41 protein-coding genes, 3 pseudogenes and 1 other annotated feature are annotated in these 44,006 nt (G+C 61.2%); of the genes and pseudogenes, 21 read left to right on the forward strand and 23 right to left on the reverse strand.

Annotated elements, in window-relative coordinates:
* Positions 1 to 245: 245 nt before the first annotated feature.
* Positions 246 to 866: a TetR/AcrR family transcriptional regulator gene (locus tag ABIB56_RS16115; RefSeq protein WP_354570243.1), complete on the reverse strand. Its 621-nt coding sequence runs from the start codon at positions 864 to 866 to the stop codon at positions 246 to 248.
* A gap of 53 nt (positions 867 to 919) precedes the next feature.
* Between ABIB56_RS16115 and ABIB56_RS16120 the strand changes: the two genes are divergently transcribed.
* A complete protein-coding gene (locus ABIB56_RS16120) occupies positions 920 to 1,717 on the forward strand; it encodes an SDR family NAD(P)-dependent oxidoreductase (protein WP_354570244.1) in 798 nt (265 codons plus the stop codon).
* Positions 1,718 to 2,067: 350 nt separating this feature from the next.
* Here the strand turns inward: ABIB56_RS16120 and ABIB56_RS16125 are convergent, their stop codons facing one another.
* Both ABIB56_RS16125 and ABIB56_RS16130 read right to left on the reverse strand, forming a co-directional pair.
* A complete protein-coding gene (locus ABIB56_RS16125) occupies positions 2,068 to 2,562 on the reverse strand; it encodes an isochorismatase family protein (RefSeq protein WP_354570245.1) in 495 nt (164 codons plus the stop codon).
* A 397-nt stretch (positions 2,563 to 2,959) separates the two neighbouring features.
* Positions 2,960 to 3,712 (reverse strand): MFS transporter, encoded by a 753-nt coding sequence (locus tag ABIB56_RS16130; protein ID WP_354570246.1) that lies wholly within the window; start codon positions 3,710 to 3,712, stop codon positions 2,960 to 2,962.
* Between the two features lie 85 nt (positions 3,713 to 3,797).
* Here ABIB56_RS16130 and ABIB56_RS16135 point away from each other — a divergent pair, with 85 nt between their 5' ends.
* Complete coding sequence (locus ABIB56_RS16135) at positions 3,798 to 3,977, forward strand: hypothetical protein (protein WP_354570283.1); 180 nt, start codon at positions 3,798 to 3,800, stop codon at positions 3,975 to 3,977.
* 87 nt (positions 3,978 to 4,064) lie between these two features.
* Here ABIB56_RS16135 and ABIB56_RS16140 read toward each other — a convergent pair.
* The 4 genes and pseudogenes from ABIB56_RS16140 to ABIB56_RS16155 all read right to left on the reverse strand — a co-directional run.
* Positions 4,065 to 4,316, reverse strand: a pseudogene (locus ABIB56_RS16140) (MarR family transcriptional regulator); the annotation flags it as partial.
* A gap of 249 nt (positions 4,317 to 4,565) precedes the next feature.
* Positions 4,566 to 5,411 (reverse strand): helix-turn-helix transcriptional regulator, encoded by an 846-nt coding sequence (locus tag ABIB56_RS16145; RefSeq protein WP_354570247.1) that lies wholly within the window; start codon positions 5,409 to 5,411, stop codon positions 4,566 to 4,568.
* 9 nt (positions 5,412 to 5,420) lie between these two features.
* Positions 5,421 to 6,182 (reverse strand): SDR family oxidoreductase, encoded by a 762-nt coding sequence (locus ABIB56_RS16150; RefSeq protein WP_354570248.1) that lies wholly within the window; start codon positions 6,180 to 6,182, stop codon positions 5,421 to 5,423.
* Between the two features lie 605 nt (positions 6,183 to 6,787).
* Positions 6,788 to 7,342 (reverse strand): TetR/AcrR family transcriptional regulator, encoded by a 555-nt coding sequence (locus ABIB56_RS16155; RefSeq protein ID WP_354570249.1) that lies wholly within the window; start codon positions 7,340 to 7,342, stop codon positions 6,788 to 6,790.
* A gap of 170 nt (positions 7,343 to 7,512) precedes the next feature.
* Here ABIB56_RS16155 and ABIB56_RS16160 point away from each other — a divergent pair, with 170 nt between their 5' ends.
* On the forward strand, positions 7,513 to 8,364 hold the full coding sequence (locus tag ABIB56_RS16160) for an SDR family NAD(P)-dependent oxidoreductase (protein WP_354570250.1): 852 nt from the start codon (positions 7,513 to 7,515) through the stop codon (positions 8,362 to 8,364).
* A 413-nt stretch (positions 8,365 to 8,777) separates the two neighbouring features.
* On the opposite strand, the gene ABIB56_RS16165 is transcribed toward ABIB56_RS16160, so the two are convergent.
* A complete protein-coding gene (locus tag ABIB56_RS16165) occupies positions 8,778 to 9,479 on the reverse strand; it encodes an SDR family oxidoreductase (RefSeq protein ID WP_354570251.1) in 702 nt (233 codons plus the stop codon).
* Between the two features lie 100 nt (positions 9,480 to 9,579).
* Between ABIB56_RS16165 and ABIB56_RS16170 the strand changes: the two genes are divergently transcribed.
* Positions 9,580 to 10,119 carry a TetR/AcrR family transcriptional regulator gene (locus tag ABIB56_RS16170; RefSeq protein ID WP_354570252.1) on the forward strand — a complete coding sequence of 180 codons (540 nt, stop codon included), beginning with the start codon at positions 9,580 to 9,582 and terminating at the stop codon, positions 10,117 to 10,119.
* A gap of 363 nt (positions 10,120 to 10,482) precedes the next feature.
* Here ABIB56_RS16170 and ABIB56_RS16175 read toward each other — a convergent pair whose 3' ends face one another.
* Entirely contained in the window at positions 10,483 to 11,427 is a 945-nt protein-coding gene (locus tag ABIB56_RS16175; protein WP_354570253.1) for a GlxA family transcriptional regulator, read from the reverse strand.
* 118 nt (positions 11,428 to 11,545) lie between these two features.
* Between ABIB56_RS16175 and ABIB56_RS16180 the strand changes: the two genes are divergently transcribed.
* The gene (locus ABIB56_RS16180) at positions 11,546 to 12,178 is read left to right on the forward strand and encodes a DJ-1/PfpI family protein (protein WP_354570254.1); all 633 of its coding nucleotides are present in this window, start codon (positions 11,546 to 11,548) and stop codon (positions 12,176 to 12,178) included.
* A gap of 16 nt (positions 12,179 to 12,194) precedes the next feature.
* Entirely contained in the window at positions 12,195 to 12,512 is a 318-nt protein-coding gene (locus tag ABIB56_RS16185) for a hypothetical protein (protein WP_354570255.1), read from the forward strand.
* A gap of 319 nt (positions 12,513 to 12,831) precedes the next feature.
* Here ABIB56_RS16185 and ABIB56_RS16190 read toward each other — a convergent pair whose 3' ends face one another.
* The gene (locus ABIB56_RS16190; RefSeq protein ID WP_354570256.1) at positions 12,832 to 13,776 is read right to left on the reverse strand and encodes an NADP-dependent oxidoreductase; all 945 of its coding nucleotides are present in this window, start codon (positions 13,774 to 13,776) and stop codon (positions 12,832 to 12,834) included.
* A gap of 103 nt (positions 13,777 to 13,879) precedes the next feature.
* Between ABIB56_RS16190 and ABIB56_RS16195 the strand changes: the two genes are divergently transcribed.
* The 5 genes from ABIB56_RS16195 to ABIB56_RS16215 all read left to right on the forward strand — a co-directional run bounded on the left by ABIB56_RS16195 (position 13,880) and on the right by ABIB56_RS16215 (position 18,878).
* Entirely contained in the window at positions 13,880 to 14,491 is a 612-nt protein-coding gene (locus ABIB56_RS16195) for a TetR/AcrR family transcriptional regulator (RefSeq protein ID WP_354570257.1), read from the forward strand.
* 96 nt (positions 14,492 to 14,587) lie between these two features.
* Positions 14,588 to 14,980: a transposase gene (locus ABIB56_RS16200; RefSeq protein WP_354570258.1), complete on the forward strand. Its 393-nt coding sequence runs from the start codon at positions 14,588 to 14,590 to the stop codon at positions 14,978 to 14,980.
* Between the two features lie 342 nt (positions 14,981 to 15,322).
* Positions 15,323 to 16,807, forward strand: coding sequence for a sugar ABC transporter ATP-binding protein (locus tag ABIB56_RS16205; RefSeq protein WP_354570259.1), 1,485 nt, complete (start codon positions 15,323 to 15,325; stop codon positions 16,805 to 16,807).
* On the forward strand, positions 16,804 to 17,808 hold the full coding sequence (locus ABIB56_RS16210; protein WP_354570260.1) for an ABC transporter permease: 1,005 nt from the start codon (positions 16,804 to 16,806) through the stop codon (positions 17,806 to 17,808). Before ABIB56_RS16205 ends, ABIB56_RS16210 begins: the two co-directional genes overlap by 4 nt.
* An 89-nt stretch (positions 17,809 to 17,897) precedes the next feature.
* Positions 17,898 to 18,878 carry a substrate-binding domain-containing protein gene (locus ABIB56_RS16215; RefSeq protein WP_354570261.1) on the forward strand — a complete coding sequence of 327 codons (981 nt, stop codon included), beginning with the start codon at positions 17,898 to 17,900 and terminating at the stop codon, positions 18,876 to 18,878.
* Between the two features lie 95 nt (positions 18,879 to 18,973).
* Here ABIB56_RS16215 and ABIB56_RS16220 read toward each other — a convergent pair whose 3' ends face one another.
* Genes ABIB56_RS16220 through ABIB56_RS16240 form a run of 5 tightly spaced genes read right to left on the reverse strand, consistent with a single transcriptional unit; the run spans position 18,974 to position 23,075 of the window.
* Positions 18,974 to 19,834: an SIS domain-containing protein gene (locus ABIB56_RS16220; protein WP_354570262.1), complete on the reverse strand. Its 861-nt coding sequence runs from the start codon at positions 19,832 to 19,834 to the stop codon at positions 18,974 to 18,976.
* 40 nt (positions 19,835 to 19,874) lie between these two features.
* Positions 19,875 to 20,804 (reverse strand): NAD(P)-dependent oxidoreductase, encoded by a 930-nt coding sequence (locus tag ABIB56_RS16225; protein WP_354570263.1) that lies wholly within the window; start codon positions 20,802 to 20,804, stop codon positions 19,875 to 19,877.
* 3 nt (positions 20,805 to 20,807) lie between these two features.
* A complete protein-coding gene (locus tag ABIB56_RS16230) occupies positions 20,808 to 21,782 on the reverse strand; it encodes a shikimate dehydrogenase family protein (protein ID WP_354570264.1) in 975 nt (324 codons plus the stop codon).
* Between the two features lie 13 nt (positions 21,783 to 21,795).
* Positions 21,796 to 22,461 carry a bifunctional 4-hydroxy-2-oxoglutarate aldolase/2-dehydro-3-deoxy-phosphogluconate aldolase gene (gene eda, locus ABIB56_RS16235; RefSeq protein WP_354570265.1) on the reverse strand — a complete coding sequence of 222 codons (666 nt, stop codon included), beginning with the start codon at positions 22,459 to 22,461 and terminating at the stop codon, positions 21,796 to 21,798.
* Positions 22,458 to 23,075: a glucose-6-phosphate isomerase family protein gene (locus ABIB56_RS16240; RefSeq protein WP_354570266.1), complete on the reverse strand. Its 618-nt coding sequence runs from the start codon at positions 23,073 to 23,075 to the stop codon at positions 22,458 to 22,460. Before ABIB56_RS16240 ends, eda begins: the two co-directional genes overlap by 4 nt.
* A gap of 59 nt (positions 23,076 to 23,134) precedes the next feature.
* On the opposite strand from ABIB56_RS16240, the gene ABIB56_RS16245 reads away from it, so the two are divergent.
* The 5 genes and pseudogenes from ABIB56_RS16245 to ABIB56_RS16265 all read left to right on the forward strand — a co-directional run.
* Positions 23,135 to 24,001 carry an SDR family NAD(P)-dependent oxidoreductase gene (locus tag ABIB56_RS16245; protein ID WP_354570267.1) on the forward strand — a complete coding sequence of 289 codons (867 nt, stop codon included), beginning with the start codon at positions 23,135 to 23,137 and terminating at the stop codon, positions 23,999 to 24,001.
* Positions 24,002 to 24,026: 25 nt separating this feature from the next.
* The gene (gene xylB / locus ABIB56_RS16250; RefSeq protein WP_354570268.1) at positions 24,027 to 25,529 is read left to right on the forward strand and encodes a xylulokinase; all 1,503 of its coding nucleotides are present in this window, start codon (positions 24,027 to 24,029) and stop codon (positions 25,527 to 25,529) included.
* Positions 25,526 to 26,515: a phosphotriesterase family protein gene (locus tag ABIB56_RS16255; RefSeq protein WP_354570269.1), complete on the forward strand. Its 990-nt coding sequence runs from the start codon at positions 25,526 to 25,528 to the stop codon at positions 26,513 to 26,515. Before xylB ends, ABIB56_RS16255 begins: the two co-directional genes overlap by 4 nt.
* Positions 26,516 to 26,792: 277 nt before the next feature.
* Positions 26,793 to 26,909: a sequence feature (AL1L pseudoknot), on the forward strand.
* Positions 26,834 to 27,235, forward strand: a complete 402-nt coding sequence (locus ABIB56_RS16260; RefSeq protein ID WP_354570270.1) for an IS3 family transposase — start codon at positions 26,834 to 26,836, stop codon at positions 27,233 to 27,235. It overlaps the preceding feature by 76 nt.
* A gap of 27 nt (positions 27,236 to 27,262) precedes the next feature.
* A pseudogene (locus ABIB56_RS16265) lies at positions 27,263 to 27,892 on the forward strand (integrase core domain-containing protein); the annotation flags it as partial.
* Here the strand turns inward: ABIB56_RS16265 and ABIB56_RS16270 are convergent.
* Positions 27,813 to 33,545, reverse strand: coding sequence for a GH92 family glycosyl hydrolase (locus tag ABIB56_RS16270; protein ID WP_354570271.1), 5,733 nt, complete (start codon positions 33,543 to 33,545; stop codon positions 27,813 to 27,815). The pseudogene ABIB56_RS16265 and the gene ABIB56_RS16270 sit on opposite strands and share 80 nt — an antisense overlap.
* Before the next feature lie 234 nt (positions 33,546 to 33,779).
* Here ABIB56_RS16270 and ABIB56_RS16275 point away from each other — a divergent pair, with 234 nt between their 5' ends.
* Positions 33,780 to 34,841, forward strand: a complete 1,062-nt coding sequence (locus tag ABIB56_RS16275) for a LacI family DNA-binding transcriptional regulator (RefSeq protein WP_354570272.1) — start codon at positions 33,780 to 33,782, stop codon at positions 34,839 to 34,841.
* A 571-nt stretch (positions 34,842 to 35,412) separates the two neighbouring features.
* A complete protein-coding gene (locus ABIB56_RS16280; RefSeq protein WP_354570273.1) occupies positions 35,413 to 36,177 on the forward strand; it encodes an MIP/aquaporin family protein in 765 nt (254 codons plus the stop codon).
* 155 nt (positions 36,178 to 36,332) lie between these two features.
* Here ABIB56_RS16280 and ABIB56_RS16285 read toward each other — a convergent pair whose 3' ends face one another.
* The 3 genes and pseudogenes from ABIB56_RS16285 to ABIB56_RS16295 all read right to left on the reverse strand — a co-directional run bounded on the left by ABIB56_RS16285 (position 36,333) and on the right by ABIB56_RS16295 (position 38,140).
* Positions 36,333 to 37,430 (reverse strand): hypothetical protein, encoded by a 1,098-nt coding sequence (locus ABIB56_RS16285; protein ID WP_354570274.1) that lies wholly within the window; start codon positions 37,428 to 37,430, stop codon positions 36,333 to 36,335.
* A gap of 209 nt (positions 37,431 to 37,639) precedes the next feature.
* Positions 37,640 to 37,894 (reverse strand): annotated as a pseudogene (locus ABIB56_RS16290) (low affinity iron permease family protein); the annotation flags it as partial.
* A 15-nt stretch (positions 37,895 to 37,909) separates the two neighbouring features.
* Positions 37,910 to 38,140 (reverse strand): hypothetical protein, encoded by a 231-nt coding sequence (locus ABIB56_RS16295; protein ID WP_354570275.1) that lies wholly within the window; start codon positions 38,138 to 38,140, stop codon positions 37,910 to 37,912.
* Between the two features lie 461 nt (positions 38,141 to 38,601).
* Between ABIB56_RS16295 and ABIB56_RS16300 the strand changes: the two genes are divergently transcribed.
* Together ABIB56_RS16300 and ABIB56_RS16305 are read left to right on the forward strand one after the other, a co-directional pair.
* Positions 38,602 to 38,886, forward strand: a complete 285-nt coding sequence (locus tag ABIB56_RS16300) for a hypothetical protein (RefSeq protein WP_354570276.1) — start codon at positions 38,602 to 38,604, stop codon at positions 38,884 to 38,886.
* Between the two features lie 89 nt (positions 38,887 to 38,975).
* Complete coding sequence (locus tag ABIB56_RS16305; RefSeq protein WP_354570277.1) at positions 38,976 to 39,320, forward strand: hypothetical protein; 345 nt, start codon at positions 38,976 to 38,978, stop codon at positions 39,318 to 39,320.
* A 707-nt stretch (positions 39,321 to 40,027) separates the two neighbouring features.
* Here the strand turns inward: ABIB56_RS16305 and ABIB56_RS16310 are convergent.
* Both ABIB56_RS16310 and ABIB56_RS16315 read right to left on the reverse strand, forming a co-directional pair.
* A complete protein-coding gene (locus ABIB56_RS16310) occupies positions 40,028 to 40,342 on the reverse strand; it encodes a muconolactone Delta-isomerase family protein (protein ID WP_354570278.1) in 315 nt (104 codons plus the stop codon).
* Positions 40,305 to 41,603: a YbfB/YjiJ family MFS transporter gene (locus ABIB56_RS16315; RefSeq protein ID WP_354570279.1), complete on the reverse strand. Its 1,299-nt coding sequence runs from the start codon at positions 41,601 to 41,603 to the stop codon at positions 40,305 to 40,307. The genes ABIB56_RS16310 and ABIB56_RS16315 overlap by 38 nt, the downstream gene beginning before the upstream one ends.
* Before the next feature lie 94 nt (positions 41,604 to 41,697).
* Between ABIB56_RS16315 and ABIB56_RS16320 the strand changes: the two genes are divergently transcribed.
* Complete coding sequence (locus tag ABIB56_RS16320; RefSeq protein ID WP_354570280.1) at positions 41,698 to 42,210, forward strand: RrF2 family transcriptional regulator; 513 nt, start codon at positions 41,698 to 41,700, stop codon at positions 42,208 to 42,210.
* Positions 42,211 to 42,426: 216 nt separating this feature from the next.
* Here the strand turns inward: ABIB56_RS16320 and ABIB56_RS16325 are convergent, their stop codons facing one another.
* Entirely contained in the window at positions 42,427 to 42,996 is a 570-nt protein-coding gene (locus tag ABIB56_RS16325; protein WP_354570281.1) for an ABC-2 transporter permease, read from the reverse strand.
* Positions 42,997 to 43,096: 100 nt separating this feature from the next.
* Positions 43,097 to 43,885: an alpha/beta fold hydrolase gene (locus tag ABIB56_RS16330; protein WP_354570282.1), complete on the reverse strand. Its 789-nt coding sequence runs from the start codon at positions 43,883 to 43,885 to the stop codon at positions 43,097 to 43,099.
* Positions 43,886 to 44,006 lie beyond the last annotated feature (121 nt).

The following is a 44,006-nucleotide window of genomic DNA, read 5'->3' on the forward strand; positions in this document are numbered from 1 at the left end:
ACATCATCGCTCACCCGCAAGAATTAACACCAACACGCGCCTCAAATCTCGAAACACACCGACGAACCTGAAATAAACGCGACTGCAGTACTAGTATGGACTACCTATCTGAGGCGGCTGGATTGCAGCCAAGTCGGGGGGCGGTCAGCGGCCGTGATCGTCCGGTGAACGACCCTCTTCAACTTGTCCTGACATTCCTGGGTGAAATTCGCTGTGGCCGGTGTCCCGTTTCCGCCAGCACCAGATTATGCCTGGATTGCTGCGGCGGATACGGCATGCAGCGGCCCCAGCGCTGAATCGAGGGCGGCTTCCAGGGGCCATGCCGAGCGTTCGGGTTGGCTGAGAACAAGGCCACCCTGAATGGCTGCAAGGATTGACACGGCGATCTGACGAGAATCAGCCGAGTCGGTGAGGTGCCCCGCCGCACGCATCTTTGAAACCCCAAGGGTAAGGGCTTCACGCCAGGCCCGCATTCCCTGTGTGACGATGTGGTCAAGCTCAGCATCTATTGCTGCGGCTTGAGTTGCTAACGACCCGATCGGACAGGCCCAGCGGCCTCGTCCGATGTAATAGTCCACCAACCCGACCCGCCACCGCTCCCACGATCCCCACGACCCGAGATCGTGAATCTCAGGCTCCTGGGCGATTAGGAGTTGCTGGCCCTCCCAGATCGCTACCTCACGAACGAGTTCAGCTTTCCCGCCTGGGAAGTAGTGAAACAACTGACTCTTACTCGTCAGTGTGGCGGCACGAACCGTGTCGAGAGTCGTCCCGCCGATCCCCGACTCCAGAATCTGCTCACCCGTTGCCTCGATAATCCGCTGCCTGGTCAGGCGGCCACGTTCCGTGAGCTTCGACTCATTCATCACCCCAGACTATCCGGTTGGACTGCATGGTCCACCTGTGTTATAAATGGACCATGCAGTCCAACGAAGAAGTTCTCCAGTCCCTTCCCTCAGACTCACGTCTCGCCGGTCGCACCGCGATCGTGACCGGATCCACGAGCGGCATCGGTGAGGCTATCGCTCGCGTACTCGCCGCCTCCGGCGCCGAGGTGGTCGTCAGCGGTCGGGACGTCTCTCGCGCTGACGCGGTCGTCGCAGCTATCAGCGCTTCCGGTGGAACCGCGCACGCCATCCCCGCCGATCTCTCAGGAAGCTACGTACAGCTCCGCGATTTCGCGGCAGAGGCCACTGCCGTGCTCGGCGGTCACGTCGACATCCTGGTCAACAACGCCGGCGTGTACCCGGTCGTGCCGACGTCAATGCTCACTGACGAGGATCTCGATACCGTGCTGGCAACGAATATCCGCGCACCGCACGTGCTCGTCGCCGAAATCGCTCCGGCCATGGCCGAGCGAGGTGTCGGGGCGATCGTGAACATCGGATCGTGGATGGGTCGAGTGGGTATCCCCGCCGGTGCAGCGTACACCGCGTCGAAGGCGGCACTCGAGCAGATGACCCGTACATGGGCTGCCGAGTTCGGCCCTAGTGGTGTCAACGTCAACACAGTTTCCCCCGGTGCTACAGCGACTCCTGGGAATGCTGCGGCTGCGGACGCTCTCGCCGAGATGGCTAAGGGCACCATCGCTGGAATACCGGTACGTCCAGTTGACATCGCGTTCGGGGTCCGGTTCCTTGTATCCGACGAAGCCCCCTACGCGCACGGAACCATCCTCGACATCGATGGTGGCATCGCGAACGCCAGGCTCGGCTGAACCGATATGGAAAGTTAAGTTCCCATTTCGCCGCCGCTGTCAAAGCCTTCGTTCTCGCTCTTGACGGTCGTATCGACCCTGACCCCAAGCTCTACGGTTTGCGAAGAAGCTCGAATGCAAAAGCTGCCATCGCGTGGTGGAGCTCGAATGTGTCACAGGGAACCAGCAGCGGACCGCATTTGACGGTGCTCCATGAGACGGGTTTGGGGGCGAACTTCGACTTCTAGTGGGACCTGCAGGGAACGTTCGCCGCTCAATGAGTTCAATGATCTGCGCGGTTGTGCCGGTCTCGCCCAGTCGCGGAAAAATCTTCCTGACGCTGTTTTCGTGTGCGTCGCCGTCCCGATCGCTCATCGCATCCGTGGCGAGTACGACATGATGGCCGTGCTCGTGGCACTGCGGGCGGTTGATTCGACGCCGATGCTGGTGGCGATGCCACCCACAACAATCTGGGTGATACCGCGCCCCTTGAGCTGCGCGTCAAGGTCCGTGTCGTGGAAAGCTCCCCACCGGGACTTGGTCACTCGAAGATCGGTCGGCACGGCCCCGAGCTCATCAGCGATGTCCAACCAGTTATCTGGACGAACGGTCGTTGCGACGCCGCCTGCCTGGGACGAATCGGTGCGACCGGGTGCCCTCCCGGCGACGTTCACGAGCACGATGGGCAGTCCGCGGTGTCGGAACGCGTCAGCGAGTAGACGGGCGTTGTGGAGGACAGTGGCGATCGGCACCGGGCTCGCGTCGGCCGCGAGTGTCCCTTTTTGCAGGTCGACAAGGATGAGGGCTGCGGTCGAATCGATTGAGGTGACAGGAATGACAGGTTCTTCTTTCGTTGGGCACTTCAAGTACGAACGGTCGGGGAACCGTTAGGCGGCTTTGCGCGGGCCATTGACAGAGGGTGGTCGCCCTGGGTCGGTCGATTGCTGAGCGCGTCGCGGTGCCGGAGGACGGGCAACAGGATGAGGCCGAGAAGGATGGTTGAAACGCCGCCGATGATGAGCCCCAGCGACTGCCGAACTGCTCGTCGACCCAGCCGACGAGCGGGCCGCCGATGGCGGTGCTACCACCCCAGGCGAGTGCCCAGAGGGCCATGATCCGGCCCCGCATCTCGGGTCGCGCTGCCAGTTGCAAGGTCGTTTTCGCGGTCGAGTTGAACGCGATACTGCCGTAGCCGACGAAAGCGAGAGCGACCAGGGCGACCGGCAGGTTGGGTGAGATCCCGGTTGCTAGGATCACGATGCCCTACCCGATCGCGGTGATAGCGAGAGATGCGGATCGCCGCTGCGCCGTCCGGCTTGCCGACACCAGGCCACCGATGATCGCACCGCCTGCCATGACCGCCGCCATGACACCGTAGGTGACGGCGGTGCCCTGGAATGTGCCGACGGCAATCGGCGGCAGCGAAATGGGAAACTCGTACGCCAGAATTCCCGTCACCGCCAGCATCATGAGTGGGAACAAGAGCTCTGGGGTGCGGACGGCATAGAGCAGTCCCTCTCGAACCTGCCCTCGTGCACGAACGGCTCGAGTCATCTCCTTCGATCTCATCCGGGCGAGGCTGACGATGATCGCGACGAAGGTTGCAGCATTGATTACGAAGCAGAGCGGGATGCCAACGAGTCCGACGAGCGTTCCACCCATGACAGAGCCCACGAACCGGGCAACATTGAGCGAGACCGAGTTCAAGACCACCGCATTGGCGAGAGTCTCGCGAGGGACAAGGTCCGAGATAAGACTCTGCCGTGCAGGGTTGTCAAACACTGTCAAGCACCCCAGGACAAGGGAAATCACGATCAGAACCGGAAAAGTCACCGCGTTCAAAGCCACGAGGATCGCCAGAAGGATGGCCCCCGCAGCTGAGGAGGACTGGGTCACGAACAGCAGTCGTCGCTTGTTGTATCGGTCGCCGATGACCCCGCCGGCCGGGCCGAGGAGAACGAACGGCAACAGTCGAACCGCCGCGACAATGCCAAGAGCAACGCCGCTTCCGGTCAACTGCAGTGTCAGGAACTACAGCGCAAGAGCCTGCATGAAACTACCAGTGACCGACACGGATTGGCCAAAGAAATACAACCGGTAGTTGCGCACGCGAAGCGCCGCGCCCATCGCCTCCAACCGGCGCGAGAACGACCACCAGCAGTACTCATCAATTAACCCTCGAGTCGGCAGGTTCCTGAAAGGCGGCGACCCGCTCGATCAGCCGACCGGCGCGAACAAGGAGGGCCTGTTCCTCATCATCGAGCACCGCGTCGATCGCTGACAGCAGCCATCCATCTCGCTCCGTACGACTATCGGCAACTAAACGTCTCCCCCCAGCAGTGAGGGACACATCCACCCGTCTGGAATCGGTCGCACTACGACTGCGAGCAATGTAGTTCCCAGCCTCTAGTTCACGAAGGCTCGCCGCAACATTGGATGTCGTCATCTTCAGCTCGCCCGCAATCACGCTCGGCTGACACGTCCCGTCATGGCGTGTAATCGCCCCGATCACCCGCAGAGACGGCTGGGACAGCCCAGCCACTGAACCCCTCTCGCGGCGTTGGCGGCGCTGAAGCGACTTCAGCTGCGACTGAAAGGACCGAACCTCCACAATATCCATAAAACTATCTTACATAGCTATTGTAAATAGCTACCAGCCGAAGCTTGAGAAAAATCTGGCCGTTTCTAGTGCCGCCCAAGACGTTCACCCGGCTCCGGGACCTTCCCGTCAGTCATTCAAGACCGACGCCGACCCGCCACTGACGAACGAGCACAACGAAACCTTGGCCATCCAGAATGCCCGCCTGGCCCCTGGACCAGACTCGGTCTTCGAAGGCGGAGCGGTTTCGGCTTTCGGGCAGTTTTGCTTTTAGCCAGGCGACGAGATTGTGTTGCCGGGCTCGATGAGCGAGGCGAGGAGTGCGAGCTTTTCAGCGCTCTGGCTTCCCACGTCCGCGTAATAGAGCACGAGGAGTACTCCATCGACGGGGAGCTTGTCGCGGTGAAGATGGAGTTCGCCGACGATCGGATGAGTCACCGTTGTCGTGTCGCCCTCCAGCATCCGCACGTCGTGCCGAGCCCAAAGTTTGCGAAACCTTCCGCTCGAAAGCGACAACTCGCCAACGAGCTCAATGAAACGCGGATCGTTGATGTCATCACCTATCGACTCGCGGAACGCGGCGATGAACCCTGCTGAGGAAGCAGCCCAGTCCTTCTGGAACGCTTGCTCTTCGGGGTCAAGCAGTAGCGAGCGCAGCCTGTTCTCGCCAGGCCGTAGCCGGGGTGACAATGCCGTCGCAAGTTCGTTCGCAGCGAGGACGTCGAATGTGCGACCCTCGACGAAGGCCGGCACGCCGACCGTGGCGAGCAGCTGATGCAATCGGGCTGGCACACGCTCGGGAGTTCGGCGTCGGGCTTTGCCGAGTCGGGGAAGCGGTGCGACGAGACCGTGCAGGTAGTCTCGCTCGACAGCATCGAGCCGCAGCACTCGCACCAACGCGTCGAGTACATGCGCGGAGGGATGTGCGTCGCGGCCGCGTTCGAGGCGGAGGTAATAGTCGGCGCTGATTCCAGCGAGCATCGAGACCTCCTCACGGCGAAGTCCTGGTACCCGCCGGATACCGCCGGACGGGAGTCCTGCCTGCTCGGGTGAGATCAGCCCACGTCGAGCGCGAAGGTAAACCCCAAGCCGGTTACCTTCGGCGCCCTCGGTCATGCGATCGGGTTAGTTGTTGGTGCGGCCGGCAAACATCGCCAGCGCCTGTGATCGCTGCGCTACGAGCTCGTCGTAGGTGCCGTCACGTTCCGCCCAGCGGTGCATGAGCACGCCCTGCACGAGAATCTCGTGCGGAGTCGGGTTCTGAGCGAGTAGATCCATCACTTCCGCACCGTACACATCGAGGGCAAGCGCGTGCGGGTTGCTTCCGCCGACCCTCGTCGCCACAGCCGGCGGCACGAGTTCTGCGACGTCGATGCCGCTGTCAGCTAACTGCGCGCGCAACGCCTCGCTATATGCGTGCACCGCAGCCTTCGACGCCGCATAAGTCGGCATGACCGGAAACGGGAGGAAGCCGATCCCGGAACTGACAGTAATGATCGTCCCGCCTCCACGTTCAATCAAATGGGGAGTGAACGCATCGATGACCCTGACGGTTCCGAGAAAATTGACGGCGATGGTTGTTTCCGTCACCGCGAAGTGGGCACGATCCCTGAGATCTTCTGGCAACCCTGTGCCCGACATAGTGACGACAGTGTCAAGAGTCGGATTCGTGTGCAACACCTCGTCGCGCGCCGTGATCACAGAGTCCGCGTCAGTGACATCGATCTCGACGGTTCCGAGACCCTCCGCAGCAAGCTCGGCGAGCACATCGGTACGACGCCCACCAACGATGACGGTGCTACCGGCAGAGCGGAGCCGGCGTGCCAACTCGAGACCAATGCCCGAAGTACCGCCGACCATGAAAACAGAACGATTGGTGACATCCATAAATCGAACGTACCCTCATCCGCCGCCGGCTCCGGGGGTCCTGCCGGGACCCCGGAACACCGCACCACCGTCACCTGTCGTTCGACAGGTATCAAAACTGTCTATCGAGTGACAGTCTCGGCAAACTGCTCTGCCCAACCCACGCCGTGGGTGGTAGGGCATCGAGTCGTGAGGCCAAGGAAGCTTAGGATTACGGCAGCGAGGGGGCGACAAAGCTAGCGCTAGAGGCGCCACCTGTCCCTTGCCAATGTATCTGTCCGATTGACACGTGAATTGTCCGCCGAAATCGCCGCGTTGTCGGGCCCGCGTGGTTTCGCAGGAAATCCGATGATGGGCAGTCTGTGCCATTCATCTTGTCCAAATCGAAGACCACGACATTTGAGGCCTCTGATACAGATTCGCCGAATGCCGGCCCAAACCGTTTCAATTGCGGGCTGCTCGGGCGAGGGCATCCACGGCAGCGTGCCACTCCACCCGCGCCGTAAGCGGAACGGCCTGGGGACGATCGCGGATCATGATTGCGGACGTTCGGGCTCGACCCCTGTCCAAGATAGATGCCGTGGGTGTGAGTTGTAGTTGGCGAGGAACAGTTCGATCGCCGCGGTCTATCCCAATCCCTCGAGAATGTCGAGCAGCAGGGTGATTGTGGTCTCCACTCGGGATAGACCCTTGGCGTCGGAGGCGCGAGAGCTGAGTTCAAGATCGATTGCGCCGTGAGTTGTGGCATAGATAAGCCCGGCGAGTTGCAATTCGTCAATCGCCGGTTGGACGAGTCGGAGCTGATATCGCGACACGAGCAGACGAAAGGCTTGGAAGGAGCCAAAGGCTGCGGCGACGAGGGTCTCGTTGGGTGAGAGGTCGGGGTCGCTGAAGAGGAGTCGATATCGTGCCTCGTGGGCGCGTGCGTATTCGGCCAGCTGATGCAGTGCACTGCTCAGCGCGGCTCGTGCGTTGACTGCTTCGCCCAGGCTCTCCTGCTCGAACAGACGCCGGAGTTCGCCGAAGTCGCGCTCGGCAACGGCGGCGAGTAAGTCACTCCGACCGGTGAAATGTTTATAAGGGGCATTGTGGGAGACGTTGCATCGCTCGGCCACGGCCCGGATGGTGACGGCGCTCTGCCCACCCTGGTCAAGCAACTCGGCTGCAGCTGCTGCTAGCAAGCCTTTCGTGGCTTCTCCCACCGATTCCAGTTCACCGCCCCTGACAGTCCGATCGATGCCGTATCCGGTATGGCGGCTAGTTCAGGGTAACAGCCAACTCGAAGGTTGACAATGACAACCAAAAAGGTGACACTGAAAACTCACGTTCACGAACTCGAAGGAATGGCTCAATGAAAACAGCGGTGGTTACAGGTATTTCGACGGGGATCGGACACGGGACCGTGTCGGCACTGTTGGCGAAAGGGTGGCATGTTTTCGGCAGCGTCCGGAAGGAGAGCGATGCTGTCGCCGCTGTGGGCAAATTCGGGGACACCCGTTTCACCCCACTCATTTTTGATGTGACCGACAATGACGCGGTTCTCGCAGCTGTCGAGCAGGTGCGAAAGCACTTAAACGGTCGCACACTCGATGGCCTTGTCAACAACGCCGGAAGTTCCTACACGGACCCCCTCATGGTCCAGTCGATTGACGACTTCCGAATGCAGATGGAAGTGAACGTTGTCGGAATGTTTGCTGTTACCCGATCATTTTTCCCGCTGCTAGGTGGCGATCCGAGCCTGACGGGTCCGAAGGGGCGGATCGTCAATCTTGGCTCCGTGGGTGGACGCATCGGGTTCCCGCTCCTGGGCGCCTATGTGACGGCGAAACACGCCGTGGAGGGCCTGTCCGCAGCATTGCGACGAGAGCTCCAGTTGGTCGGCATCGATGTCATCGTCGTCGCCCCTGGGCCGGTTCAAACCTCGATCTGGAATAAAGCCGAGGCTCTCCCCTACACCGAGGTCACCGGCACGATCTGGGACAAGCCGTTCAGGAAGTATGTGAGTTGGATGATCGACAGTGGCCGGCGTGGTCTCACAACAGAACACGTCGGAAACCTCATCGCTCAGGCTCTGACAACGGCTCACCCGAAAACTCGCTACGCACCCGTCCAGGGAAAGTTTTTCAACGAGACCGTTCCGTCTCTACTGCCGGACCGAGTTGTCGACCGAATATTGGGCCGTCAGTTCGGACTACTGCCCTAATCGTCCCGACACCGCGCAGGTCTCGATGCGCGAAGATGGGACCGCTGAAACCTGCCGGGGCTATGTCGAACCAGCCGGCAGCTTGAACGCGCAAATCGGCAGCGGCCCGCAGCGGGGACGATCAGCGACGTAACTCGAACGCGAAATCCGCTGGCGCGACGCGGCCGGCTAAGCGTCTCAAGGCACGAAGGTCTTACGCGCGCTAGGGTTACAAATCGTTGTGCGAAAAGGCCGCCACCTATCGTTACGATTCACGCCATGGGCGGCTGGCTTTAGCCCCGATGTCTTGGATCGCGGGCGCTGGGCTTTCAGGTCAGTGTATAGCCGCTGATGAGTGCGTGGCGCCCTCGCTATAGGTCGACGTTGCGGAATGGGTGGGGCCGGCCCTTAGTCGGAGCCGCCCCGGCGGCCCTTTACATTCGCAGGACGAGACCCTGTACCGGTCCACTCAGTATTTCCTTTGCGGCTCGACTGTCCGCATCGACCAGAACCTCGGCTGCGCTCGCCTCGAGACCGTCAACAACACTCACGGCCACCAATGAAGGGGAAGTCTTTTTCACGTGAGGAAGACCTGCAGTCATCTCGGTATCTGCAAAACTGAGGTGAACGCCGGTGACGAAGGTTCCCTGTGCCTCGAGCTCCAGGCGAAGGGAGTTCGAGATCGACCACAATGCTGCTTTTGATGCTCCATAAGCGCCTGTGCCCGCCAGCCAGGACAGGACTGAGTGCATGTTCACGATCGCACTTGTCTCGTGGCGGGCAAGTATGGGCGCAAGCTGCTGGATGACCCTGATCGGCCCGAACACATTCGTGTCGAACACCGACTGGATATCTTCTAATGAGGACGCGAGAATCTTTGTCGACGAAGCCGACCTTCCCGCGTTATTCACGAGGATCGAGACGTCGCCGATGAGGTCGGGCAGCTGGCTCACGGAGTCTGGACTGGTGACATCCAACGCGATCGGTACGATGCGGGGATCTGTGGAGGGACGTGGGGCACGCGCGGTCACGTAAACACGTTCGACCGCTCTCGCCAGGAGCTCTGTAGTGATGGCGGCGCCGAGACCTCGCTGACCTCCGGTGACCAGTGCGCTGCGACTGGTGAGATCGAACATGATGCCCTCCAAGATAGATGTTGTATGACATCATTAGACTACACAATTCCCGACCGACCGTGATGGTGGACAACTCATGCCTCGTGTATCCCGACAACAGATGCTTCACAACCGAGCGGCGATGGTGGAATCGGCCGCCGTTCTTTTGAGGAGCGACGGCCCCGCTGGTGTCACGGTCGACGCCGTGTCGTCTCGCGCGAACCTCACGCACGGAAGCTTCTACAAACACTTCGACTCAAAAGAGGCACTCATCGTCGAAGCCCTTTCCGCTGCCGTCGAACAGCGTCGGACGGCCATGAAAGCGCGCGAAGCAGCACCCGATGGAGACACACTTCCAGCCTTCGCAATGGCATATCTGTCCCGTGGCCAGAGAGACCATCCGGGCGACGGCTGCGTTGCCGCCGCGCTAGCAGGGGCCGTGGCCTCGGATCCCGCCGGACCCCTCGGCGAAGGCTTCCGCACTGCCGTGGACGATCTCGTGGCTGCAGTGCAGACGAGACGACCACACGCCGACGAGAAAGATGTGCTCGCCGACGTGGCTCTGATGGTGGGTTCTCTGGAACTCTCTCGAGCCACCAGGGGCACCAACCGATCAGACAAGTTCCTCGACGCCGCGCTTGAACGACTGATGCACAGCTGAACCTTTTACGGAATTCATTGGATCGCGATGGCCGGATGGTCAAGTTGACGCGACCAAGCATCGGAGGGAATGCACTAATGGGCAGCCTGTGCCATCCATCTTGTCCGTATCGGAGACCAAGGCAGATGGGGCATTGATTTCCGAGGTTCCCGGCGCGATATTCGAGGCCGTGAATGTCGATCTCAGATGCCCGTGGGGGAACGCTCACCGGCCACATCAGCGCGGTTGCGTGGGAACGGTTACCGGCCCGTGTGGTCAGTGCGCATGTCTGGGAAGGCTTCAGTTGTTGGAGACACGGCAGTCTTCGTTTATGACCGTTGGCGGGTTTTGCTGCTCTGCTGAAGCTGATCACCGTCTCTGGTGTCAGTCGTTATGCGGAGAACCGAACGCGGTTCTGTATCTGGTGGGGCTGGTGCCGACGATTGAGGCGAACCGGGCGCGGAGGTTCGGGGCGGAGCCGAGGCCGGATTGGCTGGCGATGCGGTCGATTGACCAGTCCGTCGTCTCGAGCAATCGCTGCGCACCACGTACGCGGGCACGGGTGAGCCATCCGCTTGGGGTGACACCGAGTTGCTCAGCGAAGCGGCGATTGAGCGTCCGAGTGCTAACCGCGGCAGCTTGGGCAATCGCCCCGACGGTTACCGAGTCGCTGGCGTGTTCCTCGATCCACTCTAGGGTGGCAGCTAATCCGACTGAACCGAGGTCATCATCGCGGATGTACTGCGCTTGACTTGCATCTCGGGTCAATGGCATCACAGCGGTACGGGCAGCCTCAGCGGCGATAACACCGCCGTGGTCGCGTGCGATCATGTGCAGGCATAGATCGAGACCGGCAGCGGCGCCCGCGGAGCTGAGGATCTGCCCATTGTCGATAAATAGGGCCGCGGCGTCGACCTCGACGCTGGGGTATTTGTGGGAAAGCGCGCCCGCGGCCCGCCAATGCGTTGTCGCCCGCAGCCCGTCGAGGAGCCCTGCGGCGGCGAGGTCGAACGCGCCGACGCAGATGGAGGCGACCCGGGCGCCTCGTTGCGCCGCCTCGCGAAGGGCCTGCACGGCGCGAGGATCAATCGGAATCGTCGGGTCGGTGCGACCAGGAACAATTACCGTGTCCGCAGTGATCAGCCGGTCGAGGGTGTGCGGTACGGACAGGGTGGTCGGCCCAGCGGTCGCGTTGCGGTGAGGACCCGCGATGAGAACTTCATACGCCGGAGTTCCTTCCGCGGTCATCGTGCGACCGAATACTTCGATTGGTGTTGCGAGGTCGAAGGCGATCACTCCATCGAGTGCGAGCACGGCAACGGAATGCATTCTGCAACCCTAAACCCATCGCTGGCGAGATTGTATCGAAAGGTGTCACATCTGCCAATGGCGGCGCCGCTGAGTCCTGCATACGGTTGATCAAATCAACACGACCGAAGGAACCACGTTGCTTGCACAGATTCTCCTATTCGAAGGATTCGACCCGCTGGATGTCATCGCGCCATTCGAGGTGCTCGGCGGCGCGCTGGAGGTTCAGCTGGTCGGTATTGACGCGGTAGGCCCGGTCACCAGCGGAACGCGGGGATTGCAACTGCGGGCCAGCCATGTGCTTCAGCCCGAAGAACCCGGATTCGTCATCGTCCCCGGCGCATCCGGCCCCATCGACGCCGACCCGGACGTAATCGACACCATTCCCGTTCTCATCGCCCGACTGGGCGAGACTGCGTTACCCAATCTGATCCGGAGGGCGTTCGCAGCGCCCGACACTCTCGTCGCCACGGTGTGCGGTGGCTCGCTCGCCCTAGCCATGGCCGGCCTTCTCGAGGGGCGAACGGCGGTGACCCACCGGCTTGGCAACGACGTCCTCGACGCCACCGGTGTGCACGTGGTCAACGCTCGGGTCGTTGATGACGGGGACCTCGTCTCCTCAGGCGGCGTCACCTCAGGACTTGATCTCGCACTGTACCTCCTCGAGAGGCAGTACGGGCCACGCATAGCCCACGCCGTCGAGCAGCTGTTCGAGTTTGAACGCCGTGGCACCATCTGGCGCGCAGTCGGTGCCACTCCCCTCCCCGCCTAAGCCAGAAGGACCTACCATGACCACACTCCCGGGCCGCTGGGCCCTCCAGATGCGCACCCCCATCGGTAGCATTAAAGCCGAGATGACGTTCACCGGCGATGCGTACGGTTTTGCTGGCACGGCGGTCGGCAAGACTGAAACTGTCGAGCTCCAGAACATTCGTGTCGTCACAGACGTCGACGGGGAACACGTGACATGGAATCAAACGATTACCAAGCCGATGCGTTTGAACCTCGAGTTTGACGTCATCATCGCGGGGGATGACATGCACGGGCACTCACGAGCCGGTCGACTCCCCAAGTCAATCGTGACCGGACATCACACCAACGACTGAGACTACGCAGCGAGAACCAGACCCACCCTCGCCAACTACGACAATTGGCCGCACGGCGGCGGCGCCGCCCAGCGCCGAAAGTCACAGCTGTTTACGGCTTCGAAGAGCGGCCGCATGCGGGACGATCGCGCCGCATTTCGAGAGCGAAACCGACCAAACTATTGCGGACCTCGACCTGCATCACAGGGGAATGGTGAGTGGGCAGGACAAGGCGGTTCGAAGGTTGGTTTCCGGGATATTGTGAAAGGTTTTGTAGCCGGGCAGTTCTCGTGGAGTTGTGGTGTTTCCGCGGGTCGCCGAGTATCTGAGGCTGTGAAGTTCACACCGTGGTTGTGGTTGTGTCCGGCAGGAGGAGCAGCTTGCCGCGGGCCTCACCGCTCAGACTGATATGGAGAGCAGTGCGCCAGTCCTCGAGTGGGTATGTCCCAGCGATCGGGATGCTGAACTTACCGTCGGCGGCGCGTTGCGCGAATTCCGCGAGGGCGTCTGGGCGCTGGGTCGGACCGTCTTTGAACGTGCTGCGAACACCAAGTTCCGCGGCCGCGGCGAAGTCGGAGATCGTCATGACTTTCGTGGGGTTACCGCCGACGATTCGGACAAGATCCGGCAGTACCCCACCGACGGGAGCGGTGTCGAGAACGAGATCGACCGTTCCTCCGCTCAGCTCGATAACTCGTTCGACCATGCCGTCTCCATAGGCGGTGACCGTAGCGCCGGTCTCGCGAAGCTGGTTCGCATACGTCTGTCCGGCGGTGGCGATGACGTTCATCCCTCGCGCGCGAGCGATCTGGACAGCCGTGAATCCAATGGTGCTCCCTGCCCCGTGAATCAGGATCGTCTTGTCGGCATCGAGCCCGAGCGCAGACAGATGCCAGTACGCAGTGTCCAGCGCCATCGGCACGGTCGCCGCCTGGGTGAGGTCAAGGCCTTTGGGCACAAGAATCCAACGGTTCATGATGGCGCGATCGGACGCGCCGCCGGTCGGCTCTCCCGCCCAGTCTGACGATCCGAGAACCAGATCCCCTACCCTGACATCTGTGACCCCCTCGCCAATGGCATCGACCGTGCCGGAGACATCGATGCCAATGCCGCGCGGAAGCGTGCCAGGGAAAAGTCCGCGGCACAGAGCCCAGTCTGCCGGCGCGAGCCCGCAAGCGTGAACCCGGATCCGAATTCGGCCGAGCGCCGGATCCGGGATCGAAACGGTCTCAAGCCGAAGCACCTCGCCGGGTTCACCATTCTCATGGAACCGAAGCGCGCGCATTGTTTCAGTGGTGGGCAGGTTATCTCCTCACAGAGTGTACGGAAAACGGAGCACGCTCCGCCTAACCTTTGCCGTACAGTAACACAAATGGAGCGCGATCCGTTTGAGTGACTTCGACACCCCCACAGTTCGAGCAGATTCCGCGCGCAACCGCGAAACCGTACTCGCCGCAGCAACGCGCGCATTCTTGTCGTCCGACAACGAGCCCTCCATGCGGGCGATCGCCCGAGACGCCGGAGTGGGAATCGCGACCGTGTATCGCCACTTCCCAACAAAAGAATCGCTTGTGGACGCCGTCTACGAAGACCAAGTCCAACGCCTGACCATCGGCGCCAGCGAGCTCGTTGCCAAACTTCCACCCGCAGATGCCCTCCGAGCATGGATGGACCTGTTCGGTAGCTGGCTGGCAACCAAACACGGAATGACGGAAACACTGCGAGCGATGATCGACGCCGGGGAAATCAGCCTTACCCACACCCGCACTCAACTACTCGACGCGATCGCCACAATTCTCAATGCGGGGCGCGCCACCGGAGAACTACGCCCAGACATCAGCGCCGAGGATATGGCCGCAAGCCTCCTCGGAATCTTCGGCGTCGCCAGCAAGTCCTCAAAAGGCGCGCAAGCCAACCGCCTCCTCGACCTACTCATGGACGGCATGAAGGTGACACCTGACCGTAGAGTCGACGCTGCCGGTCCCGGCTCCCACCAATGAGCGAATTTTGATCAAGGCCAGTCAGGAAAATACAACACCGGGTGAGGTCCCACCCAGCCAGGCCGCTCCCGTCCCGCGGAAATCCCGAAACCGGCTGTGCGTAGATCACGCTCCGACTGCTCAACGCTCCTCTGGCCATCCCAACTATTCCGATCAGGAGGTTGGCTCTGCACTCGCCTCCCTCGCCCGACATCAGGGCGAAGCCACGAGTCATGTGACAGATCGAGCGAATTGGCGCCCGGACGGCTCGCAACTCGTGGAACCGTTCGGCATCGGAGTCGACACCGCACCGTCGTCGGCGACAACCCCGAACGCATCCGATCCGAAGCCGCCCTGGCAAAACGCGCCGGAATCAGCCCCATCCCGGCGTCCTCGGGGATGACCTCGGGGCGACACCGAATCAATCACGGCGGCCACTGGCAACTGAACGCCGCGATCTATCGGACCGTCATCGTCCGCATGCGATTCCATCAGCCAACGACCGACTAAGTCGCCCGGCCGACGGGTCCAACCGACCGTCCACCAAACCCGGGGCTTGACAGCGCGTCAGCACGACTGCGCGCTGTTAACCAACTGGTACGAGCTCACAAGGTAGCAAAACTACTTATTTTAGCCTGTGGTAGCCGATTCTGTTGTGCTTGGAGCTGATCTCGCATACGATCAGGTAGTCCTACTACCTTTAGTTCGTGAGCGAAGGAGCCCACACATGTCGGCCGTCCATCTGTGCCTATTGCGGCGCGTCGCGCGCAAGCTTTCTGCGGTGGCAGCGTCGTGACGACCACCGTGACTGGTAGCCGAGGCACTGTTGGCCCTAAGGTCGAAGCTTTTTCTTTGAACCAGGTTTCAAAGTCGTATCCGGGTGTTAAGGCGCTCGAGTCCGTCTCGCTGACGGGATTCACAGGAGAGGTACTGGCGATCTGCGGTGCCAATGGAGCGGGAAAGTCCACGTTGGCCAAGATACTCGCCGGTCAGGAGCCAGCCACTAGTGGATCAGTTTCCGTGACCGGTTACGACTCGGAGATCCGTTCGCCGTCCGACGCTGAGGAGGCCGGTATCCTCCTGATGCATCAAGAGCCTTTGATCGTCGAGGACTTCACGGTCGAGGAGAACGTCTGGCTCAGCCGGCTAAACTCAGCCGGTCGAAGCAAGCCGTGGAACCTGCTGCCGCGCGTGTCGAAAGGGCAAACCGTCCAAGCGTTGAGTGCGGTCGGGCTGGAAGGGGTTCATCCCCAACGGCTCGCTCACGAGCTCGGGCCGGGCCTTCGACAGATGCTTGCACTCAGTCGGACGCAGGTGAATGCCCATCGAATCCTTCTCTTGGACGAGACCACAGCATCCACAACAGAAGATCACTTCAAGGACGTTCTCGCGCTCGTCGACCGTGAGCGAGCGGCCGGAGTGTCGATCATTTTCGTCTCTCACCGGATGGACGAGGTATTCGCCATGGCGGACCGGATTGCCGTGCTGCGAAATGGGGAACTCATCGATCTCGTCAACACTGCGGAGACCACACCCGAGGAAGTCCTCACCCTCATGATCGGCGACGCCGTTCAGGCTATGGATGCGCCGGCCCCGGTTTCGGAGGCTGCCGAAGAGATGCTCGAAGTCGAGAGACTGACATCCGGTGCCGCGACCGACATTTCATTCACCATCCGCGCCGGGGAGGTCCTCGGCATTTATGGGTTGGTGGGAAGCGGGCGCAGTTCCATCGCCCGTTCCATCTCCGGCAATCAAACCCGGGACAGCGGAAGCGTGAAGGTGCGCGGAATACCAGTCACGGCGAAAAGCCCGGGCGAGGCTGCCAGGCACAAGATCGCCTATCTCACTGAAGACCGGCGCCGGGAGGGGTTCGTTCCCGACTTCACCAACGGCATGAACATGACGCTTGCCGTGCCCGGACGGTTCTCCCGCTTTGGGGTGATCAACGTGCGCAAGGAGCGCGCCAGGGTCAAACAGCTGATCAAACAGTTCCAGGTCAAAGGCGGTGGGGACACTCTGACCCGCACGCTTTCTGGCGGAAACCAGCAGAAGGTCATTATCGCCAAATGGCTGGAAACCGATCCCGATGTGATCGTCCTCGACGAACCGACCAAGGGAATCGACGTCGGCGCACGCTTGAACATCTATCAGATCATTCGCACCCTCGCCGCGAGCGGGAAAAGCATCCTGGTGATCACCAGCGAAGCCGAGGAGGCTCTGATGCTCTGCAATCGGGTACTCACCCTCAAAGAAGGCCGCATTGTCGGCGAATTCACCCCAGCCACCAGTACAACCGATGACCTCATTCGGTCGTCGCTTGGAGGAGAAACAGCATGAGCCAGTCGACTGCGAGTTTGCGCACCATACAGCCCGAAGAGCCCGAAGCATCCACAGGGAAGAAGATCCTTGGCTGGGTCACCCAGCAATACGCCCTCGGAATTCTCATTGTGCTGCTGATTATCGGCGCCAGTACCACCGGCGCCTTCCTCAGCTCGCGAAACCTCTCGAACCTTCTGCTGCAAACATCCGTGATCGGGATCGTTACGCTGGCCCAGTTTCTCATCATTCTCACCGGCGGCATCGACATCTCTGTCGGCTCGGTTGTCGGCCTTGCCGGTGTCATGTCGGCCACCCTCTTTTCAGGCGGCAATGTGTTCGTCGCAATCCTCGTCGCAATGGCAGTCGGAGGATTCATCGGGTTGATCAATGGCTATCTCGTCGCATTCCGCGGGCTGGAGGCCTTCATTGTCACACTGGGCATGTTGTCTCTCGCTCGAGGGCTGGTATACGCCATTACGCAGGGGATTCCGGTCACACCATCCGCCCCTAACTTCGGAAGCATCGCCAACGCCACCATCCTTGGATTCCCTGTCATGGGACTGATCTGGCTCGGCATCGCCGCTCTCGTCGCGTTTGCGGCGCATCGGACCATTTTCGGCCGCCGCGTTTATGCCATCGGCAGCAGCAAAGACGCCGCGCGGGCCTCTGGTGTTCCAGTGAAATCGACCCTGCTCACCGTCTACGTCGTTGCCGGCGTCATGGTCGGCTTCGCCGGATTTCTCCTCACGTCTCAGGTGGGGGTAGCTACTCCTACCGGAGGCAACCTTTATGAACTCAGCGCCATCGCTGGCGTCGTCATCGGTGGCACTCGTCTTGCCGGCGGCAAAGGAGGAGTATTCGGCACCGTCGTCGGAACGCTGATCTTTGCGGTCATCAACAACCTCCTCATTCTTCTCAACGTCTCCACCTATCTGCAATCCGCTTTCAGCGGCGGCCTCATCCTCGTCGCGGTCGTGTTCACGACCGTGCGCGTCGGTGGGCGGAAAAAAGCTCGGTAGTGCCGGGCCCCGTCCACCAAATCTCGTCACCAACCTGCAACCCAACCACTAACAGAAAGTCACTGATGACCAGAATCAAGACGGGAGCGTTGGCAGCCGCCGGCGTTGCTCTCCTCGTTGCCCTCACCGGGTGCGGCACCGTTAACAGCGGAGGCGCATCCAGCTCCACTAAATCAAACGTCAAAGACGTGACGATTGGCTTCCTCCAGCGCGAAGTGGACGCCCCGTATTACTCCGCCATGCAGAAGGAAGCGGAGGGTCTGGCGAAAAAGGAAGGGTTCAAACTCGTTTTCCAGAACGCCGCCAGCGATCCCGTCACCCAGCTCAACCAGGCACAGACAATGTTGTCGCAGGGTGTGGACGCTATCATCGTCAACGCCGTCGACCCGAACTCGGAAAAGAAACAGCTCACAAGCTTGGCCAGCAAGATTCCGTTGCTGTTTCTAGACACCGGTATCCCGGGTGTCGGCGTGACCTCCGTCAGCTCGGACAACGTAAAAGACGGCAAGCTCTCTGGCGCTCTTGCGGCGAAGCGGTTTACCAAGGGCAGCACAATCACAGTCGCCATTCTCAACGGTGGCCCGACTGATGCGATCGTCGGCCCGGCTCGCCAGCAGGGTTTCCTCGAGGGGCTGAAAAGCGGCGGCGTCGACTACAACATCGTTGCATCCGCTCCCGGTCTCTACGCCCAGGACACGGCCGTCACAGCCTCGCAATCGTTGTTGGCCGCGCACCCGGATGTCGATCTCATCCTCGGCCTGAACGACTCAATGACGCTCGGGGCGCTGAAAGTTTTGCAGGACACGAAGAACACCCACACGCTCGTCGCGGCCTCCGCTGACGGTCAGAAGCAGGCGCTGGAGCAGATCATGAAAGGCTGTTCCGCTCAGTACGTCTCCACGGGTCTGAACTCACCGTCTATCGCCACAACTCGCGCATTCCAAATCGCCACGTCATTGGCCACCGGAAAGTCAAAGGCGAGCGACTACCAGCCCAATGAGTACACCAAAGCTGCCGGCATAAACTGCGACAACATAAAGGACTATTACGACGCGAACAGCGTCTTCTAAACTGGCACGCGAGCTGGGCGGCTCGAGACTCTCGGGTCGGCCAGTTCGCGCGGGACCATTGGCGATCGTGCCCCCGACGGGAATCGATCCGGTGATCAGTAGGTCTGACGAAACTTCGTCAAACCCTCTTTCATATGGCTGATTCGGTCCATGTGTTCGGGTCCGCGGCGGAGAGCGACCGCAGTGGCGAGAACGTCGATAACGACAAGGTCTGCAAGCCTGCTGACCGTAGGGGTGTAGATGTCCGTGTCTTCGATGGTCCGCACGATGAGGGGAATGTCGCAATGCTCAAGGAGCGGGGTGGTGTCACCGGAGATCCCGATAACCGTGGCCCCGTTCTCGCGGGCGAGTTGCGCGATTTGAACGATCGACTGTGTTCGTCCGGTGTTCGATATAGCGACGAGCACCTCTCCGGGACGCGCCATCGACGCGGCAATGAACTGCTGGTGCGGATCGACCGGAGCGGAGCACGGGATCCCGAACAGGGCTGATTTCTGCTCGGCGTCGATAGCGATGATCGCCGACGCGCCGAGGCCGACGAACGTGAGAGATGCCCCATCGACGATTGCCTGGACAGCATCCTCGACGTGTTTCGGATCGAGGTAGTGGCGAGCGCGGTCGAGGCTGCTGATGGTGTGGTCGAAGATCTTTGTCGCCAGAACGTCGATGGGGTCGTGACGGTTAATCGTTGATAGCGTCGCTGGTATCCCCAGGGCCAACGTTTGAGCCAGCGCCATTTTGAACTGCTGGAACCCGGTGAATCCCATGTTCGTGCAGAATCGCATGACCGTGGGTTCTGAAACCCCCGCACCCTCCGCAGCCATAGCCATAGTCGCCGTAATGAAAAACGACGGATTGTCAGCGACGAGCTGAGCGACTTTGCGCTCCGACGCTCGAAGCGTCGGAAGCACGTTGCCGAGATGCTCCAAAAGCGGCACAGCCGCGTCGGCTACCACGTGAGGGTTTCTACGGTGACGGCCATGCCGCTAGGAGAGATCACCTGTCCAGAATAGCGATCAGGTTGAGGACGGCCAGCTCGGTCGCCCGTCGGATGCTGGCATCCGTATAGCCGCCGAGGTGAGGCGTCATGACCGTGCGGGGATGCCGCAGGAGGTCGGTGAGTTCGGGAGGTTCCGCGGCGAACGCGTCGACCGCGTAGGCCGAGAGCGTGCCGTTGTCGAGAGCCACGCGCACGGCCTCGTCATCGACCAGAGCGGATCGAGCGGTGTTCACCAGTATGGTTCCCGGCCTCACGGTATCCAGTAACGCACCTGAGACTAGGGGCGTCCCGTCTTCCGGCGGCGGACTGTGCAGGGTGACGATGTCGGCGCTTGCGAACAGGTCGGCGAACGACGAGGTTTCGGCATAGTCTCCCGGTGCCGGCGGGGCGAAGGGGTCGAATGCCAGAACCCGGGCACCGAATGCTTCGGCCATGCCGCTTACGAGGCGTCCGATTGCCCCGAATCCGACGATGCCGACCGTTCTATCTGCCATTTCGCGGCCGAGGGTGCGTTCCCACTCTCCCTTGTGCAGGGCGGCGTTCGCGGCGGGAATATCACGCAGGGCGGACAGCATGTGCCCGAAGGCGAGTTCCGCTACGCCCCGTGAGTTGGCGCCGCGCGCGAGAACAATCTCGATTGCTTGGGCCGCCGCCTGGTCCGCGTCGATCGCGTCAGCCCCGACACCGTTCCGGCTGATGACTCGAAGTCGATCCGCCGACTTCAACGCTGTTGCGGAGACGGTCTCCACTCCGGCGATCCACCCATCGATCCCGGGAAGTAGGCCGATCAGTTCTTCTTCGCTTGGCATACGACCCGCTGGTCCTGAAACCAATTCCCAGCCACGCTGTAGCAGCGGCTTGAGTGCAGCGACCTCGTCAAGCCGTCCAGCGGTGAGCGAACGTGGTGTCACGAGGATCCGAGCCATGGGCTACTTCCCCGCCTTGGTCTGGGACACGAGGTTCGACAGCACGTCGAACTCTGGGCCTGAGGTGGGGATGTCGACGTCAAACACCTCGGCGATGACTTGCGTCCAGCCATGGATGAAGTACACCCATCCGTCCTCGATCGTGAGGTCATGGGCATCCTTTTGTCCCCGGGCCTGGTCGAGGAAGATCAAATCGCCTCGGTAGTTGAGGTCCCAGACGATCGAGTGTTCCGGAAACTGTGCATTGTCGGAAAGTGGGGATCCGGGGGCGTCCTTGCCAAGCCCCGTTGCGTTGATAACGATGGATCGCTGGGAAGCGGTGGCGAGTACCGCGTCATTGTCAACTAGGGCGGGTGTGCTTACTGTCTCGAGGACGCCATCTGTGTCGGATGCATCGTGGACCGCCCGAAGGGCATCGAGGCGTTCGCTTGAGCGGTTCGTTACAACGACGCGGCGAGGCCTGTCGGCACCTCGGCTGGGTCGGGATAGGTGCCAATCGATGGCGATTGCCGATCCGCCCGCCCCAAAGATGATGACATCCGTTGGTTGCGTCGCGAAGTAGCCGGGCGGGGTGAAAGCATCGAGCGCTAGGCCGGAAGAAATCGGGTCTTTGGCGTGGGCGCGGAACCGGCCGTCTCGCTTGGATAGGCAGCTGACCTCGTGCATGAGCTCTGCGAGCGGGTCGATTTCGTCGAACAGGTCCTTTGCGGCCGCGAATAGGTCGAGTTTGTGGGTGGTGACGAGAGCTCCGCGGCTGAGAGGGTCATTCTTGAGGAAGGTCGTCACGGCCCGGTACTGCTCTGGGTCGGCGTGAATCGGCAAATCGATGCCGATAAGTTCGACGTCTCCGAGTCTCAGGTGCATCGCCCAGAGAGGAAACACCTGACGGATGGAGGAAGCGCCCGTGGTCACCCCGATGAAGTAGAACGTCGGTCGGCTGGCAGGCTCGAGTGTGTCCCACGTATACGTGCGATTCATGATTGGTCCCTAATTACAGTGCGGCAGCGGAATGTGCTGTGACGACGTCCACGGCGGCCTTCGCATTTTCGTAGATGGAGGCGAAGTCGCCACGGCTGATCTGGTTTCGGGGTGCAATCCAGGTGCCTCCGACCGCAAAAACGGTATCTAACGCGAGGTAGTCCAGGAGGTTTTCCAGATTGACTCCTCCCGTCGGCATGAACCGGATCCCGAGGGCCGCGAATGGTGACCGGAAAGAGGCGAGCATTTTTGCTCCCCCCGCCTGTTCTGCAGGGAAGAACTTCAGCTGATGGTGCCCGGCTTCGACGGCGGCGAGGACCTCGGATGCGGTTACGGCCCCAGGAACAAAGGGCAGGTTTGCCTCAGCTGAGGCACGGGACAGTGCGGGGGTGAGTCCCGGGGATACACCGAATTTCGCTTTCGCTTCTGCGGCCGCCTCGATATCGCCGGGAGTGAGTAGCGTTCCGGCACCGACCAGAAAATCGGGCATCGCGGACGCGATGGATGCGATGGCCGCAATGGCGTTCGGCGTGCGGAGAGTGACTTCCATCATCGGAAGTCCTGCCGCGGCGAGGCATTCAGCGAGCGGAACGGCTTGGGTGACGTCGAGGATTTCCACGACCGGAACGATGCGTGCCGTCGCGAGCATCTTCATGACATGTTCTGTCGTGTTTGTCACTGTGTCACCCCCACGGTGTAACCGGTGTGGCGAGGATTGGGCATGGTCCTCCAGCCGGCATCATCACGAACGACGAGGTTCTTCATACCTCCGGCATCGGAGATGATGCCGTAGTTTTGGCCCGCGTCAGCGGAATAGCAGAACAAAGTAACGAATGGTTCCGTGTCGACGTTCACGCTTCGGTGAATCCACTGACCTGGCACGTTGACGGCCTGGCCTGCGGTGAGTTCGATCGCTGAGGAGTCGCCATCAATTGTTTCGAGGAGCATGACGCCGCGACCGGATAGGCAATAGTAGAGCTCAGCCCGGTCGCTGACACCGTGCAAATGGCCGCGGGTAACCGCGAACTCATTGCCGTAGCTGCCAGGCAGCAGGACGCTTGTGCCGACGATCAGGGCACCGGGCCCCTCCTGGTACTTCTGTTCGTTGACGTAGTAGACCAATGAATCGTCGCCGTTGACGGACCGTTCGGCTTGCCAGGCAGTTTCGTCGGCGTAGACGCCAGCCATATCGCCGAGCTTCTTTTCGTAATGGCGGCTGGCGCCGTCGAGATCACCGGTGGGTGTGATTCCCAGGGTGACTGGTTGATCCACTTGTGCGTGCGCGTGCACCATCAAGGGCCTCCTTCGCTTCATCAATGTAGTGAGACTACAAGATTGATCCACGAGACACCATGCGTGGCATCAAAATTTGGCAAAGTTGCTCGTTTTCTTTGAATCTTTCCGAAAAGAAGGTAGTTTTACTAACTACGAACGACGTCATCCGTCGCCCAAAGATCCGTCTGAGAAGAGGTATTGAAGTGACAGATACAACGAAACGATTCGAGGGCCGACGAATTGCCGTCACCGGCGCTGCGGGAGGCATCGGACACGCGATCGTGTTGCAACTCGTGCGCGAAGGAGCCGAGGTATACGCGCTTGACCGGCGCGAGTCCACTGATTTACCTCAGGGCGCCTCGGCACGAGAAGTCGACCTCTCATCGCCCGAGAGTGTCGCGGCCGTGGTGGCTGCGCTGTATGCCGACGATGATCGCCCCATCGACCTGGTCAACAGTGCGGGTATCGTCGAAGACAACGTCGCTGCCGAAGACATGAGCATCGAACAATGGGATGCCGTTTTGGGCGTGAACCTTCGGGGCACGTTTCTCTCCTGCCAGGCGTTTGGGAGGGAACTTCTTGCGCGAGGCACCGGTGCCATCGTCAACATTGCGTCCATGTCGGGCAACTCCGTCGTCAATTTCCCGCAGCGGCAGAGCGCCTACAACACGTCCAAGGCGGCCGTGACGGCGCTGACGAAGTCACTGTCGGTCGAATGGTCCCCTCGGGGAGTCCGACTCAACGCCCTCTCTCCCGGCTACGTCGACACACCCTTGAACCATTTGAAGGCCCACATGCACGAGCAATGGAAAGAGGGAACTGTCGTCGGCCGCTTCGCCACGCCGGACGAAGTTGCGGCTTCTGTTGCATTCCTGCTGAGCGATGACGCCGCCTACTACATTGGAGCGGAGCTGCTGATGGATGGCGGCTACTCCCTCCGCTGATCCAGGACGAAAGGGACCTCCCACCATGATCATCTCTCATGACCTCGGCACGACCGGGGACAAAGCAACCCTCATCGACGACGAAGGGTCGCTACGCGCATCAGTCACCGTGCACTACCCAGCCGACTTCGGCCCGGGCGGGCGCGCAGAACAGAACCCGGAAGACTGGTGGGACGCCCTGTGCGAGGCCAACCGGCTCCTGTTAGAGAAGAGCCGTGTGCTCAACACCGACGTGGACGTCGTATCGTTCTCCGGGCAAATGATGGGGGTCGTGCCAATCGACGCCGCCAACCAGCCTGTACGGCCGGCCATCATTTGGGCGGACACCCGTTCTGCGCGTCAATGCACTTCTCTACTGCAACGGGTCGAGATGGAGCGCGCATACAGGATCACCGGGCACCGCCTCAATCCCACCTATTCCCTCTCAAAGATCATGTGGTTCCGCGACAATGAACCGGAGAACTTCGCTCGCACCACCCGGGTTCTCCAGGCGAAGGATTTCATCGCCCTGCGGCTAACCGGTGTTGCCGTGACAGACCCGTCAGACGCATCGAGCACCGACGCGTTCGACCAGACCACCGGAGCATGGTCGGAGGAGTTGATCGATGCAGCCGGTGTAGACCGCAGACTTTTTCCCGAAATCGTGCCATCGACGACCGTCGTGGGGCTCGTCACCAGTTCAGCTTCTGTCGCAACGGGCCTGGCAACGGGCACTCCGGTCGTTATCGGCGGTGGAGACGGACCGATGGCCGCACTCGGAGCTGGCATTGTCGACAAGGACAGTGGTGCTTATGCCTACCTCGGGTCCTCGTCCTGGGTGTCTGTCTCTGCGCCTCAACCGCTGCACGACCCAATAATGCGAACCATGACGTTCAATCACGTCATCCCCGGACAATTTGTTCCCACCGCAACAATGCAAGCGGGTGGCGCATCCTTGCAATGGTTCACCGACATCCTTGCGCGCGATGACGAATCCCGGTATGCCACGCTCCTTGGTGCTGCGAGCACCGCCCAAGCATCCGAAGGCGGGCTATATTTTCTTCCCCATCTGCTTGGTGAGCGCTCACCGTATTGGAATCCGAATGCACGAGCTGCGTTCGTGGGTATGCGCATGGACCATGGCCGCGGCGAACTCACCCGTGCCGTATTGGAAGGGATCGCGTTCAATCTCTACACAGGGCTGCGGGCATTCCAGGAAAACGGCGTCTCGGTCGGCGCCGTGTCGGCGATCGGTGGTGCCGCGAATGCTGGCGCGCTACTAGATATCTTCGCTGACGTATGGGGAGTCCCCGTCACGGCGCGAAACCTTGTCGATGAAGCGAACGCTTTGGGAGCAGCAGTCGTCGGCGGGATCGGGGTCGGGATCTTTGAGACGTTCGACGTTGCCAAAACTCTGTCCCATTCGACCGGCCGTCACGAGGGGGACGCGCAGCACCACCAGCGATATGCCGGAGAATACGAAACCTTCATGGATGCGTATTCCCGGCTCGAATCCTGGTTCGATGCATTGCCGCGCGAGACTTCATGAGCGAGGCTGCAATCGTTCGCACGGTGCTCGGGGATGTCGCCCCCGCTGATCTCGGATCGTTCAACTATCACGAGCACCTGTTCCAGCGGTCGCACCTCTTGCCTGGAGACGAACTTGATGACGCAGTCAAGTCGGGTCATGAAGCAAAACTACTTTTCGATGCGGGTACTGAAGCCATGATTGAGGCAACTCCAACGGGTCTCGGCCGGAACCCGCGTGCTGTCGCCAGAATCAGTCAGGCCATCGGGTTAAAAGTCGTTCACACCACTGGTGCCCACCACGGAGGTCACTACGCACACGACGACCCGTTCCTCGACTTCTCTGCAGAACGGATGGCTCACCGATTCACGGCCGATGTCCTGGACGGGTTCGAACCCGAAGACGCAACGTGTGAAAACACAGCGCCCGAACACGCGCCGTTCCAGCCGGATGGGGAGGAACGCACCATCCGAGCCGGCCTGGTCAAAGCGGGTATTCGCTACTGGGCAATCGGCCCATTCGAGACCAGAGCTCTTCTGGCGGCCGCGACCACTCACCGAGAATCCGGCGCACCGGTCATGGTCCATCTCGACTACGGATCCGCTGCGCACGAAGTCCTCGATCTCCTCGCCAGCGACGGGGTGCCTGCCAGCCGGGTAGTGCTGGCCCATATCGACCGCAACCTCGACCCGGGTCTCCACATGTCTCTCGTAGAACGGGGCGCCTATCTCGGTTTCGACGGATTCGCCCGACACCGTGAATCGCCGGACTCTGCGATCCTCCAGTGCCTCAAAGACGTCGTAGAGTCGGGCGGCCAGAACAGCATCCTGCTTGGCGGAGACGTGGCCCGCTCCAGCCGCTATCGTTCCTACGGCGGCATCCCGGGCCTCGACTACCTCGCACGGCGAGTCTTGCCCCGGTTGAAAGACATCATCAGCGCAGATGCCTACGAGGCCACGACCAGGCAAAACGGAGCGCGGTTTCTCAGCTTCACTCCGCCGCGGTGATCGCGTGTGTTGTCGAGGGAAGTTCGGTATCCGCCCTCCGGGCCAGCTCATCTCACTGGCCCGCAGGTGTGCATCGCGGGCACAAGACGTGGGCGCGATGAATAAAGTGAGGAATGCAAGTTTCCCAAGATGTCCCTGTCGTGCTGAGAGTGGAAAAGAGAATCATTATTCCCGCTGACACTCACCGCAAGCTTCTCGCGGTCGAGTTTGATCTAACTAGACTGCGCCTGGAGGTGCGGGAGCTTCGGCGGGCGAATGCGATCTTGAAGGCGGCGTCGGCTTTCTGCAGCTCGCGGAGCTCGACCGCCCACTGAGCAGATGATCCAGTTCAACGATGATCACAAGGACGAGTTTGCCGGTCGTGCCGGTCTGCAGGCACCTGCCGATCGCCCCGCAAACCTATTACGCGCACGAAGGATCGCCCCGCCGTCGAAGCGAGCCCTGTCGGACGAGGTCATGACCGAGAAGATCCACCAGATCCACACGGTCAACTACGGGGTTTACGGGGTTCGGAAAGTTAACGCTGAGCTGCGCCGGAACGGTGACCAGGTCGCCCGCTGCACAATCGAACGGCTGATGAAACGGGAGGGCCTTCGCGGTATCCGTCGAGCCAAAGGACCCCGAATTACCGTCCCAGGACCGTGGGCGGACCGGCCTTCGGAGCTGGTCGAACGCCGGTTCACCGCGACCGCCCCAGACTGCCTCTGGGTGGCCGACTGACCTGCTGCGACGTTCTCCGGATGGGTTTACGCCGCGTTCGTCATCGATGTGTTCGCGCGTCGTGTCGTCAGCTGGCAACTCTCGACCAGCCTGCACACCGACCTCGCTCTCGACGCGTTGAAAATGGGGATCTGGACTAGGCGCCGGGCTGGCCGGGACCTGTCCCAGTTGATTCATCACAGCGACCGCGGAGGTCACTATCGAGCCATTCGAGACACCGACCGTCTCGCCGACGCCGAGGCTGTCGCCTCGGTCGGATCCAAAGGCGACAGCTACAACGCCCTCGCTGAGGCGTTCAACTCGCTGTTCAAAGCCGAACTGATCCGCAACAAAGGACCATGGCGGGGCATCAATGATCTGGAGATCGCGACGGCTGAATACATCGACTGGTTCAACCACCGCAGGCTTCACGGGGAGATCGGCTACCGACCACCGATCGAGGTTGAGAACGAATTCCTGAACAACACCACCCCGGCCATCACCCCGATGGAAACGGGTCTAACCGACCCTCCACCAAACCCGGGGCTTGACAGCTCCCGCTCCACAGCGGATGTGTGGAGCGGAAGCTTTCGGCCGGTTAGGCCCGCGAGTTGCGGCGGCGCATCCGTCGACGGAGGAAGAAGCCGAGGAGTGCGAGCACGATCCCTCCACCGATGAGGCTGAGCGCGAGATTCAACGAGTCCTGCGTTTTTGCGGCATCCGCTCCGGTGTGTGCGAGTCCGTGGTACTTACCTGGGTTTGCGATCGGTGCTTTGCCGAGATCTGCCGGCGCTGTATTCACCACGGTGAACGGTGCGGTGAGCGTGACGCCCGTTGCAGTGGCCTCTATCTGGTGTGATCCGGTTGTCGCCGCGGCCGGAATGACCAGGTTCGCGGTGAACACCCCCTCTGCGTTCACTGTCGCTGTACCGAGCGTGATCGGGTCAGAGTGAAGTGTGAACGTGACCGTGGAGTTGCCGGGGAAATGGTCCCCGCGCGCCTGCACTGTTGCACCGCGCTCCCCTGCCGAGGATGACAGTACAAACGACGCGACGGCGGGAGGCGTTACCACCACCGCTTTGACGACCACGCTTGTCGTGGCGTTTACGGCGGATACTGAACCTCGGGCGATGACCGAGTAGGTCGCATCTCCCGTGCCCGTCGGTATGGTCACGGTGGCGCGAATGGCACCCGAGCTGTTCGCGGTCACGGTAACCGGCACTGCAGGAGTGGCGCCGAGGGTGACGGTCACACTCTCTCCGGGCTCAAACCCTGATCCCGTGATTGCGACCGTTGCGCCGGGTGCGACTGCCCCAGGCACCACATCCAGCGACGGACTGTAGAGCTGCACCACATGCACGGTACTTCTGACAACCGTGCTCGTCACTCCGTCGTCCGCTGTGACCGCGACGGGGTAGTCACCGGCCTTCGCGTAGGTGTGTCCACCGGATATGACGGCGGGATTAGTTCCAGTTGCGGCAGTGACCGTCGCGTCAACCAATGCGGTGCCGTCACCCCAGTTGATGCGCGCGGTGTAGCTGCCAGGGGTTGCCGGGGTTCCGCCCGAAACAGTTGCTAGGTTCGCGGTGAAGGCCGCTTTCGCGTTCTGGTTTTTGATCGCCGTGGCCGTGGCCGATAGTGCGGGCAGGCCGACTCGTTTGCCATCTGAAGCGATCGCGAAGACGTGAATGCGGCCAGCGGATCCCGGGTCACCAGTTTGCGTCGGAAGCGTCAGCGATACGACCGTCTTGCCTGCTGGTATCGAATACGGAGCGGTCGAGAAGATTCCTGCGGTCTGCCCGTCGCTTGCGCTCGCTCCACTCAGTCGACCGGCGGAGGTGCCGACGACGATTCCCCCAGAAACTGGGTTGCTCGCTGCGCCGACCCAGTCTCCGAAGTCGATCGGAAGTGGCGCCGTTGTGCCGTCGCTGAAGGTGAGCGTTCCGGTGGTGTGCTGGGTGGCTTGGGTTCCTGTTCCAATCACGGACATCGACGTGGCACCGGTACCGAGGTCCAACCGGATCGTCTGCCCGTTTCCGGTGGCGCTGTCCGGCGTGCCGGCTGCGACCGCAGGAAGATCGAAGGTCAGCACTGTCCCAGGAACAGAGACTGTTGTGCCCTGTACGAAACCGCTGTTCGCCAGCAGGGACCGGTTGAAGGCCCAGTTCTTCGAATCGCAGTTGGCGCCAACTCCGGGGTCTCCGATGCAGTTTGTGTCGAACGACCCGACGAGGGTCCCGTCACGACTGATCGAGATGGGAACGACGGTGCTCGCTTGGGACGTTCCGTCACTTGCCGTCACCGTGATCGAGTATTCGCCAGACTCGGTGAAAGTGTGCGGAAGCACGACCGACCAGGTACCCAGTGGTGTTTTGGTAAGGGTGGCCGGCTGTGGTCCCTTCCCGTCCTTGAAGTCGGCAGTAACCGTGTAGTCGGATGCTTTCGTGGCTGTGCCTCCCGACACCGTCGCCAGTGTGGATGAAAGGCTCGCGCCGACAGATGCCGTCAGCCCGGTGCTTGGTGTGACGGCGAGATCGCCGACTGTTCCCGGGGTTGCCAGAAGTTCGAGTTCAGCCATTGTGGCCGGCGCGCCGGTGGTCGTCTCGTCAATGGTGAGGCGGTATCGCGTGAACGATCCGGGCTTCTTCACCGCGAACGGTCGGGTCTGGGTTTGCCAGGTGAAGGCCTCGTTTGTGCGTGTGTCCAGCAGCATCCAGTTCACCCCATCGGCCGATCCGTCGAGGTGCCACGATTTCGGCGCCGCCCCAGAAGCTCCGGATGTGAGGGTGTATTCGTCTACGGCTACCGCGCCGCTCGACGACGTCCAGGTGATTGCTGGCGTCGCAGTCGCGAAGGTGGTCGCGCCGCGCGAGTTGTCATCGGTCAGAGCCGCGATGCTGCTGGCATCCGACACGCTCATCGTTCCGTACCCAGCTTTCGTCGCATCCGTTCGCGGAGTGGGCACTGGTTTCGCGGCTGATGTGTGGTTCCCCCACGTCGTGGGGTTGGCGCTCATCTGGAAGTCGACGGTGCCACCGTTGGCGATCGCGTCGTGCGAGAGTGTGGCCGTGTCGATCGGGGTGCCATTCACGCTCGCCGAGGCAATGTACCGGTTCTTCGTGCTGTTATTCGGCGCATTGATCACCAGGTCCTTGCCGTTTTCGAGGTGGACGGTGGACTTGGTGAACAGCGGTGAACCAATTTCGTAATTGCCGCTGCCGAGGGAAAGTGGGTAGAACCCGAGTGCGGAGAAGATGCTCCAGGAGGACATTTCTCCGTTGTCTTCGTCGCCGAGGTAGCCCTGGCCGATCTCACTGCCGACATAGAGGCGCTGTTGAATTTCGCGCACGGCGGCCTGCGTCTTGCTCGGATCGCCCGCCGCCGCGTACAGGTACGGGATGTGGTGCGATGGCTGGTTGCTCATACCGAGCTGGCCCATACGCACCGCCCGCGCTTCGAGCATTTCGTGGATGTTGCCGCCGCCGCCGGTCTCGGGGGTTGCGAAGAACTGGTCGAGCTTTGTGACCAACCCGGTTGATCCGCCGTAGAGCGACTCGAGGCCGGGGATGTCGAACGGGGCGTGGAAGGCGAAGTTCCAGGCATCTGTTTCGGTGTACGGGCCCCACCAGGCGGTTGGATCGAAGTTTGCTCCTCCGGAGACCGCACCAGCGGCGGTTTTCGGACGGAAGAACCCGGTCGCCGGGTCGAACATTTGCACGTAGTTCGTCGCCCGGTCGAGGAAGTAATTCGACTCCTCGGTCAGGGTGGATCGTCGTGCGTCTGGAGTCTTCGGATCGGTGGCAAGTTTTGCCGCCATCAGGCCGATGCCGTGGTCGTTGATGTACCCCTCGAGCCCCCAGGAGACGCTCTCGCCCTGCGAGTCCGGGGTGTATCCGAGGAAGATCGAGGTATCGAGGCTCTTACGACCGACATTGTTGGACGGCGGAAGCACGGTGGCGTTCTTCAGCGCAGCATCGTAAGCATCCAGTGCTGTCGCAGTGGGAAGAGCGCCATTGAGGTAGGCGTCAGCGAAGGCAACATCTGAACTGGTGCCGGTCATGATGTCCGAATATCCCGGCGAGGACCACCGCGCAATCCACCCCCCCTCCCGGTACTGCTGCGTGAAGCCGTCGACAAGTTCGGCGGCCACTTTCGGATAAAGGAGGTTGTACAGCGGCCAGACGGTTCTGTAGGTATCCCAGAAGCCGTTGTTGACATAAATCTTTCCATCAACAATTTGTGCATTCGTTGCGGTGTCGGTCGCAACGCCAGTCTGAGGAGCGACCGGGCTTGCATGCTTGTAGACCGGGGCATTTGCGGTGCCGGTATTTTCGAACTGGGAGTTGGGATAGAGGTTCATCCGATACAGATTCGAGTACAGGGTTACTCGCTGATTGTCGGTCGCACCCTGCACATCGATGACCTTCAGTCGATCATTCCAGGCAGCAGCTGCGGCTGTGTTCACCTCCGCGAACGTGCGGCCGGTGACCTCAAGGTCGAGGTTCTTCTTGGCCTGAGCGAGGGAGATGAACGACGTCGCTAGCCGAAGCTGCACGATCTCACCGGCGGTCGTGCTGAAGCTCGCATAGCGCGCGTCGGTTCGCCCGCCCGTGGCTGTTCCTACGGCGGTCGGTGTCTTGTCGAAGGCGCCAGAGACGAACATCCGGCTGATACCGCTGCCGTTTCCTCCGTCGACCCAGCCAGAAACGGTGCCGTCGGCAGCGACGGTCAGAGACGATGATCCGCCAACCCGGTCGACGACGACGCTGCCAGTTGCACCCGGGAACTGGAAACGGTAGATCCCGCCGTGATCGGTGGGGGTGACCTCGGTGACGAGGTTGTTCTGGAATTTGACACTGTAGAGATCCGGTCGCGCAATTTCATCTGCATGGGTAAAGGCAAGTGCGCGCGCTGCGAGGTCTCCAGTTGGTACGGCCGACAGGGACGGCATGATTCCGAGCTGGTCGCGGTCTCCCATCCAGATGCTCGGTTCGTGGGAAATTCCGATCGCCTGCAGTGTCGGCAGGTTGGCGGTGTTGTTGGCACGCTGATATTCGTACAAGGTGCCCTGGCTGCCGCCATCGGTCATCGGGGTGAAGAAGTTGAATCCGTTCGGCATTGCTGTCGCCGGGATGTTGGTGCCCCGGGAGAAGGACGAGCTGGACAGGGTGCCTCGGCGAGTGTCGACATAGTTGACCCGGCTCGAGCCATCGATCGTCGCGGGCGCAGCTCCGAGGCGCACATCATCAATCCAACCAGAAAACACTGTGCTGGCTGATCCGGTCGGATAGTCGTAGCTCAACAGAATCTTGTCGACAGTTCGGCCAGCCAAGCTACCCAGATCAACGTGGACGGCGTTCCACTGGTTCTCGAAGAGCGATTTCTGCTGTCCGTGATCCCGAGCGGTCACGCCAAAACCGTTGTTGTCGACCAGATTCACCTTCTGAGACAAAGTGGTCCCGTCATCCAGGACAAGGTCGATGGCAACCCACGACGAGGGAACAGCCAAATCGCTTGAACTGTCGGGAAAGACAAGGTAGGAGAGTTCCGTGTTTCCGGCGATCGGCTGGTTCATATTGTCGTACAGCACATTAGAGGCGCTAGCGGCACCATCCGCGACGTGCTTTCCGCCGTAGCGGAGGGCGTGGGTTCCACTGAATCCGACACCGGATTTGGAATCTGGTCCATTGGCCGGGCCACCGGCAATGATGGACAGCATCGGGGTCGCGCCGGTGCTTGCGTCGCGGAGATCCCAATCTGCTAACTGGGTAGGTGGTTGGGTAAGTGGTGCACCGGCATTCGCGGTGATGGACAGCCGATAGGAACCGTACGCGGTGGTGTTAGTAGTTTTGTAATCCTTCTCTGTCTGGCGGGCCGTAAAAACCTGATTGGTCTGGCTGTCGATCGGTATCCAGGTGCTTCCATCGTTTGACCCTTCGACGGTGAAGTTCTTCGGGTCGCGTTCGGGGGAATCGTTGGCGCTCGTCATTGCGTAGTCGGTGGCAACGACAGGCGTTCCGAACTGATAAACGATCGTCGCAGTGGTTACGAAGGCGAGCCATTTCGTATTCGAGTTGTTGTCGAGCAGTTTCGTCGCGGCTTCGCCGGGAGGGTTTTCAGCCGACGCGGTGACCCCGGTCACATAGGCGGAAAGGCTTCCCGGAGGAATCTTCCCGGTGACGTTCACCTGAGTTCCATAGGGAGTACTTGCCTGGGGCTGAGGGTCTCCGCTTTCGAATGACGAGAGGAACGTCGGTGTCGCCGCGTTCGCGGATCCTGCCTCAGAAGCTAGTTGGATCCCGGATCCGAGGAGAGCGAGAACCATACTCATGCCGGCAATCCGAGCAACAGCGGCGCGAGAGCCGGTCGAGCGCGTGGACGAAGCGAAAGGCAGGCGGGATGACATCAATGAACTCCATGCTTGGATTGTGACGAGTGACCCGCGTGCGACAGCGCTGTCATTGCTAGATTGTCACCCATTCACGGGGTATCCGTCAAGCCGAAAACAAGTCCGGCCTGGCTAGGGCGTCTCAACAAGGTCAGGATCTCGATCATTACTACCAAAATGCCTAACACCACCCACAACACAGCCAGTGGCAACGGAAGTGCTCCGACCCTTTTGCAGGTCGCAGCCCGGGCCGGGGTAAGCCTCAAAACAGCCTCACGCGCGGTCAACGGCGAACCACGGGTAGCGGATCAGACTCGGGCGAAGGTACTCGACGCCGCGCACGACCTCGGCTTTCAACTGAATCGAGCCGCGAGCTTGCTGGCTCGCGGCATCGTCTCAAACGTGGTCGGTTTGATCACCGGGGATCTCTCCAACCCGTTCTACTCGGCCCTCGCGAAGGGCGTCGAGCAGGAACTGCGCACGCAGGACATGCAGTTGACGGTAGCGAGTTCCGACGAGGAACCGGACCGCGAACGAGAACTGATCGACGAGTTCGTAACCAGACAGATTCGGGCGTTGATATTGGTGTCGACCATCGACGATCACCGTGCAATGCAGGCAATTCAAGATCGTGGCATCCCCGTCGTATTCGTCGACCGGAGCGGTATCGGAATCGGAGCCGACTCTGTCGTGCTCGACAATCACGAAGGCACTCGCTCAGCAATAGAGCACCTCATCCGACGGGGGCACCGGTCTATCGGTTTCATCGGCGATCTGTCCCGCCTGGAAACCCACCGCCAACGGTTTGAGGGCTTCGTCGAAGCAATGGGCGCCCATGGGCTAGATCCGAATAGGTGGGAGCGCCACGGTGCGCACAACCTGGCAACCGCCCGGGAAGCCTGCTACAACTTGCTGACTCAGCCGGACCCGCCGACCGCGCTGTTTACGAGCAACAACCGGATTACCGTTGGAGCGCTTCAGACCATGAGTGAGCTCGGAGTAGCGCCAGCTCTCATCGGGTTCGACGATTTCGAACTAGCCGATGTCCTCGGCGTCACAGTTGTCGCCCACGACCCCGTTGATATGGGAAGAATTGCGGCACAGCTCGCGATCGAGGCAATCGAACGCCGCCGAACCGAGCCGAGCAGTGTCGTGATCCCGACTCGACTGCTCATCCGCGGCAGCGGTGAACGGACCGCACCCGCAACGGCCACAGGCGGCAACACTAAATCTGGGTGACCGGTTTCCCGACTGCTTATAAACCGACGCAGTAGAACCGGGGGCACAGGCGAAAGTCCACCCGCACGCGCGACGGCATTTCGTCGTGGACTTGGAAGCGGGTTTCGGAGCCTTTGCGACTTTCAAGATCGCCCGCAAGCGGATGGGCAAACGATCGCGGACCGCAGAGGTGATCGGGCCGGCCGAGATAATCGCCATCGTGTGTCGCCCACAGGCGCAGGACCGGTGGCGCCCGAGGATTCCGCCGAAGACGAGCCGTGACAGCCCAAGAGCGGTTTCCCCCCGGCTTCCGACGGTGTTGAATTGGGAGTAGTGGCTGAAGCGTTCGCCGAGAAAGGCTGCCAAGGTGGATCTTGACGACAAGACCCAGGGACGCCGGGGCTGCCCCGAACTGTTCAAGATCCGGTGACCCACTTTACGGCGAGGGTTTCTGCGGTCACCGGATCTGTGATGAGGCTAAGGTACGCGGTAGCGGCGGGGTAGTCATGTGGTTCCGGTTCGTGTGACCAACGCACTTTCATGTCGAACCTCCTGCTAGTTTCGGCAAGGGTACCCCGAAGGAGGTCGCACCATGGTTGCAGAACATCTGCCGTTGTCCCCTCTCCAACGCAATCAGGTGGACCAGTTCGATGACAGAAACCATCAGCTGCGCCGGCTCGTCGGCGAAGCTGCAGGCTCGTTTCTTCTCGTTCTCGTAGCCGCAGGGGCAAGCGTTGTGGACACGCTCAGTCACGGCATGATCGGTCGTGGCGCTGCGGTGACGGCACCGGGGCTGATGGTTGCGGCGATCATCCTTTTCATGGGATCAAACTCCGGCGCACACCTGAACCCTGTTGTTACGGTCGCTTTCGCCATCCGCCACGATTTCCGGTGGCGTCGAGTACCCGGATACATCGCGGCCCAACTTCTCGGCTCGATCGCCGCCGCGGGAATCCTCCGCCTCACCTTCGGCGGTGACACAAGCCTCGGAGTCACCGTCCCAGGTCCCGGGTTCACCGCATGGCAAGGCGTCGTTGTCGAAACCCTTCTCACTTTCGGGCTGGTCAGCGTCGTCCTCGGCGCGGCGTCCGGGGCACAAAATATCGGAGCACTGTCGGCCGTGGCAGCGGGAAGCTACATCGTGCTCGCGGGCCTCTGGGCGAGCCCGGTCAGTGGCGCGTCGATGAACCCTGCCCGTTCCCTCGGGCCAGCCGTACTGACCGGAAACTACACACACCTCTGGATCTACATCGTGGGGCCCTTGGCCGGCACGGTCCTTGCTTGCGTCCTGGCATACACCCTCCGTGGACCCGGCGGCGGGCCCACGGCATCACAAGCCGCCCAAGGCACCCACTAGCCACATCGACAAGCGAAACTTCAACCTAAAACCGGGCGGAAACCCCGCTAGGCGGGAAAATCGCGTCGTGCCTCGGCGACTACGACCCGATGTCATGGCAGATCCCGACCGGGCTTAAACAGTGTGCGCAAGCCCGGTCGGTGTGTCTTTCTTGCTTAGTTATCGTCGGACTGGTCATCCCGTTCGCTGCCAGCTGTGCTGGTGAAGAGGAGGCCCTTCGGGTTGATCGAGGCGAGCCCGGGGATTGGTGTGAGGGCGCCGTCGGTGAGGCTCAGCTGGGCGAGGTAGGTGGCTCCGACATCCGGAGTCACGGTCGAGATAGCCTCGCCCGCCGCGAATGGGCCGGTGATTTTCACAATCGTGTTGTGCGCGGGGTCGGTGGCCCAGAGGGTGCGGCGGGAATGGGTGGCGAATGCGGTGTCGTCGAGGGGCTGCGCGACTGCGAGTACCTGCACCTTTGGGGCGGATGTGTGCTCCTCCCGCGGGCTCACGAAGAGCAACTGCTTGTCTGCTTGGGCGTCAAGCATGAACGTGCCGCCGAAACGCGGGCTCGAGCGGGGTACAACCTGGTTGGAGTCCGGGTCTGTCAGCGACAGTTGCACCGGCGCGCCCGCAGCGGCGGGGTTCGCGCTGATCGCGACGCTGTTGTCGTTCACCACCGGGGTGAGTCGGGCAACGGTGCCCTCAAGTGTGACCCGGTAGGCGGCGGCGCCTGCCGGGTTCGAGGGGTTCGACGCGCTCACGGTGATGGAACGGCCGGTGACTACGATCGCGTCCGTGCCTCCACCGTGGTTGAGACCTTGATAGGTGTAGCGCTTCGCTGCAGCCGAGTCCGACGGGTCGAGGGTGAGGAAAGCCGAATTGCCGTCCTCGTTGGCAGTGAGCAGAAGGCGATCGTTGGACGGGTCCGCGGTCAGTCCGTCGACCTTGCCCGTCACCGACCAGGACCGACCAGCGACACCGTCCAGACTGTACTGCTGGATAGAGCTGGCGGTCGCACCAGACGGGGATGCCTCCCCGAGCGGTCCGACACCATTCTGGAACGTCACATAGAGAGAGCCGCCAAGGCGCGTGATGTCGTCAGGATTGGACTCGATACCGACAGCCTTAAACGAGTGGACAACGAATGAGTGGTGCGCCGGCCTCAGGGTAGCTGCGGTTGCCGGCAGAGCCGCCATGCTAAGCATCGCGGTCCCCGCGACGGTGGCGAATAAAAGACAGGCTCGCTTGCGCGCACCGGGGGAGAAAGACATGGGTCATTCCTTTCGTGGGGGTGAACGGCTTCAACGCTAAAGACCACAGCCCCCACCCCTGGCCCCCACAGGATGAACATCTCGGAAACAAGACCGAAAATGCCCGTGGAGCCAGCGCTCGAAGGCCCAAACCGCATCCCCCGACATTCGATTCATTGCGGATCTCATCGCCGAATGCTTCCCAGTAGGGCAACAGCGACTATGAAGATCTACGTCGATGGGTCTTCAGCCGGTATCGGTGCATCAGTTCCGAGAGCACGTTCTCGATGTACCTGACTGAGGTCGGTGAGAGCCCCCAATTCGTCATCCGACGCACTCTCCAACGCGATCAACCGGTCGTCAGCGGACGGCTGAGCGCGCAACAACTCATCGAGCTTGCGCTGAGTCACCGCTTGCTGTCGCGCTTGCGTGTGCTGAATTGCGAAAACCATCACCACCGTCACCGACGAGCTCGCAACGAAGAGGACATTGTCCCACCATCAAGGAAACCCCGCCACGATACCGAACACGACCCACGCAAAAACAGCGCCCGCGGCAATTGAGCCGGCCGCCGCATGTTCACTCACCCGACCAATACGATGCAAGACCCGGCTGCTCCAGTGCTTGCGCGGGGTGCCCACCGACTCATCCCGCGTCAGGTCGCGGGACCGATCCAACCGCTCGCGGTGATCCTCATATTTCGAGTCATCGCTGCTATTCGCATTCTCCACGCATGTCAGATTAGACGGCACTAGCCTCGCACCAGCTGTGCCCCCTGGGCGTCTCCCCCAGGTAAGGGTCACAGGTGATGATCTCACTGAAAAATCGAGGACATCACCTGGATCAGTCCTCTCACAATTTCCTGTCGACCCGAACGAACGATCGAGACCGGCTTCCGGCCGTGCTGCCGGCCCGCAAGCCGGACCGCCTGCGGGCCGCATTTGACGGTGGTCTCGGAGACGGATCCGAGGGCGAAATGGACTTCCAGGGGCGCCCGCAGGGGAACGTTCTGCGGTACGTCTAAGAGCCGTGGGGTGCCGATATTGCCACCCCTCAAGTGGTTCGATTCGTGCCAAAGCGGCGGAGAGCAGGGGGCGATGGATAGAGTCTCACTGTGGGGATGACTAACGATATTCAGCAGACATCAGATCGAACTTCACCTCGAGGACGATCTTTCACTCTGGTCGCGGTCGTGATCTTCGTCGTCACCTTTGGGGTGATGTGGGGGCCGTTTTATTTCATGCGCAGCGAGGGACAACTTTTCCTGTACCCGATAGCGTTGCTTCTGATCCTCGTGATTGTCGGGTTCGCCATTGTCGGTCTTATTTTCGCCGCAATGGCGATTTCGAAAGCACCCCCGAAAAGCCGAGCTATCAGAACCGCGACCGCCTGGGCTGTCCTGAGCGGAGTGCTTGTAATTCTGCCGCTGCCAGCGATCTGGTTCGGCAACGCACCCGCTCTCCTATTTGCCGGATAGATATTCCAGCACTCTCCGATTTGTCAGAGGTGTTTCAACAATGGGGAATGTCCGAAGCCGGAACCGTTCTCGAGTTATAGCCTTCGAGCATGAACAACTCAACGCAGGCGCGGAAGCGGGCAACGTTGGGAAAAGTCGAAGCTGCCGCGGTCGCGATTTCTGGTTTCGCAGTCGTCACCTTTTGGATCCTGCTTTGGTCGTTCGATTATTTGCATCGCGATGAATACTGCGATGTTTATTGCGGCCCCTTGCCGGGACTGGCCGCGCCAATGATGATTCTGGGACTGGCAGGCATTGCCTGGGTTACCGCGATCATTTTCGACGTCGTCGTACTTTTCATCGGTCGATCCCGACGATTCGCTGGCATCCTTATCCTGGCACTGTTTGCCGTCCCGCTGCTTAGCCTCATGATCGGGGGCTGGATAAGTCGGTGAGATCCGCATGGACCCCATGGCGCAACCAGTTGCCTCCCCACCGAAAAATTGCGCGCAAGCGGGACCGCCACCGGGGTGAGGTCTCGGACGTTGGCTCCCCGGCGGGACGGTGGCGCGGTCGCGAGCGGGCCACGTTACGAGCAGGAAAGCTGCGATTGGCCCCAGCACCCAGCGTAAGGAGAAACCACGTCCATGCATTTCGGGTACGCGCATATCTGCCTGAAAGGATCGCCATAGTCAACCAGATGGCTCCGACTGCAGAACTGTCCCAGGTAATGCGGTTAAATTAGTACGACCGCAGTTCCCTCATCTACGCGAACGCGCTCATACGAGTCGCTTAATCGAGCAGCCTATGTTCGGAGTCGACTGGGTCGTCGATGCGGTGCAAGAACGCTTTCAGCGACTCGGCCCCTTCCCCGGTCTCGACTCCGAAGCTCCACTGGGTTTCTTCACCAACCACTGAAAATCCTGGTCCGAATTCGAGTCGGTCGATCTCGTCCGAAAACTGTTGGATCCAGTGTGGGACTGGCATCCCATTTTCGACACCGGTGTACATGGGTGGCCCTTTCTACCTGATTGAAGTGCAGCGCATCGCGGGGAAACGCGAGCGCGCGAGTTGCCGCTACACACCTGGTTTCGACACCCACCGTCGACCGAGTTCCCAGCAATAATCCCGATTTTTGGCTGACGCTATTGCGACCTCGCTCTCACCTCGTCGAGCGGGCTTCATTGGAACTTGGTCGCGGATCATTACTATGCGGTTCCAGGACGAAGACCTCGATCGCCATCCACGGGCGCAGCGGAAGCTGATCTATAAGGCTGCGGACGTTGCCCTCACTCTCCGCCCGCCAGAGACCGAGCGTCACGACTCGGTTTCCCCTACGCAGTCGCCACAGCCGAACAAGTGATCCGTCCGCGGCGAAGGAGGCGATGGCGTTCTTTTCCTCCCGCCGCAACGCTTTGCTCCGTTGCGGATCGAAGTCGTCAGGCAGTGTGGTGATCTTTTCGATGAGAAATTCCATTGGTTTCACTCATCCTTTCCATCTCGCTATTGGGCTGCAGGCCGTCAGAACCCACGCTGCCTCGGAAGTGTCGGTCCTTGCGGTGTGGTTGGTCGTGGTGGGGGAACCGGATCCTGAGGAGAGCTGATCCCGCGGCCGCGACGAGAACTAGGCACGCGCCGACCAGAAGTGCCGGGCGATAGCCGCCGGAGAGTGTTGGCGCGACGATCAAGGGGCCGACGACCTGCCCGATCCCATATCCCGCAGTCAGGATGGCGATAGCGCGAGGCACCCGCAGGTGCCGTCCCGTCGCTAGCGACAGTGTCGTGATCCCGACGAAGGTTGCGCCGAAGAGCACCGCCGACACGATAGCCGGAGCGGCAGCTCCGCTGATCGAGGGCAAAGCGATGCCGACCGCCTGAAGGACGAGGGCCGCCGTGAGCAGGGTCGGCCGGGAGCCGTGCAGACTCAGCCAGGTCCACGCGGCGCACGAAGGGAGAGCGGCCGCGCCCACAATCGTCCACACGCTGCCGCCCAGCCATGCCGGTCCGGTCGCGCTCACCGCTGCGACGAGGAAGGTTCCCGCGACGATGTAGCCGGCGCCTTCGAAGAAATATGAGCAGGCGAGGATGATGAACGATCGCCGATGACTGGGAATCGCTTGATCCGATTCTGCGGTTGTCTCCGTGACACCGGTACGCGGCACCGACTCGCCGACGAACCAGCCAACGGCCAGGAGTAGGGCCGTGAGCGCCGCCGCCGACCACCATGATGCCCGCCAGTCGGAGACGGAGGATACGACGGCGACCAATATTCCCGACATTGCGATGCCGGCACCGACCCCGCCATAGGCCCAGCCGACGATATGCGGCTTGGTTGAGGCCAGCTTTGTGAGGATCGTATTGCCGGCGACCATGAAGATGACGGCGCTGGCGATGCCTGCCACGCCGCGGATCATCACCCAGGTCGCGACATCCACGGTGAGAGGCATAACGGCGAGACTGATGATGAGCGCGACCGCGCTGATCCGCAGGGCATTGCGTGATCGGCTGATGATCGGGAAGACGATACCGAGGATGGCGCCCACCAGGTATCCAAGGTAGTTGCTGGTGGCGATGGCGCTGGCACTGGCGGGCGCCAAATGAGCCTGAGCTTCCATCAGCGGCAGAACGGGGGTGAAGACGAACCGGCCGACCCCCATTGCGGCCGCCAATGCGGCACCGGTGCGCAGCGCAACCCCCCACCCGGTGGAAGCCGAGGTTGTTTCGGGTATGTCTGACATCGACACGTCAGCGCCTTCCTGAGGTGCCCGCGGCACCTATCGTGGAGTATAAATATCCACGTTATCATGGATGCTTGTCGTCTACGATTACTCCATGGAACTTCCACGAATCGCAGAATGGGCGCTGCACTGCTGCTGGCTTCTCGCACAGACGGAGGAGGGACGCCCGTTGCCCCGGCGGAAGCTGAGCGAATTTTTCGATCTTCCCGAGGCATATCTTGCGAAGGTCCTGGCGATGCTGACCTCGGCGGAGCTTCTCATGTCGACGCCTGGTGCTCGAGGGGGGTACCGTCTCGCGCGCCCCGCGGGCGAGATTACCGCACTCCAGATTGTGCAAGCTGTGGATGGCAGGCATACCTTTTTCCATTGCGCCGAGATCCGTCAGCGCGGTCCTGTCGGGTTGACGGCCGAGCAATGCACTCGGCCCTGCGGTATTGCGAGGGTCATGCATGAGGCAGAACTCGCCTACCGTGACCAGCTCGCCTTGACCACGCTGTCCGATCTCATCGGAGGCGCCCCGCCCGCATCGCAGCAGCGCGCCGCATCATGGCTCGGGGATGATGCCCGATCCGAAATACGCACCACCTCTCGCCTGCCTGCCGTGTGACTGGCCGCGGCACTTACATCCCAGTCCAGCCGCTGCGATTGAAGTCTCCCCGTCGGCCGAATCGGCGGAAGAGTGCGTAGAGCAGGATCAGTGCACCTGCGGCGCCGAGTATGAGCGCTGCGGTCGTCTACTGGAGGAGACCGGCGACGACGGCGGCACCGACGAGAACTACTGCAACCACGACCAGCACGATGGTTGCCTTGTTTCCGAGCCGCCTCACAGGTCGCGCCGCCCGTATCGCGCCGATGAGATGACCGCGGAGGCCACCAGTGCAGCGACCGCGATCACCACTAGGAGACCCAGAATCCATCCGGACGGCAGGGACCCGCCGGCTGATCCGAAGGCACCGTGGTCGAGGATGCCCGCTTGGGAAACCAACCAAGCGACTAACACGAAGGCGACGATCGGGATATAGATCAGCGGCCGGGCGCGGGTATAGCCGACAATGAAAAAGAGTGGCAGTTGCACTGCAAGGGCGACGGCGAAGATCACGAACCCAGCTACGTTCACGGGAACGAAGGCGGCGAAGTCGATCGCGGTCCCCTTCGTCAGCGGGATGACCACGACGGCGATAGTCGCAACCACTGCGACCGCAAGATAGAGCGCGACGAGCGCTAAGTAACGACCGACGACGACGCGCCGCGTGATGGGAAGCGTCGCGTAGAGCGTGTCGAGGTGGCCTCGTTCGTCAGCGGCGAAGGGGTTCGGTGCGAGGAAGCTCATGATCATCGCCGCGGCAATGATTCCCACTTCTGGCCATGGGGTGAGTGTCGCAACGACAAGCACGAACAAGAGTGGCGGCAGAACCTTTCTGGCTGGAGTCGCAAAGTTGCTGTTGTCGAATAGTGACTATGAGCAAGAAGCGTCAGATCGGAACGATCGGTACTCAGCGAGCGAGATACTCTGCGGCGAGTGCCCCCCAGGTCCGGAGTTCCGTGACGGTCTGGGCGACGTGGAATTCGTTGTGAGGAAGGATGCGCGACAACTCCTCTCCGGTCGATATTGGGTGTCCTGTGTCATCGGCCCACGACAGAATCAGGGCCGGGACATTGATTGAGGCGATCACGTCACGGTCGGGCAGGTTGGAGGCAGCGCCCCCTCGAAGTACGGTGGGGAGGAGCTCGTTACTGACTCGCAATGTGGGCGGGTAATTTGGCAGATCCAGAAAGAGACCTTTTCTAGGGAGTTCTGAGGTCATCTTTTCGAAGGCCGCGGCTCCTGCCGTTTCGGCGAGATCGGCCGCTTGCGCATATATCCCCGCCTGCGCAGGCCGGGTCTCCCATGCAGTGGGCGGCGCGGAGAGTACCAGCTTCGTGAATCGTTCCGGGGCACGCGATGCGGCAATCAGGGTCGAGGCTGTTCCCATTGATGAGCCCATGACCGCCACCGGCGCGTCCGGGGACAACTCGTCGATGAAGGCCAGAAGATCGTCAGCGAGGTTGGTCCATTCGGATTCGGCGGGCACCGGGTGGCCGGTCGATTCACCGTGACTTCGCCAATCGAATCGTACGAGGCGGCGTCCAGATTCGACGACAGGCGTCCAGTCGTAGAGCCCAGCTCTCTCCAGCGCCCAGCGGTCGTTCGTCATTCCATGCGCCCACAGGGTGAGCGGACCTTCTCCCTCCGACGTCCATGCCATTTCAATGTCTCGTACTTTGGTTCGACCGTTGATCACGCGAATCTCCATATCTTTTTCTTAGAGATTGCGTCAATAGGTGGGGTGCGTCGTTGATGTAGGACAGGCACAAGCCCTGTTAAACACGGATTGTTCAAGATTCGCGTTGACTCAGGAGTGC

Origin of the sequence: Glaciihabitans sp. UYNi722 (assembly GCF_040549465.1) — a bacterium.
In the GTDB taxonomy this organism is placed as follows: Bacteria; Actinomycetota; Actinomycetes; order Actinomycetales; family Microbacteriaceae; genus Lacisediminihabitans.

What these genes read in the sequence shown, in the direction of transcription:
- ABIB56_RS16145 (WP_354570247.1), bottom strand. Translation starts at nt 5,411, where the DNA reads ATGACCGAGGGCGCCGAAGGTAACCGGCTTGGGGTTTACCTTCGCGCT.
- ABIB56_RS16115 (WP_354570243.1), bottom strand. Translation starts at nt 866, where the DNA reads ATGAATGAGTCGAAGCTCACGGAACGTGGCCGCCTGACCAGGCAGCGG.
- ABIB56_RS16285 (WP_354570274.1), bottom strand. Translation starts at nt 37,430, where the DNA reads ATGTCTTTCTCCCCCGGTGCGCGCAAGCGAGCCTGTCTTTTATTCGCC.
- xylB (WP_354570268.1), top strand. Translation starts at nt 24,027, where the DNA reads ATGATCATCTCTCATGACCTCGGCACGACCGGGGACAAAGCAACCCTC.
- ABIB56_RS16280 (WP_354570273.1), top strand. Translation starts at nt 35,413, where the DNA reads ATGGTTGCAGAACATCTGCCGTTGTCCCCTCTCCAACGCAATCAGGTG.
- ABIB56_RS16320 (WP_354570280.1), top strand. Translation starts at nt 41,698, where the DNA reads ATGGAACTTCCACGAATCGCAGAATGGGCGCTGCACTGCTGCTGGCTT.
- ABIB56_RS16210 (WP_354570260.1), top strand. Translation starts at nt 16,804, where the DNA reads ATGAGCCAGTCGACTGCGAGTTTGCGCACCATACAGCCCGAAGAGCCC.
- ABIB56_RS16315 (WP_354570279.1), bottom strand. Translation starts at nt 41,603, where the DNA reads ATGTCAGACATACCCGAAACAACCTCGGCTTCCACCGGGTGGGGGGTT.
- ABIB56_RS16120 (WP_354570244.1), top strand. Translation starts at nt 920, where the DNA reads ATGCAGTCCAACGAAGAAGTTCTCCAGTCCCTTCCCTCAGACTCACGT.
- ABIB56_RS16255 (WP_354570269.1), top strand. Translation starts at nt 25,526, where the DNA reads ATGAGCGAGGCTGCAATCGTTCGCACGGTGCTCGGGGATGTCGCCCCC.
- ABIB56_RS16260 (WP_354570270.1), top strand. Translation starts at nt 26,834, where the DNA reads ATGATCCAGTTCAACGATGATCACAAGGACGAGTTTGCCGGTCGTGCC.
- ABIB56_RS16185 (WP_354570255.1), top strand. Translation starts at nt 12,195, where the DNA reads ATGACCACACTCCCGGGCCGCTGGGCCCTCCAGATGCGCACCCCCATC.
- ABIB56_RS16270 (WP_354570271.1), bottom strand. Translation starts at nt 33,545, where the DNA reads ATGAGTATGGTTCTCGCTCTCCTCGGATCCGGGATCCAACTAGCTTCT.
- ABIB56_RS16240 (WP_354570266.1), bottom strand. Translation starts at nt 23,075, where the DNA reads ATGGTGCACGCGCACGCACAAGTGGATCAACCAGTCACCCTGGGAATC.
- ABIB56_RS16190 (WP_354570256.1), bottom strand. Translation starts at nt 13,776, where the DNA reads ATGCGCGCGCTTCGGTTCCATGAGAATGGTGAACCCGGCGAGGTGCTT.
- ABIB56_RS16160 (WP_354570250.1), top strand. Translation starts at nt 7,513, where the DNA reads ATGAAAACAGCGGTGGTTACAGGTATTTCGACGGGGATCGGACACGGG.
- ABIB56_RS16275 (WP_354570272.1), top strand. Translation starts at nt 33,780, where the DNA reads ATGCCTAACACCACCCACAACACAGCCAGTGGCAACGGAAGTGCTCCG.
- ABIB56_RS16170 (WP_354570252.1), top strand. Translation starts at nt 9,580, where the DNA reads ATGCTTCACAACCGAGCGGCGATGGTGGAATCGGCCGCCGTTCTTTTG.
- ABIB56_RS16225 (WP_354570263.1), bottom strand. Translation starts at nt 20,804, where the DNA reads ATGGCTCGGATCCTCGTGACACCACGTTCGCTCACCGCTGGACGGCTT.
- ABIB56_RS16305 (WP_354570277.1), top strand. Translation starts at nt 38,976, where the DNA reads ATGAACAACTCAACGCAGGCGCGGAAGCGGGCAACGTTGGGAAAAGTC.
- ABIB56_RS16165 (WP_354570251.1), bottom strand. Translation starts at nt 9,479, where the DNA reads ATGTTCGATCTCACCAGTCGCAGCGCACTGGTCACCGGAGGTCAGCGA.
- ABIB56_RS16150 (WP_354570248.1), bottom strand. Translation starts at nt 6,182, where the DNA reads ATGGATGTCACCAATCGTTCTGTTTTCATGGTCGGCGGTACTTCGGGC.
- ABIB56_RS16175 (WP_354570253.1), bottom strand. Translation starts at nt 11,427, where the DNA reads ATGCATTCCGTTGCCGTGCTCGCACTCGATGGAGTGATCGCCTTCGAC.
- ABIB56_RS16245 (WP_354570267.1), top strand. Translation starts at nt 23,135, where the DNA reads ATGCGTGGCATCAAAATTTGGCAAAGTTGCTCGTTTTCTTTGAATCTT.
- ABIB56_RS16310 (WP_354570278.1), bottom strand. Translation starts at nt 40,342, where the DNA reads ATGGAATTTCTCATCGAAAAGATCACCACACTGCCTGACGACTTCGAT.
- ABIB56_RS16230 (WP_354570264.1), bottom strand. Translation starts at nt 21,782, where the DNA reads ATGAATCGCACGTATACGTGGGACACACTCGAGCCTGCCAGCCGACCG.